Source organism: Pantoea allii (genome assembly GCF_002307475.1).
Classification (GTDB): Bacteria; Pseudomonadota; Gammaproteobacteria; order Enterobacterales; family Enterobacteriaceae; genus Pantoea; species Pantoea allii.
This window is the reverse complement of record NZ_NTMH01000036.1, coordinates 57,672-115,342: the sequence shown is the minus strand read 5'-3', so window position 1 is coordinate 115,342 and position 57,671 is coordinate 57,672. Positions and strand designations below refer to the sequence as shown.

Below are 57,671 nucleotides of genomic sequence, written 5' to 3'. Positions count from 1 at the left end.
AACAACTTAGTGCTCTTGCTCAATGTTGATTTTTTTTCTCCTTTAATAAAACCAGTGGCTAAAATTGTTACTAGCAGTGATAAATCTGTAGATAATTCTATGGTGTTAAAAGTTACTGAGTTATTGAAGGGAGCTTTAGTTGTCGGAAAACTTCCGCCTATCTATGAAAGTTTTAAGGCTTATGAAGAAGCACTTTTGGTCAACCTTAGAAAACATTTAATGAAAGGTGATGAATGGGCACTTGATTTCGGCGTTAAAGTTTTTTATGAACTTACAACTACTGACAATTATTCATTCACTTTGAGGAATTTTGATTTATCCATAGTTAAATTAAAAAATAAAAAAATATTTAATATATCTGTTTTTTCAAGTTTTTATGAGAAAATGATATCTTATCCTCTGAGGAGTGGAGAGTTAGTCAAGGCCGCCGGTATCATGTCATCGTTAATCAACCTGTCGAGATATATTTACAGTAAAGAGGATTTTGCAGCTTTCTATAAGAGTACATTTCGTAATTTAGAGAGTAGGGTTAGATATGGCATTGACGACAGTGAATATGTTTTCTTGGATTTACTTATAGATAATACCATTAGTAATTTAGTAAACATGAATTACATAGCATTTGAGTGTGATACCGATTTAGTTACTTACAAGATGAGATTTTTAGAAAAAAGTAACAAAATTGATCATGAGTCTTTAAATGGAATCCAAAAAAAAATCCTTCGGTGTGTTTTAGAAGTTGTTACACTACTTATTTTGCGCGTGCAGCACATAATTAAGAAAAACGAACCAGAGAATGATGAGTTTATCCTTTTAAGAAAATTATTAAAATCATGGATGAATGCTCGATTTTTAGAAGAGCTATATTATAAAGAAGAAACTTATTTTCTGTTGTTCTCTATTCCTAAGGACTACAGATCTTTCGGTGCAGAATCGAAATTGCGTGAAATTCCAGACGGTGAAGTGACAACCCTATCAATTGCTAATGATAGTTACAAAATGATTGCTATGTTTTTGATACATTCAGATTTCAGCAATAATCATTTTGATTTTATATTCATTAGAGATTTTGCAAGCTTTAAATCTTATACTGATTTAAATACTCATCAAATTAAGTCAATTATCTCAATTTTAGAAGATGAATCCTTTCATAAAACATATGAAGCTATAACAGGTGAAAATTTGGATAATAAAAAAATAAAACCTGTTGCAGATAAACTGAACACGCTATTGTTTAAATTTAATGAAATCATTCTTAAAGAAGTTATAGAGAGTGATCTTAATACTGATCTCGTTAATCAGTATATTGTAGAAACAAAATCTGAAATAGAAAAATACCTAAAATCGATTTTGAATTTAGATGATATGCCTAAATCCCAGAGAATTATCGGATCAACATTTATGTCATTAATAAACAAAAGGGAGTTGCTTACACCTATCGACGGAGTGCATTATTCAACAAATGTTCATAATTTAAGTTTAAACTTAGTATATGATTGGCTTAGGTCATTATTGCCTTACTTCCAAAACGGACATTTTGAAATACAGGAGTTAGGAAATTATAATGAAATTGAAAATAAGGGTGCTTTTTGCATTGAGTATAAGGTGAGTGATAGAGTAAATACATTCAGATATACGAAAGGATTAAAAATGACTGATGACAGTGGTGTGTTAGGCTTCGAAAGACCAGGGATATACTACTTCATGTTGTCAGATTGTTTTACTATGGAGAGGTCTTTGGATCTATTGAATCTTAGTGTTAATTCGATAAATGAACAAAATTTAGGTTTATTAAATTCCAAATTTAACATCGATAATGAGAGTCCTTTCCTATATGCTTTAATGAATGTCACTTTCAATATTGATATCATGCCTCAAGAAAAATTCTATATATACTTCCTTTCTGAAGAAAGATGTAAGTTTTTAAATGACAGGCAAGATCAGGAGATCGAGCAGTTGTTCAAGTCGGATAAGGAAATAAATATAAATAAGAGTTTTTAGTCTTTCATAAATTAGAAGCCAGAATACTTGAACAAGTGTTCTGGCTAAAAATATAGTCACTTTAAAAGCTTAATTTTTATTGATTAAATTATCAAAGATATGCATCCAGCGCTTAAGTTGCAGTTCTGTATCACGGATACCATCATGCGAGTTGAAGTCACCTTTTTGCGGAAAGAACATGACTCGCCACTCCGGGTTTTGCACATCATCTACTGTAAGCATCCCGGTAAACCGAACCATTCGCTTTTAGAGATCTTCCGACATACTGATTATGTCCTGTGAGGAGATCACCATGCGTAAAGCCCGATTCACCGAACACCAGATCATTGCCGTTCTGAAGTCCGTCGAAGCCGGACGTACCGTTAAGGATGTCTGCCGTGAAGCCGGTATCTCTGAAGCCAGCTATTACAACTGGAAAGCGAAGTTTGGCGGTATGGAAGCCTCTGATATAAAAAAGATGAAAGACCTGGAGGATGAAAACCGTCGCCTCAAACAGATGTTTGCTGATCTCAGCCTTGAATGCCGGGCACTTAAAGAAGTCATCGAAAAAAAGCTTTAAAACCAGCGATAAAGCGTGAGCTCGTCGGTTACCTGACTGCGCAATTTACCATGAGCATTCGCCAGGCCTGCAGGACGTTATCGCTGAGCAGGACGGTCTATTTTTACCAGCCCGATACCCGGCGTGATGAACCGGTGATCCAGGTGCTGACTGAGCTGGCAGAGCGCTACCCGCGATACGGCTTCAAAAAACTGTTCCAGCTGCTGCGCAGGCAGGGTAACACCTGGAACCATAAACGCGTTCACCGGATTTACTGCCTGCTGAAACTGAATTTTCGTCGCAAGGGAAAACAGCGTTTACCCGCGCGTAACCCGGCGCCACTGGCTACGCCGGAAGCGCTTAACCAGAGCTGGTCCATCGATTTTATGCATGATGCGCTGGTCTGCGGCAGACGCTTCCGGACCTTTAATGTGGTTGATGACTTTAACCGCGAGGCCCTCGCCATAGAAATCGATCTGAATATCCCGGCACAGCGGGTGGTCAGGGTGCTGGACAGAATCGTGGCAAACCGGGGTTATCCACTGAAACTGCGGATGGACAACGGACCAGAACTGGTCTCACTGACGCTGGCACAGTGGGCTGAAGAGCATAGAGTGATGCTGGAATTTATCAAGCCGGGAAAACCAACGCAGAACGCCTTTATCGAACGGTTTAACCGGACGTACCGAACAGAAATCCTAGATTTTTACCTGTTCAGAACGCTGAATGAAGCTCGGGAAATCACAAGTCGCTGGCTGATGGAATACAACAGCGAGCGGCCTCATGAATCCCTGAATAACCTGTCACCGGAGGAGGACCGTCTGATGGCCGTAAAACCGGAAACCTCAAAAAGTGCGTGGAACTAAAACGGGTGTGCTTACAATAACACTCACTTGATTCCAGTCGTTTTCATAGTCTTGAGCCTTGACGAACATGTCTGCATCAGGAACATCTACATCATTGCTATTCCCGCTGTATAGCTTCTTCAAAGCACTGATCGTGTCACTGGTTACATACTTTGAAAGGGCAGAGTAATCAGTCAGAGGAGATTTATCCTGCAAGAGTTGACCGACATACCATTTGTTGAAATTTAGCGCGGCTGATTCCACACCTTTAACATTAGAATCGGCAAATGATAAAGGAGTAAAAAGCATCAATGCTAAAAGTATTTTTTTCATTTTTTAATTGTGCCTTAGATGACATGGTTTAATCTTTATAAATTATAGCTTTATCACTATCGGTTTGAAGGTAAGTTTTACCGTCTATTGTTATAAACACTTTACCATTTATGCGGCCCCTAACGACTAACGCTATGCTGTTATAAACACATTTCTTATGCTCGCCATTATTATCATCAAAGCAAGTATAGTCATCAATTGATCCATCTCTGGTTCCGGTAGGTAATTTTTCATAACCACCGAAATTCATGACTATAACTGTGAAGTTATCAGGGGTATTGATGATGTGATATTTATTATCAAGTAATTCTCTGTTTTTCAACCACCAGTTTAATTTCCCTTTTGTAGTCATTGGCAAATGTTCTACAAAAACCGCACCATTATCAACTCTGACTATTTTTGCAGGTCTTATAGCAATCCATATGCAGTATGCTATTATTAAAAAAACTAAAAGTGCTCCAATCCTTTTATAGTTAAACATTGTTTTCTCCTGTCAATGTTATAGTGGCTTCGAAATTTGTGAAAAATGGCTTTTGAGCAAAATGCTTAGCCCTCTGTAGAACAAACCATATTCTGAAGAAACTAATTGAGTTGAATTTAATCTTTAAGATATCTTCTTTATCTAAGCCAAAATGGTCTTGTGCTCTATATTTGACAACCGCAGTATATTTATTGCCTTGAAAGGTCAGGCTTTCAATAGAAATTTCTGTGCTGTTTATGTCATGCACGGTAATCCCCATACCATTGACGAAATCTTTCCATCTTGTGTATTTAGGTAAATGGCTTTTAGATAACACAGTTGAGAAATGTTCTTTCGTTAATTGGGACTTGTTGAAATCAAATTGCTCGATAGTATTTTTAATTATGGATAGTGTGCTATCGACAGATTTGTCACTCAAAATAAGATTTCTGTAGGCATTGTTCATAGTCGGATGCTGATAATCTTTTCCATTATTGCGCTGCATATGATTGAAAAGATCTATGATCAAGCCCTGGTATGGTCCTCGGAAAGAAAAGACATAGGACTGAGATCTTAGTTCATCGTATAACATCGCTATGGCTCTTTCCCTGCTAACTGGCCGTATGGAGTTAGTAGCGGGATGCTGATAGGAAGGACCAAAAGTAGTCCAGTCTATGAAAGTTGATACTTGTCCGAGATGGTAATGCTTTTTCAGCGTATCAACATCCATATCGCCACTTTGCATGTCATCGGCGTTTCTGTCATTGAATCTTTTTTTTGTGGTGAAAATGGTTAGTTTTTTGTCGATTCCCTTCATTCAAAATCAATCCCTTTCAGTCAAATGATTAAGTATTATACATCTTCTGTTTATTAGGTAGGTTAAGAATTTTCTTAACATTCTCTATGCTAAGAGTCATCGAAGCTCAGACAAGCACTCATTGATAAACCACAGTCATGGTGGTGAGCACTTTGTTAAGGGGGCATATCTGGGGGCAGGTCACAAACTAAAATGAAAAAAAACACATATAGAACAGATGACTAGCTAGAAGGTTTGAATCCTGTAGGGCGCGCCACTTTCTCTTCTGTTTGCATCCCTTAAAGTCTACTTTTCCCTTAAAAATCAGAATATAAATCTTTTAACTGGTCCATTTCGGTACAGGGTCACCTATTGCGTTCTTATCCAATATGGGGGAAGTCAGTGGTACGGTATGCATCAACTCAACATTGCTGTATGACAAAAATATTGAGGATGTGTGTAATATTTCTTAGGTGGAAAAAATACCAGAACCTGCTTTTTAAATGCAAAGAAATAAAACCAGCGTTTTCCTCATGCGCGTTGTCTACAATAAAAAATAGTAAAAGCTGGTCTATGGAAAGACCAGCTTTTATTCAATAATTTTTCCTGAGAACCGGGAAAAGATAAACTTTAATCTTTGATAAAACTGTTTGCAGAAAATACTGGAGCGCTTTCTTTTACCATCTTCTCTGCTTCAGTATTAATACGATGTTCAAATACTTCTTTCTCGATAATGAAATCTTTTTCCTCAATAACCAGTTTGTAATTAGGTATGTGTTCAGAGATGTACTGAATATAAGTTGTTACGTGCAGCTTAAAAGGTAAGTTAGAGGATAGTTTATCCACTTTTATTGCTTTATCACCGGATAAACCTTGTTGCTCGTTAGCCCGATTTGCTATTTTTGTTAACGCATTATGAATATCACCTGAGAAATTGTTTGGATCTAAATTAGTCAGGTTTATTTCTTTTGGTGCGTTATCCGATGCAGCCGCTAAGGTAATATCCATCCCACGTTTTTCACTATAAATTTCACCGAGGTTCACACTCCCTGACGTAGTCTTAATGACGTGTTTTTCTTGAAGGATGAGTCCTTTGTTAACCATCGCTGCACAGAAAATGGCACCGCCCAGAATAAGAGATGATACGAGCAATGGGACGCCATACTGTTTTGCATTCATAAAGTTAAGTCCTTTTGGTTGATGATTTTTTATCGGGTTATTATACATCAAATTGATAAGTGTTAACCCTGGAAAAGGATGGTTTATTTAGCTTTATTAATGCTTTAGCACGCGCGTAAAAAGTGAATGTTATTTCTGATAACGGCCTTATTGAGTCTGAGCCAGTGCGAAAGGTTCCTCTGGCTTATGATGTTTTTATGAACTAAACCGTTTGGCAGAAAAATTATTTATGCGTTATTTTCACTGAACATTAAATATTCTTTAAACAAACAGTCGTTAATGGCTTTTGTCTGAAATCTCAGCTTAAAGCACAGTATGTTTATTCCTCGTTTATTCCGCTTTCTTTACCTTATTCATTACCAGTAAGCGCATACGCCTCCCTTTTCGTAATGAGTTCACCCAATTTTAAGTGAAATTGAGAGAAACATTGCATGAACAATGAGGCATATGTCTGAGACGAACCGGGTGAAGGTCTCATCTGTACAGCTTACGCACGAACATTATGACTGAGTCAGCATGGACAGGGTGAGGTTTAAATCAGCCCATTAACGTAAAAACAGGTAGGGCAGGGCAGTAAATCGTGAATACAAGACATTGCCAGATGGGCTTTCCTGTTACGCGGGCTGCAGGCCCGGAAAGCTTTTTACCTCAAACATTTACCAGTAAAAGTGCGACTTACATATACCCGACCCGACCTTTTTTACCTGCATCTCAGCAAATCTCACTCCTGTTGTGCATGGTTGTCTTCACCTGCTGGCTACTACCGGGGCTTGTGGGTCATGAGCCGTGGAAGCCGGATGAGGCTTATACCTTTGGACTAATCCGTCATATTGCCCAAACCGGTGACTGGATAGTACCTACGCTGGCGGGCGAACCCTTTATGGAAAAGCCGCCACTCTATTTCATTGTGGCCTCGTTCTTCCTCCGGCTGTTTAGTCCACTACTGGGCGAACCGGATGCAGCACGTCTGACAACGGGCCTGTTTATCTTGATCACCTGTTATGCCATCGCGCTGACGTCCCGGGAGCTGTTTGGCAGGGGAGCGGGCCGCTGGGCGGTGCTTATTCTGTTTGCCTGTGTTGGTTTTCCTATCCGGGCTCATCAGATGATTACGGACACTGCTTTGCTGGCAGGCGGTGCAATTGGCATTTACGGTTTCGTTTTGGGAATTCGCCGCCACATGTTGGGGGGAACGATTCTGGGCGTTGGCGCAGCCATCATGTTCCTGTCTAAAGGGCTTCTCGGCCCCGGCATTCTTGGGCTGACAGCACTGGCGCTACCTTTGCTGAATGCAGAATGTCGTAGCAGACGCTATGCCATATTTTGTGCCATCGCGGTGCTGGTCTTCTGCCCGCTGGTTGCACCGTGGTTATATGCGCTCTGGATGCGTTCAGAAAAACTGTTTTCAACCTGGCTGCTGGTGAATAACGTTGGCCGTTTCGATGGCACCGCTAAACTTGGCCCCAAAGCGAAACACTTTTTTTACTTCAAACTGCTTCCCTGGTACGCCTTTCCTGCATTGCCGATGGCTTCATGGTGGCTCTGGCGCACATGGAAAACCGGCATTAGTGCCCCTGCGAAGGTGCTGGTAACGTTTTTTTCTGCCGGTTTCGTTACGTTGTCAGTCGCTTCCGATGCGCGTGAGCTTTACGCCATGCCGCTGCTTCTGCCGCTGGCCATACTGGCCGTTGGAGCCTGCCAACAGAAAAGCACCTGGACAGAAAAGTTACGTCCCTGGGCACTTGGACTATTCTGCCTGCTCCCTGCGGTCATGTGGGGGGCAGGGATCATCCTGATGACTGGCTGGCCTGCACCGTTGTGGAACAAATGGGTCTTGCACGGCGCACCTGGCTTCACGCCGCAGCTCTCTCCGGTGATGCTTATTGTGGCATTAGTGGCAACGCTGATGCTCAGCGGGCTGGTGTTGCTTAACCGCACCTGTCGGCAATGTCCTTTAGCTGTTTTTACCAGCTGCATCACGCTGTGCTGGGTTTTAGCCATGACATTGGGCATGCCGTACCTGGATTATACTAAGCGCTATTCTGATGTGTTTATCCCGTTGCGGGCCTGGTTGCCGAAGGACGAGTGTGTGGCAAGCAAGCACCTTGGCGAGCCGCAGCGAGCTTTACTGGAATATTATGACGGGCTGATAACATTACGAGAAGGGAAGCACAGAGGTGCTTATCGTTGTCACTGGCTGCTGGTGCAGCATGATAAAAAGCACCCTGAAGAGTATGTCGACGGAACATTGGTCTGGCAGGGGGAAAGGCCTGCGGATAATGAAGAGAACTACCAGCTTTACCGACTGAACAGGTAAACCGAAATATTACGGACTTAACGCGCCTGCGTTCATCCTGCAGGCGCAGTTAATATTCCACACTGGCGCTATCGTCATTCAGGGGAGTGAAAGATGAACTTCATTTTCCTTTGGCGCCCAGTCTCTGTCCGAGAATTCATCAACAGAATGGGAAACATTGCGCAGTCCCTGGGTGCCAAGGAAGTTTTTGACGCCTTCCTGAAGGTTACCGTCTCGGAAAAGTTCGGCAATAACAAATAGCGCATCGGAAAGTGACAGCGTTCTGATTTGAGCAGGTAGCCAGTTTGTGCGCGTAAAGATCAGGTGATAAAGCGCCTCCTCTCCAGATAAAGGAAAATAGCGCGTGCCAAATTGTTTGCGGTGCTTGTCCAGAATGATTTCAAGAATGAATATTTGAGCCGTACGTTGCCTGATCTGATTAACAAAAACATTTTCGGAATTGCCCATATCCAGCGTCGTGGCATCGTTGTTCTGCTTGACGCGCGTCTCAATAGCATTCCAGAGATTGTCATACTGATTCATAGCTTACCTTGTCCGAAAGTGTCGTTATCATAACAACGTTAGCAGAAGGAACTCGTGCGGCAAAGGTTGCAAGCATAATCAGCCGCTTTCGGACGTAAAAAAACAGTATTGGGTTTTACCGCTTCAGTGCCGCTGCGTAGTGCCCTGCAAAGTCGGGCTGTGCAGTATGACGTTTTTATGAAACGGAGAAAGCAAATAGCAGAGCTTACGTTTGATGCAGTGAAAACAAAAATGGCCACAAAGGGCCATGTCGAGGAATTCAGACGCGATTAATGCAACACACCGGCAGTGGTTAAACAAAGTGTGCAAAACGCAACGCTGAATGCAGAGAAACCCACCAGACCAAGAACGACGAAACCGAAATTTCTCATATCGACCTCCACCGTGTCCAGGTGACACAGCCAAATCATAGGGCTGGCGGGTAAAAAAGTACATACTGTTAATAAAGACATAGAAAATACTGCTGTGACATTCATTAAATGGCTATTCTCGTCGTTTTACCGGATTTAAACGTGGATTATTGTTTGTTATCTAAAGCATCCCACTCATCTATTTGGCCAGATACTCATCGCCTAAATCAGATAAAAACTGCGTTTAATCTATTATAAAAAACTTATTATCTTTGACATCAGTCCTGGCGCTTCTTAGAGACGTTGGTTACCTGAACAGAATTGTCCAAAGCTGACTGGCCGTTGATGGGTGTTTTACTTTTTACGGCGTTATCTGAGGCGCCATGATATGGAGCATCTTTGTATATATTGATTTTATCAACACTCAACCCCAGCGGATCCACCCAGCTCGGCGGGTTCGGTGCATGCTGATACAGGTTCCAACCACCTTCCAGCCCTATCGGGTCCTGAACCGTGAATCGCTCCACCAGCGGGTTATAATAGCGGAACTGATTGTAATGCAGACGATTTATTCTGCCCGCACTGATCCGCATTACGCAGCAACTGATAGGGCAATACTGACTGTTCCGTCAGCAGTACAGAACTGTTTGTTTACCTTTATATTTATGATTATTTTCAAGTGAACATATTTATGTCATCCAGCGCATCTTCGGCTCTTGATGCTATTATAGGATTATCGCTTTTCATCTTTTCTTTAAGGAAAGGAATGACTATTTTTTTATCAATTTTCCCCTGTATTCTTGCTAAGTGACCTAAGCAAGTAATCGCTAGACCACTAATGTCTTCATCGTAATGGTCTGCTTTTTTCATAAATTCTTTTTCAGCCCACTCTATATCACTGATGTTATGGGCAATAAATAAAAGTGTGTCTGACATCTTAACTAGATCATCAGAGCCTGAAATTTTCTCGAGTCGTAATTTATCATTATTCACAGTAAATTTTTCCTCTTCTCGTGGTTTTTCCAGATTTAATTAATGCTGATTGTTGTTTGTTATCTAAAGCATCCCACTCACGTACATGTCCGTGATATTCATCTACTTGATCAGACAAAGACCGTGTTTTATCTAATACAACAATCTCATTATTTTGCACATCAACGCCAACTCTTCTTGGGGACGTTGGTTTTAACTGAATAGAATTGTCCAAAGCTGACTGGCCGTTGATGGGTGTTTTACTTTTTACGGCGTTATCTGAGGCGCCATGATATGGAGCATCTTTGTATATATTGATTTTATCAACACTCAACCCCAGCGGATCCACCCAGCTCAGCGGGTTCGGCGCATACTGATACAGGTTCCAGCCGCCTTCCAGCCCTATCGGGTCCTGAACCGTGAACCGTCCCACCTGCGGGTCGTAATAGCGGAACAGATTATAATGTACACCGGTTTCGCTGTCCGCATACTGGTCCGCATAGCGCAGCGGCTGATGGGGCAGGGCAGACTGTTTCGCAGCCGTGTAAAATCCTCTGTCTGCCGGCGCACTTCACCAAAGCTGCCGTACTGCCGCTCCAGCGGATGTCGCCGCGTTCATCGGTTACCTCCAGCGGTGCCCCATTGAGATCGGTATTGAATCACAACACATCGCCCCGGCCGCCGTCTGCCATATGATCGATGCGCGCCAGCGGGCTCCAGGCCTCGTACACATAGGTTTGAAGTTGACAGTTATTTGATAAACTTTTTTATGTATGATTTCAAAGGGTTTATTATTTATTGAAAGGAATGAAATTGATTCGGTCAGCGCAGAAAAATGTTTTTAAGACATCGCTTTTGACAAAAAAGCTGGAGGAATAGCATTCCTTCTTCCAGCCTTAAAAAGAATTAATCCATGAAATCATCATTTTCAAGGTAATGGATGACCGCATTAAAAAAATCATCTCTATCAGAATCCGGATGATGTTCAAGCTTATTCTCAATTATAGCTTTGAAAATAGGTGCCTCTAAGAATGTTCCGTAATTTTCTTCGAAGTCCATTTCCTCATCTTCATCTTGGGCGATAAAGTATCTTCCCTCATTAATATCTTTTTTAGATTCAAGATCAAACGATTCCCCAACATAAAGCCAGCCTACGTCAGGGAGCTCATGACATTTTTTCAATAACTCATCAAAACCATTAATCACAATCATTTAACACCTCATTATCGGCAACTAGTTCCACCGCCCCATTTATTTCTCCCACCCGTTCCGTCCGGATGGTAAATTTTATGGTAGCTTTTATGATCATTGAAATCAGCAAGTTGTAACGAGCCTGGTGAATCACCGTGATGCCAGGTCATGTTTTTTGGCGAAGATCCTCTAAATTTATTATTTTTCATCGGTTGAACATGTTCAACAACACCTGGATATTTTGTTTGTAACTCACGCTTAAATTCTGGATCAGTTTGAAGACGCTTGTAAACAGATTCGTTTGCTCGGCTAAAATGTTCTTTGTCCGTCATTTTGTATTCGCTTGAGTCAAGCGTGTGTTCATGGAAAACATGATATTTTCCTAAGCCACGTTGACCTTCACCCTTGTATAACCCCAACGGATCCACCCAGCTCAGCGGGTTCGGCGCATACTGATACAGGTTCCAGCCGCCTTCCAGTCCTGTCGGGTCCTGAACCGTGAACCGTCCCACCTGCGGGTCGTAATAGCGAAACAGATTGTAGTGTAGACCGGTTTCGCTGTCCGCATACTGGCCCGCATAGCGCAGCGGTTGATGGGGCCGTGCAGACTGTTTCGCCAGCCGGGTAAAGCCCTCTGTCTGCCGGCGCACTTCACCAAAACTGCCGTACTGGCCGCTCCAGCGGATGTCGCCGCGTTCATCGGTTATCTCCAGCGGCGCCCCATTGAGATCGGTATTGAACCACAATACATCGCCCCGACCGCCGTCTGCCATATGGTCGATGCGCGCCAGCGGGCTCCAGGCCTCGTTAGGAGCGTACACATAGGTCTGGCAATGGCCGTTATCCTGCTGCTCCTGGAACAGACGATAGCCTTGCCAGAGGAAACGGATTTCTTTAATATTTTTGTTATTAGTTTAGCTCAGCAATGGTGTGTCAATTTTGACCGATGATTGTCTTTTAATAACGAAATGTTCGCTTGAAAAAGGAAGCCAGCAGCCTTGCTGGCTTCCTTTTTAGTCCCATCGTTCATCTATATATGGTGTGATACTTTCAATTGTTAAGAACTTTGATTTGCAATAAAAATCGAGCTCGTTATTTTTTATTTTTATTTCTGAATAATTTTCAAAGGACTTTATTTCCGGGGAGCAAAAGAAGCCGATTCCAGAACCAGTGGCATTTAAATGGATAACATCTCCAAAGTTAATCACCAGGCTAAGTGCATTGAATCCATCCTTCTTCCATTTTTCAGGATGCTTTTTCGGTATTTCCCTACAAAAGAAATGAATTTTTAAGTCTGAAAAGCGCTCCAATGAAAAACTTGAAATTTCGATGTTTTTAATGTTCAATTCATTGCCGAAAATGAATTGAATTTTTTCTTTACCTATCGCATTTTTAAACCACATAGAAATACCTTACGGGAAATTATAGTGGCCATGAGTACCAGGAACTGAACTAGCATTCAGGTTTTTAAGAGGTCTGACCTTAAAATGAGGTTGAGTCCCATGACCAGAAGTAGCCTTGGCATGTCCTAAACTATGGTCTTGTAGAAGAACGGACTGACCTTTTTTACCAACAAATTCGGAATGCCTTTTTTAATTGGCTGGCCAATACTGCCTAATGATTTTTTACCACTCCCATCTAATAGATCGGATTTTGTGATAGGGCCATAGTGTTGATTCATTGTTATTCCAGTCTTCCTTTTAGCTTGCCTAAGGCATCCTTGCGGCTGCCCCCTTTATAAGATGTCTTCTTGTTCTAAGTATGTAGTGCAATTTTGAAAAGTTAAAACATCGACGGAAAAGAATAGTTCATGATGAAGGCCAGTTTGCTGTAAGTCATATACGCTACCGTTTTTATTTATTGATAAATGAGCGTATTCTATTTTACTCCATTTCTTTATGTTAACAATATCACCCTTTCCACCTAAAGCATGTATGACAATTACATTGTAATCAACACCCCACTTTCCCCATTTGGCTATTTCAAATGCAGGTTTCTGTTTGGTATGAATGTTTACTGCAAGGCGGCCTCCTAACTCGAGTGATAGTTTTCCAATAAGAACATTACTTTCAATTCCATCAGGGAATATTTTTTTTAAAAAATTATTGTAACTAATTAAATCTATTAGGTTCATGTTAATTACTCCACGGGAAATTATAGTGGCCATGCGTTCCAGGAAAGTTTCCGGCATCTGGCCTTTCAATGGTTCGGGTATTAAAGTGAGGTTCTGCACCATGTCCAGGAGTGGCTTTTTGGTGGCCTAAACTGTGCTCCTGTATCAACACAGTTTTATTGTCTTTGTTTTCAAAATGATATTCTCGCGTTCTTATCGGCAGATTATCTTTGCCGATTACTACATTGCCGTTACCATCCCTTAATTCAGGCCGCAGAATTTTAGTTGGTTGCTGATTATTTGGTATTCCAGCATCCCTTTTAGCTTGCCTAAACGCATCTCTGCGACTGATACCTTCATAAGATGTCTTTTTGTTTGGAGCACCGCAATTGCTCAACCCCAGCGGATCCACCCAGCTCAGCGGGTTCGGTGCATACTGATACAGGTTCCAGCCGCCTTCCAGCCCTATCGGGTCCTGAACCGTGAACCGTCCCACCTGCGGGTCGTAATAGCGAAACAGATTGTAGTGTAGACCGGTTTCGCTGTCCGCATACTGGCCCGCATAGCGCAGCGGCTGATGGGGCAGGGCAGACTGTTTCGCCAGCCGGGTAAAGCCCTCTGTCTGCCGGCGCACTTCACCAAAACTGCTGTACTGGCCGCTCCAGCGGATGTCGCCGCGTTCATCGGTTACCTCCAGCGGTGCCCCGTTGAGATCGGTATTGAACCACAACACATCGCCCCGGTCGCCGTCTGCCATATGATCGATGCGCGCCAGCGGGCTCCAGGCCTCGTTGGGATCGTACACATAGGTCTGGCACTGGCCGTTATCCTGCTGCTCCTGCAACAGACGATAGCCCTGCCAGAGGAAACGGGTTTCTTTGCGATCGTGCCGGCTTCTGACCACTTTGCGGGTGCGTCTGCCCAGCGCATCGTAATGATAGTGTGCGGTAAATTCGCCGTCCGGACCATTGCCTTTGGCGGTGATGAGCCGGTTTTCGGCATCATAGGTAAAATGCTGCTCGTGCAGGCCGCTACGGCGACGGACCAGGTTGCCCCAGCCGTCATATTTCATAAACAGATTCTGCCAGTGATGCAGCCGGTTGTCGGTAACCGGCAACGCGTGCAGTGCATCGTCGTTTGCCGCCAGGTTGTCCGCGTTATCGTAAGCAAAATGCGATGTGCTGTGGCCCTGTCTGGCTTCATAGTGCTTCAGCAGGCGGCCTTCATCATCGTAACCATAGATAATGTCGCCGCGCAGCGTATCACTGACAGACTCCAGTTCACTGCGTGCCGAATAGCGGAAAGCGCGTTCCAGAATGGCTTTTTCCGGCAGCACCACCTGGCTATGCAATTCACTGCGCTGCATCGTGCGCCTGCCAAGACTGTCGTACTGGCGCGCCTGCTCCCTTGCGCCCTGACTGCGGCGAATTTCCCGGTGCAGACGGTCGCGGGTAAATTCACTGACCAGTTGCTGATTAAAGCGGATGGCGCTGACATGGCCAGAGCCATAGTGCAGCCAGGCAAGCTGCTGTTCCCCCGGCAGGGTCAGATGGGTGAGGTTGCCGAGGGCATCCCATTCGTAATCCAGTTTTCCGTTTATACCGGACTCGGATAATAACTGGCCTGCTGCGTCATAGGTGAAGGCGATTTCATCCTCTTCGATACCGAGCGCGATCCCCTCTGCAGTCGGGGTACGAACCAGGCCGGCGAGCTGTCCGCTCCGGTGGCGGCGATAGTGGTATTCGGCATGCTGCGTCGTGCGTCCGGTCATCAGGCCGCTGTCGTCGTAGCGAAAGTGCTGCCAGCGACGGGCTGCGCCACCATCGAGAGCGGGCTTGCCGTTTTCCTGTAAACCGCTGAGAAAACCCTGCGCGTTCCATTCCAGATTACGCGAGGTTTTATCGGGTCGGATTTCACTCAATGGACGACCGAGCGGATCGCAGGTAAATCGGTATTCACCGCCGTTGCCGTTTTCCAGACGGAGCACATTGCCACGTGCATCATAATGCCAGCGACGTGTGCGACCAATCCGGTCTGTCAGGCTCACCGGTAAACCCAGCGCGTTATAGGTCCAGCGCACCTCGGCTTCCAGCGGATCGCGCCACGCGCTGAGCTGCCCCTGGTGATTCCAGTGCAGGGTTTCACGGCTGCCGTCCGGATGAATGATGGCGCGCAGTTGCCCACTGTCATTCCATTCGCGCGCTGTAACATGGCCTTCAGCATCTACGCTGCGGATAAGCTGACCAAATCGGTCATAGCTGAACGTCGTTACGCTGCCGGAGCAGTCGGTACGCTGCGTCAGCAGCCCTTGCCGGTTCCATTCCAGCTTTACCACGCCGCCCGTTGCATCGATGATGCTGTCTGGCAGCACTTCTGTGTCATCAGGATAGTGATAGGTGGTGATGTTATTGAGCGCATCAGTTTCACTGAGCAGGCGAACGTTAAGATCGTAAGCCGCCTGGGTAGCAGTAAGATCGGGATAATCGGTACGGAGGATACGGTCGGTCATGCGGAACCAGTGCCGGGTGGTTCGTCGTCCAACCGGGTCGATCTCCTGCGTCATGCGTCCATAGCGGTCCCAGTTGCTGCAGCGCATAGCCCCGCCGGGCAGAATGACATCGCACAGCTCGCCCGCGCGATAAACCAGCATTGTCTGGCGACCATCGAAATCGGTAAAGCGGGCGACGTTATCGTCATCGTCGATCAACCAGTGCGCCTCAACGCCGTCATCACGTCGCGCGCGTCGGGTGCCATTATCAAAATCGTACTCAAAATCCAGCTGCTCGCCGCCGCTGTGACGGAAGGCCACCACACTGGGCAAACCATCAATTGTCTGCCAGCGATACTCACTCAGCAGGCCGTTTGTATCCTCATGAGCGACCATAAGACCGTCGCGCCACTGGAAGCGTCGACGCACGCTACCGCCCCGGCCCGTTACCGTAACGAGCTGGCCCATATCGTCATAAGCGTAACTGACCAGACAAATTTCGTCATCCAGCCAGGCTCCGCTAAGCCTGTTATCGGCATAGCGGCATACCACGCGCTGACTGGCGCTGTCTGTCAGCGCGTTCAACGTATGATCGGGGTTCCAGTCAAAGGTTATCTGGTTGCCGCAGGGGTCGGTGAGGCAAAGGGGAAGAGAGGGGCCGTCGTCGGGCAATGGCATAAAATGCCAGCGCTCGCCGCTGATGTCATACAGCGACCAGCTGTCGTCACGGTGATGTTCCAGCCAGCGTTTTTCCGCTTCGCAGTAAGTCCGCTGTCCCTTTGGTACCCGTGGGAAAGAGACGTAATCGCCGGAGGGCGCGCGCCAGACCAGCCCGTCCTGATAGTGCTCCAGCCGGGTTTCCCAGAACAGGTTCCAGCCACGGCCCAATATGCTGTCGCCGGGATTACCACTGCGCCAGTAACGCTGCCAGCTAACGGGCAGCCGGGAAGGGAGCACAAAATCCAGCTCATCGTCGCCGCTGAGAAATTTCTGGCCGCTGACAATATCCACCGGACGGGCAACAATACCTGCGGCCGCCACACCGGTCATCAAGGCACCAGCACGGCAGGCCACTCGGGCGATTTTGTTGATGCCGGGAATCTTGCTCAGTAATTTACCCAGCGCCCCGACCTTGCCAGCCGCACCGCCCACGCCACCGGCCAGGCCGGCAAACAGCAGAGTGAGATCCGATGCTTTATAGGCCCATTCAGGCACTTCAGGCTTGATGGGGAGCGTTTGCTCAGGTTCGCCGCCGATGTAGACGTTGTCAGAGCCCGTCATCACTTTTGCATCGCAGGTGGTGCGATCGTCGATACGTGCTGCAGGCAGGCCGTTGATATAAACCCGGGAGGAACCTTCCGCCATCTGCTGCGGACCATCGTCCGAGCAGGCCACTATGCTGTTGGTGGCCATAGCGGCAGGTTTACTGTTAACAAACACGTTGGGTGAGCCGGTAGTAATCGTGCCTTTTTTGGTCATGCTGGCCGCGCCGGCATCCGCTATCCCATCCCGGGCGGCGGTAGCCAGTTCTCCGGTGAGATAACCCACGCCGATGCTGAGCCCAACCAACAATACGCCAACGCCGAGACAGGATGCGCCTATGCCGGCGACCATCAATGCACCCGCCGCAATACCGCCTGCCGCAGCGATCAATCCACCGACGAGGGTACCCGCGATCATGCCTGCCAGCGCATGAGAGTGACCGATATCATCGCCGAGGCGTGCAGCTTCAAACATGATAATTGCCCTTGTCGTTAAGCGTTAAAGCGAAAACTTTTAAGCAGCGTTTGAAACTGTGCCTGATCAGCGTCACTGATGGCGGACATGGAGGTCATGGTAAAGACCAGCACTTTGTGATTATCCGGCGTGAAGACCGACTGCTGTTGCCAGGTGCGTTTGCCGTCACGCAAAAAATTAGCGTGCACGCATTCGCCTTTAAGCAGATCGTCACCCAGTACGGCAGGGCCGCGTTCAGTCTGTTTCCATCCCTTAATGTGTTTTTGCATTAGCGTTAACTGACGATCGATATACGCAGGCAGCGCTTCACCGTCGGCGAGCGTATCGCGTGAGAGAGTAAAAGCGGGGGCATTGGCAGCAGAAGCGGTGAAAGCATTAACCGTGCGGTCCTGATAATCCTCAGGCAGTGTGATTTGACCTTCCGTAAACAGACAAGCGATGTTTGATCCTGACATCGTACACATTCCTTATCCTTAAGATGTGCTCAAGTTTGTCATGAAAAGCGGGGAATCTCCAGCAAAGGCAAGGGCGGGAAGAGGGCCTGGCTGGAATGTCAGAATAATCCTTATCGGCAAAGGGATAATGGCCTCATGGCGAGGCCATTATGGGTTACCTGTGCGGACCGCCGCCAGGACCGCCACCGCCACCTGGTCCCATCTGTCCCGGGCCGCCGCCGGGTCCCCAGTATGGCCAGATGCAGCCCGACAGGGCAGAAACACTTGCTAACGCGATAACGAACAGAATCACTTTTTTCATACGGGCTCCTGATTGATGTGAATGACTCTATCAGGCCCTGCCTGTACAAGTATGTGGCGGATGAAAAAGGCTCGGCAGGATAACGTAAAAGTTTCGTTAACCTACGTGTGCGGGGCGCAGACCGACAGCCAACTTGTTTTATCTGCCTGTGTTGCGGGCTTTACCTTATGAAGGTCAGGGCAAGCTGTTAGCGGTGTTGCCCATCATCTTAAAAGCAGACCACGGCGTGTATTACCGCAGGCCGCCCTTATTTGTCCCGGTGCACATATTTGTCTCGGTGCACAAAACAGATGCGCCCGTGGGGCGGAGTAACGCAATCCAGGGTTCACCCCGGCGTCACATTTGAGCGGTGACGTGCTTCTTTGCATCAGAAGTGTGCACCGCTACGCGGTTTTAGTCGCGAACCGACCGCAGACTGGCATGGCACAAACCCTCGCCCCTGGCCCACAAATTGCAATGGTCGTGGTACGAAGTCACATTATCACTTAGCAAAAAGGAATCAGACGAATGTCCGTGAGCCGTTTATATGTTGCCCGCCTGTGTTTACCTGCAATTTTTACGAGTTTGTCGTTCTCTTCGGTGGCCTTTGGGGCAAATGTACCCAATGGCGTGGCGCTGGCCCCTGTGCAGGAGATCGTGCGGGGCAACGGTGATGAGCCTTCAACTCTGGATGTCGATAAAGCCGAAACCAATGATGCTTTTGCTGTGATTAACGATCTGTTTGAAGGGTTGGTGCGGACAGACCCTGAGGGCAAAATCATGCCAGGACTGGCGAGTTCGTGGGAAACGACCGACAACAAAGTCTGGACCTTTCATCTTCGCCCTGATCTGACATGGTCAGACGGATCGCCTCTCACCGCCGAAGATGTCGTCTTCAGCTGGCGTCGTCTGACCGATCCAAAAACCGCTTCGCCTTATGCGTCTTTTGCTAACTATGCGCACATCCTTAATGCCGATGCGGTAACGGGCGGTAAAAGTCCGTCTGACAGCCTGGGCGTAAAAGCGTTAGGCGCTCACACCGTGCAGGTCACCCTGGATCAACCAGTATCCTATTTTCTGCAGTTTGTTGCGCATCCTTCCCTGTTCCCGGTCAGCGAAAACAATATTAAAAAGTTTGGCGATGCCTGGATCAGACCGGGCAACATGGTCAGCAGCGGGGCGTATAAACTGGATCAGTGGGTAGTAAATGAAAAAATTACGCTGACCCGTAACGATCGTTACTGGGATAATGCCCATACCGTAATTAACCGGGTGACGTTTTTACCGATTCACGACGTTTCAGCCGAGCTTAACCGCTACCTGGCCGGTGGTATTACGATTACGGAGAATATTCCCGCTATTGATTTTGCGCGGATGAAAAAAGAGCGGCCCAAAGAGGTTCACAGCACGGCTGTTTATAGCGTGTTCTACTTTCAAATTAATACGCATAAACCGCCCTTTACCGATGCTCGCGTGCGTCAGGCGCTGGATTTGGCACTGGATAAAGGCATCATCGCCGATAAAGTCATTGGCATGGGACATAAAGCGGCTTATACCGTTCTCCCTCTGTCCATGGGGGAGGTCACGCTGTCGCCGCCTGAGTGGGCCGGCTGGACGCAGGCGCAACGGGTAAAAAAAGCGCAGGTGCTGCTCAATGAAGCCGGTTTTTCTGCCAGTCATCCTCTGAGTTTTACTCTGCTCTACAACACCAATCAGGATAACCAACGTATCGCCATCGCCGCGGCCTCGATGTGGGGGAAAACATTAGGTGCAAAGGTCACTCTGCAAAACCAGGAATGGAAAACCATGTTAGATACCATGCATCAGAGACAATATGATCTGGTGCGTTACACCTGGATTGGTGACTACAGTGAGCCCTCTACCTTTTTAAATACCTTCCGCAGTGGCGACAGCCAAAATAGCTCAGGCTATGCCAGCACAGGGTTTGATGCGGCCGTAAAAGCCGCGGGGATGGATACCGATCCCCATGCTGTGACCCAGGACTACCAGAAAGCCAGCGACATTATCGCGAAAGATACGCCGGTCATACCGGTTTTCTATGGTGCGCTCAACAAGTTGGTCAATCCAAAGGTCGGCGGTTATGCACCCTCGCATCTGGGGTTCTACTACACCAAGGACCTTTATCTTGTTAAGTAAGGCTGGCCGCTGCTTGCTCTTATCCGGACGGCGCTTTTAACTCATCTGGGGCCAGATTCTGGCCCCAGACCGCCTGGTGCAATCTCCGGCCTTTCCTGTCAGCGCCGGAAAACGCCCTTCCACCACGCAGTCAACGCACATTTTCGCCCAGCTAAATCCCACCGATTGAAACTCGCTTGCAAAAGGTAACGACTGGAAATGTTCTTCTGTTTTAAAACTGCATGCGGAAATGGGATGTTATGCGCTGAGGTAAATCAATGACCCGATCCGCCTTGAATAAACTGCACGCATAAAACATCTGTGACCGGGTGCCTTGCCCAATAATATCCCCACGCACTTATTGAAGGTAAAAAATGGAAAAACCATTTTTTAAGAAGCAGATAGTTGACTCTTCCAGCACTGAGTGCGGTGAAACGCTGTCCCCGTGGGTGCTTTTACTCCGGCGAAACTGGGTGTCTTTTGTACTGGGAAGTATGACCGTGATCTGCTTCGTGCAAAGCCACCCGCTGCACGCGCGGCTGGCGGCGGCAACGCATGCCACGCTGCCACGACCGCCTACTTCCAGCGCAGCTTCAGATGCCACGATGAGCCAGCGCCAGGCTGCGCTCACCACAGCTTCACTTGAGCTTGCCTCTGCCCAGGCTAAACTGGCGGCGGAAAAGATTCGGCTGGTCAGTGCGCAGTTAAAGCTTGAACAGAGCAGCCTGCTTCAGGACATCGATCATACCCAACAACTCGCGTTTCAGCAGGTCAGCGACAGCCGTTTCCAGCAAGCCATGCTGAATGGTCAACTTGCACAGCTGGCAGAGCAAATTAAAATTGAATCGGCGCAAATCGGTATGGCTCAAAAGCTGGTCAACACCTGGCGGCCGTTGTTAGCAAAGGGGTACATCTCCACGCTTCAGTTTGAGCAGGAGCAATCGACCGTTTGGGGTTATGAGAGCCAGTACCGTGCGCTGTTACAGCAGCAGTATGGTGCCCGCCAGCAGTTAAGCGTATTGAACGATCAACAGCTTCAAATACCCCTGGCGACCGCCGTTAAGCTCAACGTTATGCGCCGCCAGCTGGCGCAGGTGGATGAGAACCTTTCACAAAATGAAAGCACCCTGCAGCAGGCGCTTTATATGCCTTCTGAGGATTCGGTAAAATCCATTCCCGCGAAAGCGGGCGCGGGTGAATCCGCCAATTCGCAAAACACTATCACTGGATTAACATCCGTTAAGCCCGTCGCTGTAACGCCCAGGGAAAACCATGCCGAACCGCATTTTCAAAGAGTAAATGCCCAGGCCGGTAATACCTTCAGCAGTGGGCATCATTCGGTCTCAGCGCATAATGTGTAATCCGGTCCAGGCTGGTGGCTGACGCACAGGGGAAGAATATGTATTTACACTATCAGCCCGGCAGGATAGCCTCATTTCTCACCTCCCTTTCAGGCGAATCGTAGAATGCCCGATTACTGTTTCTATCAAAAGGTCAGCACACCGTTGTTCTGGAAAGAAATGATGCGGACGGCGCTTATCTGCTGGAAGAAAAGGGCTATGAAAAACAATTTGAAGAGGTGAGTGCGATTAACAGCAATCAGGCGCTTAACCGCTTTGCTGATATTCGCCGGAGTAACCGCCATGACCATTACGACTTTTTCTCAGGCGCTATCGCTATGCCACTGATGGGCGTGCTAACCGCAATTGCTGTTTTTCTGTTACGGAAAAAATAGTCAGGACGTGGATAGCGCTGGGCGGTGATGGCATGACATCCCGTTTTGTTTTTTTGCCTGCTCTGGGTTAACCCCCGCTCGCTGTCCTGAACCCGTGCGTTTAAAAGCACGCCTTGCTTACCCCCTCCTGTTCCACCGGCACTGCTGTCTGATAACGGTCATGATCGCGCGGTATCCTGAAGATGGGGAGCCATAAAGAGCGTTGTGGCCTCACGTCATAACATCGCCTGTGGTCATGCCAGTCCAGACATTAAAACGCCACAGATAAGCGTTCACGATCATGGGCGGGAGCCTAAATCATGTCAGAAGTGCTGGAGCAGGAAGGGTGGAAAGAGAATGCCATCGGTGAAAAGTTTAACGCTAACGGTGAGGTACTGCCTTTCAGAGGAAACACGCTGATTTGTCATCTGGCCCAGGACAGTGAGATGGTTGGTGTAACTGGCGAAATGGTGGACGCGATGAAAGCCGCAGGATTGGGGCGTTGTTATGCGTTTCTGCCGCCGTCGAGCTATCACATGACGGTGTTTAATGGTGCCAACGATCGGGCACGGTATCATCCGGCCTGGCCACATGATCTGAATCTTGATGTTTCGATGGATGAGTGCGATCGGCTGTTTGCCGCAAAACTGGCAGATTTCAGGCTAACATCTTCTTTACCTTTGCAGATGCGCATTGGCGGAATGGCGCTAAAGCAAGGTGTTTCCCTGTCGCTGGCACCCCTGGACTGGGCGGAAAATAGCAAAATACGTTCACTCCGGAACGCGCTCAGCAGCACACTACACTGCAGACGAAGCAATCACGATGTCTACGAGTTTCATATCAGCGTGTCCTACCTCATCCACAAACCGGTCGATGAGGAACTCTGCCTGCTGCAGATGTTAAGAGCAATGTATCTGGAAAAACTGATGCGGGTTTCCCCGGTTATTAAGCTGGGCGCGCCTGAGTTTTGTACGTTCCGGGATATGTTGGGTTACAGGCCGTTGTTGAGGCTGGAATAATCAAAATTTCTTTTAGCTGCTAAGAGGCTAACATTGCGGCACAGCACTGATTAAATCGGCGTGAAAATTATATAAAATGATTTTTTTATAGATTATTTAAAAGGCTTAAGTTTAAAAAAATCCGCGAGTCGCCTCAATAAGACAGCTCGCGGAATATATTAATTTGAAACTTTATCTGCTTGTATTGTTGCACTACCTGTATTGTCAACGCAGTTATCGTCTGTCACAAACGCCATAAAGGTTGCGGTAGTAGGCACGTTGACGGTGATGGGCGCGCTACCAACGGTGGTGCCCCAGCGAGCATTACCTAAACCGCCTTGTAAATAGACGGAGCTTATTTGGCAGCCATCGCTTAATGAACCATTTGCACAACTCATGTTATTTGAGAGCAAGGACATAGTATAGGTACCCGGTTGCAACTGAAACTGTAATGCGGTACCTGATTGCACCCTGACGTTACTTAATGGCGGGTAGATACAGTGATCTTTTGCATTAATTGTAAATGAGGCAGCCTGGCTGCCAAAAGAAAATAGGGATAATAGTAATAAGGCATTAATTTTGGTTTTCATACAAAATATCCTTGTTTCAATGTCAGGTGAAGTTTTATGAAGCCAACACGGTTTTCAATTTTCTGATAATAATCTTCGTAAATAATGTGGATGATTTTTTCTGTTAAGCCTCTCTGGTTTAGTGAGGAGTAAGAGTGACTCTAACTGTTTCCGTTCGAGAGCGTGAATGAGCAATGCTTACGTACTTACCACCAGGCTTAACGGTCAATTGATCTGAGAGAATCGAGAGAAATGCGTGAGCATAAGGTAAAGAGAAGGGTAAAAGCTGAGGCTGCTAATAAGCCTTAAGCTCAACACAGGTAAGGTGGCCCGTCTCACTACATTTTATTCGCCATTAGGCGAATGCCGGGGCTGGCTATTCAGTATATAAGCTATGAATTCCGTCACGGTGATGACAGCCTCCAGGAGCATTGTTTTACTATTTGTTGTATCAGACCGATTCACACATCAGACCGGATAGCGTGCGGCTAAACATACGCGTTAAAGGGCAAGGCGCAGCTAAGTTGAATTCTCGTTAGCGGGCATATCTTTTCATAGCGATATGCCCGTATCCGAAAGCTTATGTAAAAGCAGTACAAGGCATGAAGCGGTCAACCAGAAATTGCACGGCAAAATGACTGTCTGTATCGCAAACACTGTGCTCAAAGTTCAACATACGCCAGCCTTTTCCGCGAGCGCGAGGGCGTTTCATCGATTGCACTGGCAATCGCAGCACCGATATCGGCACAGACCGTCAGCCCCTGCACAAAGGGCTGGTCATGCATCAAATAGGGCAATGCGGCAAAGGCGATGCGTCCCCGGGCGGAAGCGGGAGACAGCAAGGTATAATCATCACCCACGTCAGGAATCTCATCGCCGCAGCGCTGGATCTGCTGTTTCAGTGTGGCAAATGGCAGATCTTTAGTTTTGAGCGCCTTCTGTCCTCGCGCATCAATAAACACGTCAAACGTGAGCTGTTGCTCCCCGGTAACAATGCGCGTTTTCGTCTGCTGCCTTTGCAGTTCATACTCTTCGCCGAGTGCAAGGATGCTGATAATGCCGGCCTCGCGTAGTGCCAGCAACCGACGGATCGACTGTGAAGGAATCGCCGCGTAGTTATCGATAAACACTTTGGCGAGGCCGCCTGAAAAGCGTTTACTGTCGCTTTCGTTAAGAAAGGGAACGATTTCCTCAACCACTTCGTGCAACCGCAGAATGGTATAGCGCCACGGCACGGTTCGCCTGTCGCGTTTATTGCGTTCAACTTCATTCAGATTGGTGCTGGCCCAGTGGAAAGGGTCCTGCTTCTGTCGGTTGGCAAACCAGGCTTCCGGAAAACGGTCGACATCAAGCGTGTTCAACGCAATCGCTTCGCTCCACGCAGGTGCCGCCTCTTCAAGCTCTTTCACCATCAGCGCAAACACCCGATCGAGCAATCCCTCTGCGCCCGCAGCAATCGCGTCGTCGATGGCGCTCTCTGTTACCACGTTCAGCGGCTCATAGGGAATCGGGCAATAGAAGTCGGCCTCCGGCAGAATGCCCGAACGGGACATCAGGACGATCTTCAGCGCCTCATGGCCTTTATCCAGCGTAAAGGTGATCTCTTCATCATCGGCTTCCACAAACTCGCCATGCTGGATCGCCACGGCCATGGCGGCATCGATGCCGCTCAGCGAGGTGCCCATAATGCCGACATCACAGGCCGGTATTCTGGCCTCCATCAGACCAGACCAGGGGCTGGGGAAATAGGTGCGGGTAGACGCACTGTCGTCCGGCCAGACGTGACCTGTTGCGATCACCACCTGATCAAAGGTTACAGGTGAGTCTTCGCCCTGCGTCCAGAGTTTTACCCCTGCATCGGTCGCCTCAAGATCGGTGACCTGACAACGCTCATGGATTTTTACCTCAAAGCCTTGCTCTGTGGCGCGGGAAACCAGTGTCAGAAACTGGTCGCGGAAATACTCGCCAAGCAGGATACGCGGCAGAAACTGGCGAATATGCAGAGCGCCGGGATCGACATTATATCGCCTGAGATGGCTGTCACTCTGGGCGCGCAGCCAGTCGATATAGGTCATAAACACCGGGGGAATTTCGATACTGGCGATGTTTGCCAGCATCATCCGGGAGTTCTCTTCATCGCTGTAAGGCATGCCGACGCCGGCCTCGTCGCCTTGTTCATAAACGGAAATGGCAAGCGGCACGTTATGGCCCAGAAGTGAATAAAACGTGTAAATGCCGGTTGGCCCGGCACCGATTATCGCGATCTTTTTCATCGATGTTCGCACCTTGTTATTGTTATGGGGTTCGGCCGCAGGCTGTGTTTTGCGCATGCTGCAGGAAAGGCGACGCATTCATGCACGTTTTTCTCCTCGCCGGTATCATCAAGTTTACTCGACTATTCCAGAACTGCGCGGGCTAAGGATAGGCGTGAAAACTAAGCGCAGCGGCTGTCAGGCACCGAGCGTGGCAAGTTGGACGAAGAGAAAAGGTAAGCTGAAATTAAGGTGGGAAAGAAAAAACCGGCTCAGGGCCGGATTTTCTTAAGACTGCGGTTGGCCTACCGGCCCTTTGCCTAATGGCCCGCCGGGAACGGATTGTCCGCTTGGCGCGTGAGGACGACCATCATTACCTATGGCGCCGCTTTCCTGCTGGCAACCTGACATGACGAGCAGGCTGGAGATGATGAATAAACCGGCAAATACGCTTTTCATGGCTTTCCTCTTGAGCATTAAAGGGACATTAAAATGACCTCTTAAGCCTGGTTTGTATTTCCGCGAAGTCAATGCGGCGATGGCTGTCTGTGTTGAAGACGGCAAACGCAGGCCGCATCGCGAATCCCACATTACAGTGTTCGAGGATGTCGGCAGCAGAATCAGGGCTCAGGCAAAGGAAGGACGGGAAAATCAGCCTGATTTCGCGCGCCGCTTAGTTCAAGCGTTGAATCTGCTCAGCCTCACCCGAATAGGGGGTCAGATTGCCTTAGCACGACGATGATCCGGTATGAAAAATGGCACTGCGAGGAGGATACAGAAAATATGCGCCATCGCGTGCGGCAGAAGGGTTATGTAAGGATCAGTTAAGACGCGACCAGGCTGTCCGCCAGCACGTTAAGGTTAACCAGACGGCACCGCGTTGTCCGTTTTAAGCCAGGAGAAAAAATGCCTGATGACTCATCGGCTATTTGATGTGGCTGAACTGACTATGCTCAGTTAATAGGGTTCAGACCATTATTTTCAAGCCATTCAGGGCGAAGAATACCCATCGCCACGCGATCGGAGCGCTTATTATCACGATAAACGGCCTGCCTGATCACGCCTTCTTTAACAAACCCATTCCTTTCGTAAAGACTCAGCGCATGAGCATTACAGGAAATGACTTCCAGACTCAGACGATGCAAATTGAGTTCCATAAAGGCATAGCGCATGATTAATTTCAGGCCTTCATCACCAAAACCCTGTCCGCGATCTTTTGCCTGTCCAATCCCCATTGCCAGGCTTGCCTGCTGATTATTCCATTCAATACTGTGCAATGTGACAAATCCAATCAGGCGGTCATCGGCCTTTGTTCTGATATGAAAATAAAAATCGTTGTCAGCGGGAAGCATAATTTTGGCCAGTTTCTCTGCAGAAAGCGGAAAAGCAGGCTCTGTATCTACGTTGCGAAGATAGACATCGTCCTGATACCACAATGCCATGGTGTCGATATCTTCCGCTCTGGGTGCGCAAATTAGAATACGCGCTGCCGAAAAAAGCCTGTTTTCCATCGGGTAGTCGCCGCTTATTTCAGGATGTCAGCACTATATCACTGGGCGATCGTTTAAAAATAAACGTTTCGGCTTTAAGAAGGACATCAATCCTGCCTGTCGGCAGCCGGGAAATGCCGGGTATTACATAACCGGCGGGAGCCATAATGTCATGGACTAAGCAAACGCACGTTACTGCAAAAAGCGTGTAAAATTCAGCGGGAGTATTAAGGCTGTCATCAATGAGGGGATAACATGATGCCGCCTCACTTCACGCTTATCAGGAGAATGTATTGGAACTGTGTCATCATCTTGAAAGCATTTACGCGGCACGATCCCGCCAAACGCTGACCCAATGGCAGGGCGCGAATGCGTCTTCAGCGTGTACGGCAACGAAATCTTTTTACCCGGAACATTTATACGCACTGACCAGCGGCATCCGGCCTGCACTGAATCCGGCAATAATCGCATTACTCCATGAGCTGGGCGCACTGAATGCAGGAGATCCCAGGGCGGATATCATGCATCCAGATAATTTCCATGTGACCTTTCTTCCCGTCACGCCTGCACAGTTTCAGCGACGTGAAACGATGCCTTCTACGCTAAGCCTGGAAAAAGCTTTCAATCAAAGCGTTAAGCATCGCCACCTGCAGGTCGATATGCTGCGGCTGGTGGCGCTTCCTGACCAGTTATTGCTGGCGGGCGTACCCGATGAGCTCGCCGTGACAGAAAGGGCGCTGTTTTGGGAGACATTGATGTCGGGAGAATGGCGTGAACCGCTACAAGAAAGGCATGCGGGAAAAAGCAGCCCGCCGGCGTTCTGGCACACCACCTTGCTGCGTTATCAGGCCGCGACCTTACCAGCCAGCCTGCGCGCGTTTTTATTGCCAACCAGCATCAGTGTTACGGTTCGGTGCAGGGCACAATCTGACTGGCCGCAACGACCTATAACTGGTCAGATGTAAATTTTTTAACTAATTGAAATAAAATGCAAAAAACACAGGCCACGTCTTAGCGCGATCTCCGTCACACTTATATTCGCCTCAGTAGGATAGTCCATATCCTGGACGAATTTCCCCTCATCCTTCTTTGCCACCGCTTTATATCCTGTATGGACATTGCATGCTGTATAAGCGGAGCTTAATGATGTCTCATGTAAATACTTTGAATATTAATAGCCAACACCAGCAAAAAGTTCGGCGTATGAACCTGTTTATCTCCATATCGGCGGCGCTGGCCGGATTACTTTTTGGCCTGGATATCGGCGTTATCTCGGGCGCACTGCCCTTTATCACTCAGCACTTCCGTTTAAGCAGTCATGAGCAGGAATGGGTGGTGAGCAGCATGATGCTGGGGGCGGCTATTGGTGCCATCTGCAACGGTTGGGTGTCACACAGCCTGGGCAGAAAATACAGTCTGATGGCCGGGGCCGTGCTGTTTATTCTGGGATCGCTGGGCTCTGCCTTTGCCACCAGTGTGGAAGCGCTGCTGGGCTTTCGGGTATTACTGGGGGTTGCGGTGGGTGTGGCGTCTTATACCGCACCGTTATATCTGTCCGAGATGGCCACGGAGAACGTGCGGGGAAAAATGATCAGCCTTTATCAGCTAATGATTACCTTTGGCATTGTGCTGGCTTTCCTGTCCGATACCGCGTTCAGCTACAGTGGCAACTGGCGCGCCATGCTGGGCGTGCTGGCCTTACCGGCAGTTATCCTGTTCATTATGGTTATCTTCCTGCCTAACAGTCCGCGCTGGCTGGCGGCAAAAGGCCTGCATGTGGAGGCAGAGGAAGTGCTACGGATGCTGCGGGATACCTCAGAAAAGGCCCGCCAGGAGCTGAATGACATACGTGAAAGCCTGCGCATGAAGCAGGGCGGCTTTGCATTATTCAAACGTAATCCCAACGTCAGACGGGCGGTATTCCTGGGGATGTTGTTACAGGGCATGCAGCAGTTTACCGGCATGAACATCATCATGTATTACGCGCCGCAGATTTTTAAAATGGCGGGCTTTAAAAGTACCCAGGAGCAAATGATTGCCACGGTCGTGGTCGGCCTGACGTTTATGTTTGCCACTTTTATTGCCGTGTTTACGGTGGACAGAGCAGGCAGAAAACCCATCCTGAAAATCGGCTTTTCCGTCATGGCGTTTGCCACCCTGGTACTGGGTTATTGCCTGATGAAAGCGGGGCAGGGTGAGATCAGCAGCGGGTTATCCTGGGTTTCCGTTGGTATGACCATGCTGTGTATTGGCGGATATGCCATGAGCGCAGCGCCTGTCGTCTGGATTCTGTGTTCTGAAATTCAGCCGCTCAAATGCCGTGACTTTGGTATCACCTGCTCGACCACCACGAACTGGGTAGCGAATATGATTATCGGCGCGACCTTTCTGTCGCTGTTGGGCAGTATCGGCGCGGCGGGCACCTTCTGGCTGTATACCGGGTTTAACCTGCTGTTTATTGTTATCACGGTTTACCTGGTGCCGGAAACCAAGAATGTGACCCTGGAGCGGATTGAGAAGAATTTGATGGCGGGTGAGAAGCTGCGGGATTTGGGAAAATAACGCAACAGTCCAGATTAGATCCAGAAATGGCATCGTGTTTATACGATGCCTTTTTAGCAGTAATATATAAATAGTGTGCGTTCAGATATGCAATGCTATTAAGGACTGAAACTTCATAATGCTTAGCTGACTTATCTACAGTTTTTCAGAAGCAATAATGTCCCTCTAAGCTTTATAACACCCGGATAAATAATAAACTTGTATAGCAGTTATAAAAAATCCGTGTTCATGAACGAAAATGTATTTGATGTCATCATCGTCCGGTGTGTGTTGGAGTTGTTAATTATATGTGTGCGATATGCTATAAGTACGGCTGCTAAAGCAGTATGTCGTTTTATTCTATTTGACGATGCATCATTCCTCATTATGTTGTTTCCTCGCCCTGCCTTTGGATTCTTGTTCTTTTTTCATGCTGATTCTTGGCTTAAAGATATCGTTTTTGCCATTCTTTCTGTTTTATCTTCTAAGCCTTCAATATTTTGCAGATAATTCTTCTCGCCAATTATGGAGTTGGATTGAATCGAACCTTACAAATCAGTAAGCACTTTTCGCCTCCAGGATGAATTTCTTTAAGAAAGTTCCACCGTTTTTGGCTTTGAATTTTGGCAAATTGTTAAATATATGGGATTGAATGTAATGAAAATGAATAAGCTCGCGTCTGTTATGGCTCTGACTTTAAGCATGGTTGCTGTTTCAAATGTTTATGCAGCAGATGACGTCGCTAACCAGGGCCAGGGTCGTATTACCTTTACCGGCTCAATCATTGACGCAGCATGCTCTATCAGCCCTGAAACCTCCGATCAGGAAGTCTCTCTAGGCCAGATCGCCGCTTCTCAGCTGGCAGATAGTGGCGTTTCAAAACCTGTAAATTTCGAGATTGATCTGCAGCACTGCACCATGAGCAGCACCACTTCAAAAGATAAAGACGGCAACGACGTTAATACCACTACTGCACCGTCAGTGAAAGTCACCTTTGGTGGTTCCCCTGCAGTTGCAGGTGACAACACGTGGTTCGGCATCACCGGCACCGCTTCTGGTGCGGGCGTTGTCATCACTGATGGTTCAAGCAACATCATCCCAGTTGGCGGCACTTCATCTTCACGTGAACTGATTGAGGGTGAAAACACCTTAGGTTTCTCAGCATACCTCCAGGGGCTGGGCGATAAAGTTACCACAGGTGAATTCACCTCTATTGCAGACTTCACGTTGGCCTACGAATAAGTAATAGCCAGAGCTGATAAAACACCCCTGGGCATTGATCAGGGGTGTTCCGATGGAGGCTGTTATGTACCTGCGCATATTTTTTCTTTTGACTTTTTCAATGATGTGGGCTTCTGCTCAGGCCGCAAAATGGGACGATCACGGTCATGGGCACGTACATGTAAACGGCCAAATCCAGGAATCAGCCTGCAGTATTCATACTGATGATGTCTGGCAGGAGGTTACTTTTCCGGCATTTTCTTCAACTTCATTAGAAAACAGTGGACTGACATCGCAATTACCTTTTTCGCTACGGTTAGTAAACTGTGACTTGAAACGCGACAGAGGTGGAGAATGGAAAAGCGTCTCCGTGACATTCGATGGTGACAGAGTTGAAAGTCATCCCGAACTATTCGCGGTAACAGGTAACGTACAGGGATTCGCACTTACGGTGTCTGATGAGAGCGGCCATATTGCCCATCCTGGCGAAATGATGGATGAGATGCCACTCAATAAAGAGGGCACGGAACTGCGTTATCGTTTGGCCGTGGTTCCAACAGGCGATGATTTTGAAGAGGGGATATGGTCGGGAACCGTACGCTTTATGGTTACCTATCAGTAAAAATTTATTTTTAATTTCATTTCAGGCTTTAACTAATCGATGTAAGTTAAGAAGATTATATAAATGGGTAAATCACTGTTATTACCACGTAATAAGCTGGGGGTGTGTATTCTTCTGGCTTTATCAGGTTGCATTTTTCCAGCCTATTCCGTTGAGTTTAATATGGATATTCTGGATGCCGAAGATCGTAATAATATTGACTTATCCCATTTTTCCGAAGCCGGTTATATTATGCCGGGAAAATATTTGCTTACGCTGAAAATAAATGGCAGCACTGTTGGCGATCAGGACATTTCTTTTAGAGAGGCCGCTTTTCATGGGGATGAAAAAACACGTATCCGAGCCTGTCTGAATCGTGAACAAGTGGCGATGCTGGGATTACGTCCCGACGCTTTTGCCAAAATCATTTTTAATGACGAAGGAACCTGCGCAAATTTTGATGGCCTTGACGGGGTAGTATTAAAAGGCGACCTGTCGCAATCGACGCTGGACGTTTCGGTTCCTCAGGCATGGCTTGAATACCAGGATGCGACCTGGCTACCGCCTTCGCGCTGGGAGAATGGTATCCCGGGCGTGATGCTGGATTACAGCCTGAACGGTTCGGTCACAAAAACAGCGCAAGGAGCCCGCTCGCAGACTGCCAGCGGCAGCGGTACGGCGGGTCTGAACCTGGGGGCATGGCGTTTACGTGGTGACTGGCAGGGTAACTACAGTGAAAGTGGCGCGCGCAGCGGCTCAGCTACTAAAAGTTTCAGTTGGGGACGGTTTTACGTCTACCGGGCACTGCCTTCTATCATGGCAAAACTGACGCTGGGTGAAGATTACCTGTCCTCCGACCTGTTCGATTCCTGGCGCTATACCGGGGCTTCACTGGTCAGTGACGAAAGCCAGCTTCCGCCTAAATTACGCGGTTATGCGCCGGAAGTCAGTGGTATTGCGCGTACCAATGCCAAAGTCACTATTAGTCAACAGGGTCGGATTATTTATGAAACTACAGTGGCGGCGGGGCCGTTCCGCATTCAGGAGTTAAACAGTGCAGTCAGTGGCGAGCTGGATGTGCAAGTCACTGAGCAGGATGGTAGCGTTCAGCATTTTCAGGTAACCACAGCAACCATTCCTTATCTGACCCGGCCTGGGCAGATTCGTTACAAGTTTGCCACCGGTCGATCGTCAAATTACAGCCACAATGTGGAAGGCCCCCTGTTTGGCACGGCAGAGGCATCGTGGGGGATCAGCAACAGCTGGTCGTTGTACGGTGGTGGCATATTCTCACCAGATTATAAAAGTGTGGCAGTGGGTGTGGGCCGTGATTTATTTCAGTTCGGCGCGCTCTCGGCAGATATTACTCAGTCGATGGCGAATTTACCTAACGAAGGTGATTTGCAGGGGCGTTCGTACCGGATCAGTTACTCTAAGCGTTTTGACTCAATTAACAGTGATATTACGTTCGCGGGTTATCGTTTCGCCGAACGTAATTATATGACCATGCCGGAATACCTTGATGCTCGTTATCACGGCAGCACCCGAGGAAACAGTAAAGAGCTCTATACCGTTACCGCCAGTAAAAGTTTTACCGATCTTCGTTTATCGGCCTATTTAAGCTGGTCGCATCAGACTTACTGGAATAAACCTGAAACGGATCGCTACAGCCTGTCATTGAGCCGTTATTTCGACGTAGGTGACTGGCACAATATTTCTGCATCACTCTCTGCGTCGCGCAGCGACTACAACGGTAAAAAAGATGATGCGCTGTGGCTTAGCCTGAGCATGCCTTTAGGCTCTGGAACAGCAAGTTATAATGGTAACTATGGCGGTAAAGCGTTCAGCCAGACGGCGGGATGGTATCAGTCGCTGGAAAACGGAGACAGCTACCGTTTGACGGCGGGGACGCGCAGCAACAGAGATGGCAGCAACACCACCACTCAGGCCAGCGGCATGTATAACCACAACGGCGATCATGCTGATGTGACGGCGAATATGAGCTGGCAGGAAAAAAGCTATACCTCCGCCAGCCTTTCAATCAGTGGCGGCATGACGGCAACGCTCGAAGGCGCGGCGCTTCATGGCGCCAGCAACCGCGGCGGTACGCGTATGTTGATCAGCACTGATGGCGTAGCTGATGTGCCAATAGGGCACGATGGCAATACCAATATGTTTGGTATTGCGGTGATGCCTTCCGTGCCGAGCTATTATCGCTCTTCGGTCAGCGTGGATGTGAATCGACTGCCGGATGATGTTGAAATGGGAGACTCACCGGTTGTAGAAGCTGCATTGACCGAAGGAGCAATTGGATTTCGCCATATTGACGTGCTGAAAGGCGCCAAAGTGGTGGCCATTTTGAGTATGGCGAACGGCGATCATCCGCCCTTTGGCGTCTCAATATTAAATGCGAAAAAACGTGAAGTAGGCATGGTGAGCGATGGTGGACTAGCCTGGATTACGGGTGTTAATCCGGACGAAAAACTCACTCTGCAATGGAACGGGAGTATGCAGTGTACAGCGACATTACCACACGTAATTCCCACTAGTCAGTTATTACTGCCGTGTGAGTAATTTATATTTTCGACAATGAACTTTGCTAACGAGTATTATTTGGATATGAAATTCATGAACATTAATAAGCGATTTATATCAACGCTGCTGGTCACAGGGGCGATATGTTTTAGTTTTTGTCACCAGGCTATTTCTGCCGTTTCACTGGACCGGACACGGGCGGTATTCAACGGTACTGAAAAAAATCTGATAGTCAATATTACTAATGACAGTACGAAGAAACCTTATCTCGCGCAGGCATGGCTTGAAGATGCGCATGGAAAAAAACTCACAGATTATTTGATGGTTACGCCGCCGATGCAAAGGCTGGAGCCTTCACAAAAAAGTGTTATTCGTATCACGTCGTTGCCTACGGTAAACAGTCTGCCAAAAGACCGTGAAAGCTTATTTTATTTTAGCGTAAGAGAAGTGCCGCCAAAAAGCGACCATCCGAATGTGTTACAGCTGGCGCTGCAAACTAAAATTAAACTTTTTTACCGCCCGGCAGCCATCGTGGCTGAACGTTTTAGTCAGCACGATGACCAGCTTGTACTGCACAAAATGAGCAGCGGATATAAAATCGTTAATCCATCACCTTATTACATGACGGTGCTTGGTATTACCGGTAAACCGGGTCAGGCGGTGGCAAAAGATTTTAAACCCGTCATGATTGCACCCAAATCCAGTGAAACGGTGCGCTCGGCCATTTTCTCTGAGCCGCATGTGATTACGATTAATGATTTTGGCGGCAAGCCTGTGGTGCCTTATAGCTGTCACGGGGATATCTGTCAGGCCAAAGCAAAACAGGCTTAAACTCAGGATGGATGTATGAACGTCTTTAGTCATATCGTGCTGTTATTTTCCACGATTATGTCTGTCAACGCCATTGCTTCAGGTACTACCGGTAAAGAGAGCGATAACTGGGATGTAGATGGTTTAAATGGCGCTATCGTGGCAAATGGCATGCTGGTAAGTTCACCGTGCGTTTTGTCTGATGACTCACTTGAGCAGGAGCTGGATTTAGGCGCGATATCGCAAAAAGAATTAGAAAAAACGGATGATGTTACCGTTCCGATAGCGATACATATCGTCATGGATGACTGCCCGGGAGGTGTACATCAGTTGAATGATAAACAGGATATGCGCCGTAATCTATGGCTCGCGGATCAAAGCGTCGCCAGTATGACAATCATGGGGGACGAAGAACCCTCTGATCCACGCTTTTTTCGTCTCAAAGGCACCACATCAGGTTATTCGTTGCGCATTGAAGACGCCAATGGTGAACAACTTATGCCCTCGGTATCGGAGCATCCGATTGCTTTGGGGCAGGGACGTAACGATTTGATCTTAAAGGCACAACTGCGTCGCAATGACCAACCCGTTTCCGCCGGTGAATGGACTGCTGTTATCCGGGTTGGTATGGAGTATGACTGATGAAACATGCAATTCCATATTCAACGCGCGCGCAGGTAATCATTTCAGTTGTAATAGGCTTATTGATGTTGCCTTTTTTGTGCTTATCCGTGAGAGCCGATACCGATGTTGAATTCAGCGGTACATTAATTGCTGAACCTTGTCAGATTGACTCAGATTCAGAAGATATGACGATAGAGTTTGGTGCGATCGCGGCAAAAACCTTTATTGGCCATGTGGAATCAGCACCAAAGCGATTTTCTGTTTGGCTTCGCGAATGCGATCTGGAGTTAGGTTCGCAGGTTATGGTGACGTTCAACGGCAATAAAAATAGTGAAAATGCTGATTATTTCGCCGTTAATGGTCTGTCTAATGACATTGCACTTAAAATTGTGGATGGTGAAGGAGACATTGTTAAACCGGGCAAGCAGCAAGAAAAACAAGAATTGAATAAGGGTGATACAGAGCTTCAGTGGCAGGCCAGTATTATACACACATCAGATGATGACGTTATCCCTGGTGATTTTTATTCAACGGTTAATTTTTTACTTGAATACCCCTAGCATTCACTAAACTTAAAGTATGCTCTAATGTTAAGAAAGATAAACGGCATTCGATTGCAACCCATCGTACAGCTGAAAGATAATACGGTGACAGGATACGAGGTGCTGTCAAAAATAACATCCGATGACAATGTTGAACGTTTCTTTAACGTATTGCCAGAGAAGGACTATGTCAACTTGTTAATGAGGCAGCTGGAAATTATTCATGGAGTCGGGATAAATGAAACGCTCTTTGTTAATTTGCCATTAAGGATTTTCTTAAACAAGTGTGAGTTGGATTTTTTCGTGCAGAGAGAGGTGACGTTCGAGAAAAAGATAAATATTGAAGTTCAGGATGCCTTTTTACTGGGAAAAGTGGATTCCCTTCAAAAGTGTAGTGTAATAAAAGCCATGGACAGGTGTAAAAGCCACGGCTATGACATTTGGTTGGATGATTACACAGCCGGAATGGGCAGGTGGCTCAATAACCCAGTAATGACGTTCGACGGTATTAAAACAGACTACCGGGAAATACGCAGGTTGAAAAGAAAGGCTTTATCAATGAAGCCATTGGTTGATGAAGCGAAACAGTTTACGAAGCGCATCCTGGTAGAGGGAATTGAGACAGAGAGCGATTTGCGCTATGCACGTGCCAGTGGCGCGACCCTGGGGCAGGGATATCTGTGGCCCGAGCGGGTAATTCTGACGACAGTTGTTTAGCTAATGGCTCAGCACGCCTAAAAAATCAGGTGATCCATGATGCCATAACATAAAAACATTGATAGTCAGGTGGTTAACATCTGGTTTTTTCGACAAGATATTTTTGTACGGAAGCCACCGAAACGACATGATCATCTGATAACGCTTTTTAATCTGTTTTAAATGAGCGGATTTCACTACGCAGATGCTAATTAAAAGATTTGTTGTCGTAGAGCTGCTCTTTAGCCTGTGTATAAAAATATTGCCTGCTTTGTCTGTAAAATAACGCTTGTCTTAACTTTGTGACAAATTCTCTAAATTGACAGGCGGAGCTTCAAGCGTAGGAGAGAATACGTTTTAGCAGGGAGTTTAAAGTTAAAAATCTGGATTATCAGTTAGGGGCAAGTATGAAAAATGCATTGTTAATCACTATAGTACTCTCTGCTATGTCAGGCTGTTTACATACTGCTCAGGCAGCCTTGACGGTAGATCGTTCACGCTTGATTTTTAATGAAGATGAAAAATCAATTAGCGTCAACGTGACCAACAGAAATACAAAAGATCCCTACTTGGCGCAGGGATGGATTGAAGACAGTAATGAGAAAAAAATTACAGGTTTGATGATGGTGCTTCCGCCGGTTCAGAGGGTCGAAGCCGGCGCGAAAACGCTGGTCAGAATTCAAGGGTTACCGGATATCAAGACGCTGCCAAAAGATCGGGAAAGCGTATTCTATTTTAATTTGCGTGAAATTCCGCCAAAATCAGATAAGGCGAATACCCTAGTGCTGGCTATGCAGACTCGCCTGAAGATTTTTTATCGTCCAGCATCTCTCAAAGTGGCCCCAGCTCTTGATGCTGTACCTGGTGTGAAAGATCTGACGCTCACGAAGAAAATGGATAATTATATTATTAATAATCCATCACCCTACTATTTCTCTTTTGTTGAAGGTAGGATCTCTACAAAGTCAGAGGGGATTGAAAGTTTTGAACCTGTAATGGTTGAACCTAAAAGTAGTATGAAGCTGCCTGTTTCTGCTTCAAAGTTAGGTACTTCGCCAGTATTAATGTTTGTAAACGATTATGGTAGCCAGCGCCTTATCCCTTTTTCATGTGTGGGTAATGAGTGTAAGGCCGGAGATGTTGTTGTTCCAAATACTGTCAGAATAAATAAAAATAATAAATCTCAAAAAAATCAGGAGGTTCAATTAAATGAAAATCCTGTATATTAGAGTTGTTTTATTAAGTTTGGTTTTGATTTTTTCCAATGCCCAGGCAACTCAAGAGGGAGATACAACTATCGTAAACGTATCAGGTACTATTATTGAAAATAGTGGTAGTGATTGTACCATTAATAATGGTGCTCAGCAGTTGGTTTATTTCGGTGATGATGTATATATTGCTAAGATTGATGGTGTTAACTATAAAAAAACGATATTACCGGTAAGTTTTAAATGTGATGAGGGAAGTAATGGTTTAGTTGAAATTTCATTTGTAGGAGCGGGTACTGGAGAAGGTTGTGATACGGTCCTTTGTACTTCTATACCTGGACTTGGATTACAAATCTATGAAAATGAATCAAAAATCACACTTGGTAAAAAAATATATGCAGAAGTAAAAAATGGTAGCGTAATTATTCCGAGCTCTTTTTATGCAGCGCCAGTGAAAATAAATAGCACCCAGCTTAAAGCAGGTGAGTTTACCTCAGTAATGTCTATAATTATAGATGTCGTTTAGGTGTTTCTTAAATAAAATAATGAGTGTAAGTTTATGTTAAGAAGAAATATTATTTTAATTAGGAAGTTTTCATTAGCCTATCAAAGTTTTTTTTTGATTCTTTGCATGATGCATCCAGCAGGCGCAACGGAGCAACTCCTTGCTTTTTCTGGAACCCTGCTTGAAAGTGCAGCGGAATGCACAATAAGTGGAGAGGGTAGCGTTTTGGTAGAGTTTGGTGAGGATGTTTATATTAATAAAATAAATGGTGTTGACTATAAAAAAACAAAAATACCATTTAAGGTTGATTGCTCTGATGTATCTTCCGTTAAAATGTTAGTACATATTGATGCCGCCGGAAATGGTATGGGATGCGGTAAGCTTCTTTGTACCGATCACAAAGGACTGGGTTTGAAGCTTTATCAAGATAATAAAGCATTAGATGTTGGAGAAAAAGTGACTTTTGTTGTTTCTGAAAACCATGTTGCACTTTTATTACCTAATTTTTATGTCGTGCCGACAAGATTAAATGATGATGATGTATTAGAGGCAGGGGAGTTTACTAGCATAGCGACCGTGGTTTTAGAAGCGCCTTAAAAGTAAAACCATTTAAATGGAGTTGTTATGAAATTAAATATTTTTTTGAAAAGTATTCTGGGAAGAGTGATAAGGGTTTTATTTTTTACTCTTTTTGTAACAGCCCATTCAACACATGCTGAATTCGTAGTTGCGCTTCATGGTGTACTCCTTGAAGCCCCACCCTGTATTGTTAATGAAGGGAAAACCATTATCGTTGACTTTGGCGATGAAGTCATTACCAGTCGCGTTAATGGGCAATTATATCGGCAAAAAATTGATTTTACGCTTAATTGTGATTCAAATATAAAAACGAAACAAAAGCTTAGAATTAGCGGTAATACCGCGTCTGATGGATTTGATGAAACGGTTATTTTAACTGAAAAAAAAGGACTGGGCATTGCCCTTTACGCCGGAAACCGGCGCTACACGCCTGGTGAATGGCTGGATTTTGATACTTCATCTATTCCACAACTTTACGCTGTACCAGAAAAACAGAACGGTATTACCCTGACCGGCGGGGCATTTAGCGCACTGGCTTCTCTGATCGTGGAATATCAGTAGATTTGAATATTGCTTTATTGTCAGGGTAATATAAATCATGATTGCACATGTTCGGTATAAGAACTATTTAGCGGAAAAAAATCGCTGTTATTTAAGTGTTAGACGTATCATGGCAGGAGCGTTGTTAATGGTTTTGCTAATTACGTCAGGATATTCGGGGGCAGAAGACGTTGCTAATCTCGAATTCCGTGGCAGCCTTATTGAGCCACCACCATGTAATCTGAATGAAGAAGACACTGTAAAAGTTAATTTTGGAAATAAAGTTGGTGTGAAAAGAGTCGCTTCCGGAAACTATCGTGAACCTATTCCGTTAACGCTGTTATCTGAAAGTTCCGATAATATTTCTGCATGGCAGTTAACGCTATCTGTTAGTGGTAATCCAGCTAGTTTTGACCCTGATAATGCCACGGTCGTCACGTCAGAGCGTGAGGCACTAGGCGTGAAACTCTATGCCGATGGAAAACCGTTCGAGCTGGATTCGCCCGTCAAGGTGAATGGTAATACCTTGCCCTCACTCGAAGCGGTATTAGTTCAGAAAGAAGGTGAGACGCTCAATGAAGGGGAATTTACGGCTCATGCAACCTTGCGGGTAGCCTATGAATGAGAATCAACCACTGACAGCAGAGGCTGGTGCCGGTTAGATAATCAGCATAAGCATGCGCTCACTTTGTTCACCTCATATCAGCGATATGCCATTGAGAAAACATCGTGAACGGTACCTGCGAGTTGATGAGTAGCTTAGGGCAAGCGGTCTATTTGATTAGGACATTGCCGCCCTGGTGCAGGCATGTTGGACCCTGTGAGCAATTTTGGCTAACAACTTGCTAATGCTGTTAAATAATGAGGATCTAACGTGAAACTACTAGCAGCAGCAGGGATCTACTTACTGGCAATAATGAAGTGTGCATATGCGATTGAGTACGAATGGCCAATTGTGAGTGGGGTCGATGTGACCTTAACGTCCTCAAACTCCGCCACCTATGTAGTGCACTTTGAAAAAACCACTATCAACGACCCGACGATCACAAAAACGACCACTATGCTACAAGCGGCCCGCGCACACGGAATGCCTGAAATTCAAACGTACTCGTACGTCATTTATCACCGCCATAATAACGACAGCCACCCCGATGACCCAATTGCCAGTTATGTACAAGTCAGCTCCGCTTCAACCGGGGTCAACTTTGCTAATTTCGCTGCCGACATTACAAGCCGCACAGCAGGGACGACGCGGACTCATTATCATAGTGGATCCTCGAACGGATCTGAATGTGTAGGTGCCACATTGACGGCGGGCGGACAGGGGAATAGTTATTACACTTGGCTTTCCAGAACGTGGAACGGAGGGGTACAGGGGGGATGCATCGGTACCCCACCAGTTAATCAATGGTGCGCCTTGACGACACCGGTACTCAATGTCTCCTACGGGACTTTAACAGTTGGAGAAGCCGAAGGCTTCTCCCGTGTCGCCAGTGTGCAGGTAGAATGCACTACGGGGATGAAGTACACCTTGCGCTTGCCTACGGGCGACCAGCGGATAGCGCTGAACAACGGCGGCACCGCAAGTATTGCAGCTGATGGCCATGCTTTGGGTGAAACGCTAGAGGGACAGGCTGGGGAAAATGAGGTTAACCTGGCTGTGACTCTGCACGGGCCTTTTGAACGCACCGGGGCATTCGAAGGGTCAGGCGTTCTTTTTGTGTCTTATCCTTAGGTGTGGGTGCCAGTCCATGCATCAAATGGCTTTAATCATTGGTGGTGACTTAGCGAAGGGCGCGCCGCAGTCAAATAAAATTGAGGTTTAACGTAATACGGAATAAAAACTTTTAGAAATTGCAAATAAAATAACTGAAAAGTGGGCAAAAAAAAATTTAGCAGTCAACTACTCACCGATAAATACAAAGTCAAGAAATTCCGAGGTGAGGGAATAGTAAGATTTTATTGCTTTTTTCATGTATTACTACTGGAAACGGATTTGCATCGGATGCTGAAAATTTTTAATTCAAAGGACCGTTAATTGTACCACTTCCTTGTGATTTGAGCGCTAAAGGTGCAACTAAGATTAATTTTTTTGACGGCGTTGACGTAAAGAAATTCGCTTCATAAAGCTATCGAAAATCTATTACTGTAACATTAAATTTCAATGAGGATAGCAGTCATTCGACCTGACAGTTAATGATCTCTGTCATTGGAAAGCTAGCTAATTTTGACAGTAGCAAAGCCATGATCGTAGCACCGGAACCTGACAAGCCAGGTGTTAAACTTTACGCCAATGGCAAGCATTTTATGCTGGATTCCGTTCTTGAAGTGAATGGTGTTCCTTACCTGCTTTTGAGGCCGTGCTGGTTTGGCAAGAGAGGGCAGAATTAAAAGAAGGCGCGTTCATGGCACGCACGACATTGCGGATCGCCTATAAATAAGTTATGTCTGTTGACGGTAAGTTATTATTCATTAATGTGCTGGGCTTGAAAGTATTAAAAGTAGAGGAAACTGTAAACAGTAAGGAGTTATAGCAAGAATGTGTTTTAAGATATAAACCATTACACAGGAAACAGGAATTTAGTTAATAGGCAGCTCACATTTATAATTAATAGGGGAAGGTTCTAAAAGTGATACGATGAATTTTATGTCCTCTTATCTCAGAAGTTTGACATTTAGTAGATTACTAGCTTGTCCATTTTACTCGATAAATTAATTCTTGGGTTTGTTTTATGCTGCGATTTTTATTGTTAATCCTAAATCTTTTGGTGAGTTTTACTATAGTCTCGCCTGCACACTCTTCCAAAGGTGAACATCTAAAAACCATTGAACTAAGGAACGTTGTTATCACAAATGAGGGAGCGGAAAGTAAAGTGACGGGAGAATATTATACAAGGGTTTGGCCCTATGATTCGGATCGGGAAAAATATAAGGCAAAATATTATATATTATTTGTGTATGCAGGCGAACACCGCATAGATGCGACTGAAATGGGAGGGCCGTCACATGTCAACACCTCTGACTGCTCATGGTATAATTGCGTTGCAAAGAAATGGGGAGAAGCACATGGATCAAGTGGAAGTTTTAATTTTAAAGTACAAGCTGGAGGATACGGTGGTGTCACATCATTGTGTTTTTATGGTCGCGATGGAATAAGCAATAGCTGGGGAACTGGCGGCGGCTGGGGACCCATGTTGACCCCCGGAGGCGATTCTGCCTGTTCTTATTCTTCTGGCGGCAATGGTGGCACGGTGGTTAATAAAGACTGGTGCGCTTTATATTCAGATGTTACGCTGTCATTCGATTTTGGTACTCTGTTAAAGAGCGAAATTAAAAGCGCTAAGAAATCTAATAATCTTAAAGTTTATTGTACTCATGATAAATCTTATAAAATCAAATTAAAATCCACTATCGTTTTATCAAATGGTATGGACGTAACTCTGAAGGCTGATGGTAAAGATTTAGGATCTACGCTTAATGGAGTAAAAGGAGACAGTACTGTTGAAGTAAGTGCGACATTAAGTGGCACCCCTCAAAAAACAGGGGCTTTCACCGGTCAGGGAATTTTATATGTTGATATGCCATAATTCTTAGTCTGTTTGTAAATGGATTTCAATTTTGATTGGTAAGGAATCTGAATCGACATTTTTAATTCAAGGTTTGATTTTTTAGAATGTTGGTGTTTACTGTCAGGTTTTAATTGTTCTTGAATAAAATAGATTTTCGGGTATGTCTAGAGTCTGCGTGAAAATATTAACGAAACAGAAGCTATAACTAAAATTTTCTGATTTTTTATCCCTGCATGAACACCACCTCCTATGGAGGTGTTCAGCAATAAGTTGGCTCTGCCAATAATGCTACTCATGGGAAAATCCGAATCTGTTATCCCCATAACTGATAAGGATTTAACCATGAGTAGATTCCAGAAAGCATCTCATGTGCTCTGGTGTTGTCAATATCGTATCGTATGGACGCACAATTACCGATTTCGCATTCTTAGGAACAATGTTGGTAAAGAAGTCTACAAGCAGATAAGGATCTCAAGTGAGCAGCTCGGGATAGAAGTGTTAGAGCTGAATGTTCAGATAGATCATGTCGATCTACTGATAATAGTCCCGCCACGCCTTTCTATTTCACATTTGAAAGATAAAACAGCCCTCAGGCTGTTCAGCAAATTTCCCTACCTGCGGAAGAACAAGCTGTGAGGAAATCACTTTTGGGCACGGGGTTACTGCACAGATACCGTAGATATAAATGAGGAAATGATAAGAAAGTACGTGAAGTATCAGGAAAAGCATGAAGTTGAAGAGAGCCAGTTTCGACTAAAAGAGGTGTGAAGGGAAGGCTCTCAGAGTCTGGAATTAGTACGCCCCTATGGGGAGTTATCAATGCCACCTGCTATGCAGGTGGTTTTTTACATTTTCACTTTAACAGCGGAGACAGAGAAGTTATAGACGAAAGGAAACTCAAAGCTCTTGCATCTGAACTGGCTAAATATTTTGAAATCGCATCAAGCTTCAATCAGTTGTAACGCGTGTACACGAAATTAACGGTTTAAATGGTACTGAATACTGCATTAACTGACCATATCGGGCATAAAAATAGCCCCAAAAGCTTGATTGTTATTCATAAGTAAAGACAGGTGTAGAAATTTCTGATCTATTTAGTATTTCATTAAAAAAGTAGGGTCACGTCGTTATAGATATTTAACAAGTTATCAATGTTATTAGCCAGCTCCTGAGCTAACCCTGGGCACAAAATCAGTGCTGTGCTAAATTAGGAGTCTTCATGTCTCTGGGAAAACCGGATAAACTTATCCGGAGTCATCATTATTAAATGATGAATATTTTTTTTCATGATTATATTCTCTGTGCTAGTTGTCGAGTTTGTTCTGCGCATCATCAATCGACAAAAAAGTGAATGTTTAGTTGGTCGTCCCACAGGCTACCGTTAAAAAATTAATAAATGGGTTATCTATGGTTTGCCGGGGCGAGAGAAGTCCATTGTCACGCCGTGTTCATGGGCCCATTTATCCAGTAACCAGGAAATAAACCCGGTGACGTTATGTGTCTGAATGCGCATCAGTAGGCGCTTATTCAGCACCCAGAGCGATTCAATTACGCTGACCACATCCTCGCTCTTCAGCGCCTTTCCAGCATTCAACGTCAGACATGCACGATTAAAATTATTTACTCAAGTTAGCGCTGCAGATTAAACCTATATTCAACACGAAATACATACGAAAGCACGGATCGTGGTGAATCAGGTCTGGACGATGCTGGTGATGCGGTGCGCTGACATGACTGTAGGGGGCGGCGTAGATTCACGCCTTACAGACAGTAAATACGGAGGGTTTCACATGATTACTTGCCAGCCTTCCTGCCGTAACTGAAGATGAATTTACTAAAAGTTCTTTCAAAAAACATCACTAAAACTTATCATTAATAAGAATTTTCTTAGGATAAAGACGATATGAAAAAGGCAATCGCAGTCATTTTATTAGCATTCGCCCTCACTGGATGTGGAGAGCCTAAGATCGATGGTTCTTCAGAAGAGGCTTTTAAGACATCGCTTCAAAAAGTTCGAGACTCACTCGCGGAAGATAAACGCGCCGCGTTTAACGATGCGATTCAGGTTGTCGCCTTCAGCCAGGTCAGCATGAAAGAGCTGATGCAGGCGGGCAGCGGTGACGAAGGCGGACGTGCCCTGATTGATAAAAAGATTAAAGGCGCGCTGGCTGGCAAGACCGGTGAAGAAGTCATTGAGTATGCAGATAAGATCAAAAAAGACCGCACGGCCAACTAAGTTGAGCGCGTTTTTATCTCAGACCAGCCCGTTGCGGGAGGTCTGATTTAACCGTTGCTGCACAAAAGAGGCCTGTTTTACAGGCCTCTTTTTTTATGCCATTAATTCATGCCAGCCATAACGAAACAGTGGGACTTGTTCTTTACTGGCGTAGTGCCAAAGGTACGCGAGTCATGCTGCAGGGGGAATTTTAATGGTGACGTTGCACTGGTTGAATGCATCGGGAAGCCTTGCTTCCTGTCGCGAAGGGATAGAAGCGAATATCGATCTTGCGATATCACGCATAGCTACCCAGCTTACGCTGCCCGATATCGACGTTCTGGTGCAAAGAACGACGTTCGAGGTAATTGAGGAAATGGGCTTTTCAGGCAGAGCCTGGGGACCGCATCTGATGTCATTCTATCTTGATACTGACAGCCCAAATTTGCAGAGCAGCCTGGCGCGTTATGACCTGGCTCGGCAGTTCGCGCATGAGACGCACCATTGCCTGCGTATGGCGGGCACGGGATATGGTTTTAGTCTGGGTGAAGCGCTGGTTAGCGAGGGGCTTGCCGGGCACTTTGCCAGCATGACTTTTGGATCGCCGCCAGAAATATGGGAGTGCGCCGTTGGCAAGGAAAGATTAAAAAATCTGCCGCTCTCTGATGAGCTTCTCAGGTCACAGTCATACAACCATGCTGAATGGTTTTTCGGGCAGGGCGATCACCCCCAATGGCTGGGATACAGTCTGGGCTGGCACCTGGTTGATGCGTGGTTACAAGCCGGTAGCCGAAGTCTGGATGAAAGGATTAATGTTGAGGCCGACGATGTATTGGCGTTTTTACCAACAGTAATCGATTAGCCGCTTTGCATAAAAACGATAAATATTCCCGTATGGATAAATAACGCAAACCTTCTTCTACTGGTTACCGTCATTACGATGTCTTGCGGCAAACAAGCGTTGCGTGATCCCACCACGTATTCTGATTAACTGAGAAACAGCTAACGTTAAAACCAGCGGCTGCTATTTCCGCGGTCAACGCTTCCAGCGGTTTCAAGGTGCGCCAGGGCGTGCCGTCTTTCAGTAACAGATGCTGGACGCGGTCATAACAGATATGATCACCCAGGTGTTTGGGCAAACCACACATGCTGCTGATAATTAAAGCCCCATCACGGGTTAATACACGGCGCACGGCCTTAAGGCAATCACTACGCTGTGTTCCCGTCAGGCAATGAAAGCAGCTGCCATCAAATATCACATCAAACTGAGCATCTTGATACCGGGAAAGATCACATACATCACCCCGGTCAAAATGACCGACCAGACCCGCTTGACTGAAACGTTCTCGGGCCCAGCGGATGGCGACGTCTGAGATATCGACCCCGTAAATGACAAACGATCTGCTGGCAAAATAGTGGGAGGCCATGGCGCCATTACCACAGCCAAGCTCAAGAACGGTTCCACTGTCGGGAAGGCATGGCGTTTCTTCAAGCTGATGAAGCACCTCGTTTAGCTGCTGCCAAGCCCGCGTGAAGCCGCTTCCTGTCCAGGCTTCATAGCCTCCATTTTTGAGGTGCTGATAGATATCGTCATAGCTTTCCACACTAACGCAACGCCTCCTGTCATTATCTTATGGCTGTTTTGACTCAGCCTGCCTGGGCGAATGAATTTAACATTTTGACCACTTCTCAAGCGCCTGACGCTAAAGTGCTTTACCCAGGTGAATCGCCCTGAGTACTGTTACTGCCTGTCTGTTCACTCACTCGCTATTATGATCCTGCTCACTGCTGCTTACTGGATAAGACGTATTCGGCCGCTCGTCGGCATTTTATTACTGATAAGTGCGGCCAGCCAGGCACAGTCCGGAGACCGGCGTGTGGTGACTCAGCCGCGCCTGCCGCCCGTCTGCCAGCGGCTAAGTGCTGGCTCTGATGTCAATGTGGCACAGGTGATTCAGCAGGCGCTGGATACCTGCCCAAAAGGTAACATGGTGATGTTACAGCCTTCCAGCCAGGCCAGTGTGTTCTTTAGTGGACCGTTGCAGGTGCCCTCGGGCGTGAGTCTGGCGATAGGCAAAGGCGCGGTGCTAAAAGCGATTGCCGATCCACATTTATACGATAACGGGCACCAAACCTGTGGCGCACTGGATCGTCAGGGGAATGGATGCATGCCCTTTATTACCCTGAAGCATGCCAGAGACAGCGGTATTTACGGCCAGGGTATCATTGACGGTCAGGGCGGCACCCTGATGACGGGGCAATCTCAGACCTGGTGGCAGCTGGCAGCCAGCGCCAAAAACAGTGAAGATAAACAAAATGCGCCTCGCCTGATTCAAATCGATGACAGCAGCGATATCACGCTTTATCAAATCACCTTGAAGAATGCGCCTAACTTTCACGTGGTGATCAGTAACAGTCAGGGCGTTACTTTGTGGGGCATTACGATCGCTACGCCCGCCACGGCGCGCAATACCGATGGCGTGGATCCCATGGGGTCGACGGATGTTTCCCTGATTAACAGCGATATCAGCACGGGCGACGACAACGTGGCGATTAAGGCAGGCAACGCGCCGGCTGCGCATATTTCGGTACTGAACAACCATTTCGGTGCCGGGCACGGCATGTCAATTGGCAGCGAGATCAACCGTGGCGTCAGTGAAGTGCGGGTGGATGGACTGACGCTAACCGGCACAACCAATGGTCTGCGGATTAAAAGCGATCGCTCACGCGGCGGACGAGTAAGTGCCGTTCATTATCAAAACATCTGCATGGACAACGTTGAAAACCCGATAGTCATGGATACGCATTACGATCCCCATGTTAGTGGTTCACTCATACCAAGCTATCAGGACATCACGTTTGAGCATATTCGTGCGGGCAACGGAAAAATCACCTTGCTGGGCTACAGTGACGCCTTGCCGCTGGTCATCGCGTTAAAAGATGTCTTGATTGGCGCACGCGCCCAGGTAGAGCAGCAACATGCCGTTATCCACGGCGGATTTACGCGCACCAGCCAGAGCGGGTGCCCGTAAAACGTAGCGGTGATGGGACGACGGGGGTTAGCCCTTCGGCTTGACGATTTTTGCGGGTTTAGCGTTTTTTTCAGCCGTCGTTACGTTCTCCGAGGCAGACTGATCGCTGTCTGCCGGTTCGCCGTACAGATGGTTTGCTTTGTCGTTTGGCCAGGCTTCGATAGCTGAACAGCTGTAGGTGTAATTGCCCAGCGCCAGTTTATAGCGCAGCACGTTTTTATCGTCATAGGCCGCGCCCCAGATAACATCCAGTTCACTGTCGTGGGTTTCAATCATGTTTTTCGATAGTTGATCAAACTTCACGGGGACAAATCTGGCATAACTATTCGGAACGTTAAACGCCACGTTGGATATAAATAAATCCAAATTATTGTTTTGTTTGTTTTTTAATCCCAGCAACATCCTGCCATCGGTGTCTTTTGCCAGTTGCAGTTGGATGCTCTTGCCGCAAAGCTGATGCCCACTGGCAGGCAGATTACCCAACAAAGGTGCGCCTTTGGCGAGAGCACTGCCTGAAATCAAGCCTGTCACCATTAGTGTTAGTAACGCAGTCATAATGTGTTTCATAAGGTCCTGTATCTCAATAAAAATAATTATCAGATGGCACAGCCTGAATGCGTTAACGGTTAGTGTTTTTGATCTGTTACAGGAAAAGAAGCAAGGTGCGGTTATCGGCGGAATTTACCTGCAGGACGATGTATTTTGTCGCGGCTAATCGTATAGGCACGATAAATACCGCTGGGGGTAAAATCAGGAAGACGCCATCGGTCAACAGCGTGACTTCCTGATATATCATGTTAGAGCATGAGCTTAATCTGCTGTTCGAGTGTGATTTGATCCCTGGCGAACAGCCGGATACCTTCGGCCAGTTTTTCTACTGCCATGGCATCCTGGTGATGCTGCCAGAGAAACTCAGCCTGCGTCATTGGGCTAGGGCGGGTTTCAGTGACGCAGCCAGGATGCAGTTGACGGATGAGTGGCTGCTGACTGGCAGTCAGTTCGTCCAATAGTGTGGGAGAAATGGTGAGTCGGTCGCATCCGGCCAGTGCCTGGACCTGTTCGAGGCGACGGAAGCTGGCCCCCATGACCACAGTCTGGTAGCCGTGCGTTTTATAATATTGATAAATCTGCTGCACAGATTTAACGCCAGGATCGTTCTCAGGCAGGTAATTCGTCTGGGGCTGATGTTTCTGAAACCAGTCGTAAATGCGCCCCACAAAAGGGGAAATTAAGTACACGCCAGCTTCTGCGCAAGCTCGTGCCTGGGCAAAAGAAAACAGTAGCGTTAGGTTGCAGTTAATCCCGCTCTGCTCAAGTTCCTCGGCTGCACGAATCCCTTCCCAGGTCGCGGCCAGCTTAATCAGTATGCGTTCGGGCTTAATACCGTTCTTCTCATACATCTGAATCAGCTTGCGCGCTTTGGATACGCACATACCACGGTCCCACGCAAATCGCGCATCCACTTCAGTGGAAATACGTCCTGGTACGTAACGTAGCACTTCAGTGCCAATGTCCACCGTAACCTGATCGCAGGCATTAATCAATTGAGTTTCGGCGCTCCCACCCTGGCGGCGAGCCTTGCCAATCGCATCTGCTATTAATGGCTGATACTGTGGCAATTGGGCAGCTTTCAATATCAGTGAGGGATTCGTCGTGGCATCCTGTGGTGCGAATTTTTTTATAGACTCAATATCACCGGTGTCAGCGACGACGACGGTAAGGGCTTTCAGAGCATCTAGCTGATTCATAATTTGTTCCTTGTCGTGTATTCAGTCCTGAACATGCTGGTGTTCGTAGTAGTCGATTCGTTCTACTTTTGGCGCGGAGCTACCGCCTTCATATTCTGCGGCGAGCCAGGCTTGAATGATTTTTTTACCCAGCTCGGCACCAATGACCCGCGAACCCAACGTGATAATTTGGGCGTTATTGCTCTTCCTCGCTCGTTCGGCAGAAAAGGTATCGTGGCACTGAGCGGCGCGAACACCAGGCACTTTGTTTGCTACGATGCTCATGCCAATACCCGTACCGCAAATTAAAATGCCGCGTTCGAATTCCCCCTGACGCACCGCTATAGCGACAGCATGAGCGACATCAGGATAAAGCGTGCAGTCGCCATGTTGATCGCTACTGTAATCCACCACCTTTATTCCTCGTTCATTTAAGTAATCCACAATTGCATCCCGAAATTCAAAAGCAGCATCGTCTGCGCCAATAGCAATTTTTTTCATGATGTGAACCCTTTATCTGTTAAGTGTTTTAATTTGTGAATTAATAAAAAATGATGTTGTCGCCAGCGTTTATTACAGCCGGTGTCGTGCCACGTAAATGTACGGTACCGGAAAGTTCAGCTAAATCTGCACTGTCAAAACTCAATGTAATATGGCCCAGTAGCTTAAAATTGTGTGTGGCGATGTCTCCTACCGCGGTAATAATATAGGCTGTATCGCTAATTTTAATTATCTGGCCAGGTGCAAGTTCTTTCTGGCATTCTGTTGCTTCATGAATAGCGCAATAACGGGCAAGCTCAGCGGGTACGGTATTTGAAAACAGGATGAGTTTGTTTTCCTGCAAAGACTCCGCGACAAAATCACCCACTGCCGTAATATGTAACGAACAAAAAGGCTGCATGCTATTTTGTCCCCTCGGTTTCGCTCACCGGCAACGGGGCATTTTTACTGTCCGGGCCCTGAGCCAGAACCGTTTCCGGATAGCGTTTTTTTAAGCGCTTATCAAAAAAAGCGACCAGAACCGGCGCGGTAATCATGGTAATGATGCTCGCCGTTGCCAATTGAGCGGTTGCAGCGTCGACATAAACAAGCAGGGAGGGATCGGCCTGAGCAACCATTGCCGGCGTGAGTGCCGAGCTAGCGGCAGTTGTTCCCAGAGCTGCACCCAAGGCGGTTTTCTTTTTCAGGAACAAGTTATAAAGAAAATAGAAGATAAGTGCGGTCAGCGCCGAAATCATCCCCAGAAGAATACCCGACAAACCAGCAGTGAACACGGTATTCAGACTGGAGTTAGCCCCGATAGCAAAAGACATAATAATGATCACCAACGGCTGCGCCGAGGCGCAGAGTTGCTTAAAACGCTCGTCGATATTCCCCCACAGCATACCGATTAACAGCGGTATCAGCATGGAAAGCAGGGCGGAAAACGGGATATTTGCCAGCCCACTCACGCCCAGTACCATCATGGTAACAAACGGGCCGTCTTTGATACAAAACACCGAAATAGCACCGGCATCGCTGGGATCACCATAGTTGCTGCACAAAGCAATATACAGTGAGCTGTTGGAGCTGGTTAAGCAGGCGACAAGCGCTAAAGTAGAGATACCCAGGAATCCTTCTGGCCCAAACAGCGTACCGGCTGCCCAGACTGCCAGCGCACCAGCCAGACACTTCAAAAACAGCAGTACGCTGCCTTTGTATAGTGGCAGGCCTGCCTGCTTAATATTAATGGAGGTACCGCAAATTAACAGAAAAATACCCATCATGGCGCTGGAACCAACTTTAAATAGCGCAGTGGTCGGGCCGCCAATATTTAATGCGTCAGGTGAAAAGGTATTAATAAGAATGGCTGCAATTAAGGGGATAATAATTAATCCACCCGGCACTTTATTCATTTTATCCAGGATATTAATGTTCATAAGTGACTCGCACAGTTGAGTAGTGTTGGATTTATTAACGAGGTAATACCACTCTGACAACAATTACATCGTGTTATTTTATCTGCTGGCTTCTTTATAAATACGTTCTACAATAGTGCTGATGATATTTTCTGGGCCGGTGAGTCCACCTTTTCCAACACACGTCAGTCCAGCATAATCACCGCCGATAATCCGCACCATGTCGGTTTGTGGAATAACGTAGTCAATCATTTCGATACCGGTAGCCCCTAATTCTTTCAGGACGTTCACCATCGTATCGCCCCCGGTCATATATATACCTTTAATTGTCTCAGGTGCCTGATTAAGGACTTCCCGGACAATAGAACCTAAACCATGGTTAATATTTTGTGCTGCCTGACCATGTGACAGGCCAAAGCGCTGTTCTTCCTGTTTCAGGTCCAGTAACCGTCCGGTTAATGCTGATTCGAAGACAAACAGTGCATTGCGTTGTTCTGCCATGCACCTGCAGGCATATTGCACCACGCGATTCACCTCAATGTCTGCAGCATTTTCACGGTCCACTAACAGCTCCGCATCCACAGGAATATGGCAAACCCGCTTGTCGTTATCGATCAGGTGCTCAAGCTGCTTTTTCGTTACGGGGGTTGCACTTCCGGCGACGATCAGCACCGATCCGCGCTGTTGATCGACGGCTAAAGTATTCTGCTCATTAGCAGATGTTTCATGCATCAGACGGCGATGCCGGGCGAGTCGCTCAGTAAAGGGGCCCGGATCGACGGCCAGCACATTCCAGTTCAGCAAGACCACCGCTGCGGCAATTGCATCAACATCTTCCAGCGTTATTGCGTCTACTACGATAACTCGTAGTCCACGTTGCTGCTGGTCCCGTAAATCCTGTTGAATCTGATTAACACCTTTCATGACCGACGCCAGGGCGATATGCCCTACCTGGTGATGCGTTTGTGCGGCCAACAGACCTGGAATCCAGGATTCGGTCACCGGTGTACGAACGTCGCGGGCGACATCGGTGCAGGACAGAGCGACTGAATCAATAACGGAATATCCGCCAACCAGAATACGTCGTGATTGCGGCATAGCTGGCACGACAATTGCCACCGTTTCATCGGGAAGTTGCTCCAGCATGGCGTCAATTTCAAAGCCGATGCCGCCACGTAGCGTGGTATCGATGCGTTTAGTAAAGTAGTGCGCACCTCGAGCCTGCAGTTGCTTCACCGCCGCACTGACCTGCAACTGTGCTTCGGCTTTGGGTAGAGGACGACTGTCGCTGCTGACCACCATGGCAGGGTAGTCGACTTCATTGCGGGCAAAGGAGTCGGTGTCAAAAAACGCAGCGGTTTTTAATCCACTGCGTGCCAGCAGCACGCCCACCGTTGTCGCGCCGGTAAGATCGTCGGCGACGATCCCTAGCTTGCCACCTTCACCCTGTGGCCAGACCATTTCGATGCAGGCTGGGGTTACGCCAGAGACATAGATCTCCTCATGGATAAACTCAGCCAGCGGTCCGCTTTTACCGGTAGGATGTAAATTAATCGTGGGAATACCGCGTTTTGGATAAAGCCCGCAACGTAAGGTCCCGCCACAGTCTATAACCATGACACCGATCTCATCCTCGGGTGGTTCACCATGCTTAAACACGTCAACGGCAGGCCAACCGGTTAGTTCGCACAGTCGCTCGACTACCGGGGGACACATGCCTCCGGTGATATAAGCAATTTTTTTATTCTGGCCTGATGGAATCGTTAGCGGGCCACCCCAGCCTTTACTGCCTTTACCGATTAACAGATGTTTTTCCATTTCTCTGTCCTCATTCTCTGCCTGCCTCCGCGTTTATTGATTTTTCATTTTCCAATAACGCGCGGAAACTAAAGTGGACTCAATCATGCTGACGGTGCCTGCTTTACCGGTGCCGGCAATATCAAAAGCAGTTCCGTGGTCCACAGAACTGCGCATGAAAGGCAGGCCAAAGGTAATAGTGATTGAACGTTCAAAGTCGAGCGTCTTACAGGCGATATGACCCTGATCGTGATACAGCGAGAGAATGGCGTCGTAACGGCCTTGCTTACCCAGATGGAATACGGAATCTGCGGGTACGGGCCCGATGGCATTAATGCCGATTGCCTGCGCCGCCTGTACCGCCGGGATTAAGTTGTCCGCTTCTTCATGACCAAACAACCCATTATCAGAAGCATGGGGATTAAGTGCTGCGACCGCGATGCGCGGGTGTTGAATATTGAGTGCCGTGAATTCATGATGGATTTGTTGCACACAGGCCAGAACGCGTTCTTTATTGGCATAATCACAGGCTTCTTTCAGCGGCATATGACGGCTGACAAAAAAGACCCGCAGATTCTGGACGTGAAACATGGTCAGGCCATAATCCGACCGGGTTTCAACCTGATAAATCTCGGTGTGTCCGGGTAATTTGCATCCGGCCAGCTTGATGGCTTCTTTGTGAATCGGTGCTGTTGACACCACATCTATTTTGCCCGCCATGCCCAGATCTATCGATTTCATGACGTAGTCCAGTGACATCTGGCCAGCCAGTTGCTGTACCTTACCCCACTCAATGCTGTCGCAATCGTAGTCACCTGTTTCAAGTACATCCAACGTTCCCCAGCGGAACAGTGCATCATCCGGGCTGGAGATGGGATGAATGGCGAAGTCGCACCCCATTATTTTCATTGCGCGTGTGATAATCGGTACGGAACCAATCAAAAACGGTTTGCACTCCTCGTAGACGCCTTTGTCCATCATGGTGGCGACAGTTATTTCCGGGCCAATTCCGGCAGGATCACCAAGCGTAATAGCGACAACGGGTTTTTTCTCATGCGACATTAGTTACCTCTCATAGTGAATCATCGGTTTGTTCAAATGAACATGTTGTAAACATATGAACAGAAACTTACCCGATGGAAAGGTGGTTATTAGTGATTTTTGTCACATTAAAGTGATGGTGAAATTATTTAATCAAAATTTGTGATCTAACATATGATCAGTTGATGAGAAAAAGAACAGTCTTGTGGGGAGAAGACATTTAACCTTCAACCCTATGGAGAATATCGATGAAGCCTGTTTGGTTAGGAACCAGCTGGAAAATGAACAAGTCGCTATCGCAGGCCAGATTGTGGTGTGAAACCCTTGCGGCGCAGCTCCCTGAGATCATGCATCCCTCACTCCAACCCTTTGTTATTCCGCCATTTACCGTCCTGCATGCAGTAAGTGATTTTATGCAGCACCATAAACTGCCCTGCCTGACAGGTGCGCAGAACATGCACGAAGCGGAAGAGGGTGCATGGACTGGAGAAATATCGGCTGCGATGCTCACTGAGGCGGGGGCTGACATGGTGGAACTGGGACATTCTGAACGCCGGGCTGCCTTTAATGAAACGGATGGGACTATTAATCTGAAGGTACAGCGCGCCTTGCAACATGGATTAAGGCCGCTTATCTGTATTGGCGATTCTGCAGATGAAAAGCGTTGGCAGGTTTCACGTGAAACAGTAGTACGCCAGATGAAAATTGCGCTACACAATCTTACCCCACAGCAGGCGCTAAGGACGTTGATAGCCTATGAACCGGTATGGGCGATAGGCGAGCATGGCACACCTGCAACGCCACAGCAGGCAGGTGAAATACATGAGATATTACGACTCACATTGTGTGAGTCTTTTGGTTATGACGTCGGGCAACGTGTTCCCCTGTTATACGGTGGTAGTGTTAATCTGGAAAATTCGGTGGCGCTTTTGCAGCAGCCGGAAATAGATGGGCTTTTTATTGGTCGCGCGGCTTGGGATGCGGGTGGATATTGCAGCATTGTTCAGCGTGTAGTACAGGAATTTATTGTGAAGTCAAAGTAGTATTACAAACAAATAAGATATGGAAATAGCCCGTGATGACTGAACAAGACTCAGACTATGCAATGCTGACCGAAATAGCCGTTGCTTATTACGATCAGGAACTAACACAGGAAGAGATCGCCCGCCGGTTTGGCATCTCCAGGGTAAAAGTGGGTCGCTTGCTTAAAAAAGCCCGCCTGGAAGGAATTGTTGAGATTAATGTGAAGTATCATCCGGTATTCAGTTCCCAGATAGAACAGCAACTTATCTCACATTTTGCGATAAAACGGGCGCTGGTTGCGCTGGATCATCATGACGAAGATGAACAACGTCAGCAGGTCGCCGCGCTGGTGAGTAATTATCTGGCGGGCGTGCTAAAAAATGATATGACTGTAACGGTTGGGCAGGGCCGCAATGTCGCCGCTGTGGCTAATCATGTAGGCATCTTTCCTGAACGCCACTGCCGTTTTATTTGTGGGATTGGCGGCACCAAACGTGACAATCAGCTGATTGATGCTGACCACATCAGCCGAAATCTGGCGAGAAAATTCAATGGTTTCAGTGAAACGCTGTATGCACCTGCTTATGTAGAAACCCCTGCGCTGCGGACAGCATTTATGCAGAACCGACTGATTAAAGCCACGCTGGAGCAGGCAAGTAAAGCTGATGTCGCTTTGATTGGTTTGGGCGATATGAATGAAAACAGTTTTATGGTGCAGTTGGGCTGGTTTTCTCCGCAGGAAATTGCCAGTGCGCGCCAGCAGCAAGGTGTAGTGGGCGATCTTGCCGGTTACAGTTTCTTCAATATCCAGGGCAAACCGGTTGATACAGTAATGAATGATCGGGTTATTGGCCTGAGTCTTGAACAATTACGTGCTATTCCCTGCGTAATCGCTATCGCCTCAGAGAGTACCAAAGCAACCGCCATACTGGGTGCATTGCGTACTGGGGTTATTGATGTGCTGGCAACCAGCGCATCCAATGCGCGATCGGTTATAAACATGCTGAAAACGGTGTAGTTGACTGCCAGCCTGCTGTCTGAGGCAGCCTGGCAGCGATTCCAATTCTCCTCTGCCTTGGGATATACACAGTGCTGTCTTAACGGATAGCGGCATCGGTTTCAGACTGGATGTATTCAGGACAACATTTGGAAAGCGCAATGCCGACAATCAATGATGTTGCCCGGCTGGCCGGTGTTTCTACCGCTACGGTATCCCGGGTTATAAATCAGA

General features: G+C 47.0%; 56 protein-coding genes and 4 pseudogenes (2 of these 60 cut by a window edge). 29 read left to right on the top strand and 31 right to left on the bottom strand.

What is annotated here, in order from left to right; translation table 11 throughout:
* Window positions 1-2,001 carry the 3' portion of a hypothetical protein gene (locus CMR03_RS15565; RefSeq protein ID WP_096011968.1) on the top strand. The gene continues 780 nt to the left of window position 1, outside the view, so the window shows 2,001 of its 2,781 coding nt (coding positions 781-2,781); the start codon falls outside the window, past its left edge; it ends in the stop codon at window positions 1,999-2,001.
* A gap of 69 nt (window positions 2,002-2,070) precedes the next feature.
* On the opposite strand, the gene CMR03_RS15560 is transcribed toward CMR03_RS15565, so the two are convergent.
* Window positions 2,071-2,223 (bottom strand): DUF4755 domain-containing protein, encoded by a 153-nt coding sequence (locus tag CMR03_RS15560; RefSeq protein ID WP_244181393.1) that lies wholly within the window; start codon window positions 2,221-2,223, stop codon window positions 2,071-2,073.
* Window positions 2,224-2,293: 70 nt separating this feature from the next.
* On the opposite strand from CMR03_RS15560, the gene CMR03_RS15555 reads away from it, so the two are divergent.
* A protein-coding gene (locus CMR03_RS15555; protein WP_096011967.1) for an IS3 family transposase occupies window positions 2,294-3,405 on the top strand; the annotation gives its coding sequence in 2 pieces (ribosomal slippage) (window positions 2,294-2,546 and window positions 2,546-3,405; 1,113 coding nt in all).
* Here CMR03_RS15555 and CMR03_RS15550 read toward each other — a convergent pair.
* From CMR03_RS15550 to CMR03_RS15535, 4 genes are all read right to left on the bottom strand, one after another.
* Window positions 3,385-3,717, bottom strand: coding sequence for a hypothetical protein (locus CMR03_RS15550; protein ID WP_096011966.1), 333 nt, complete (start codon window positions 3,715-3,717; stop codon window positions 3,385-3,387). The two genes, CMR03_RS15555 and CMR03_RS15550, sit on opposite strands and share 21 nt — an antisense overlap.
* Window positions 3,718-3,745: 28 nt before the next feature.
* The gene (locus CMR03_RS15545) at window positions 3,746-4,198 is read right to left on the bottom strand and encodes a DUF943 family protein (RefSeq protein ID WP_096011965.1); all 453 of its coding nucleotides are present in this window, start codon (window positions 4,196-4,198) and stop codon (window positions 3,746-3,748) included.
* Window positions 4,191-4,994, bottom strand: a complete 804-nt coding sequence (locus CMR03_RS15540) for a DUF3289 family protein (RefSeq protein ID WP_096011964.1) — start codon at window positions 4,992-4,994, stop codon at window positions 4,191-4,193. Before CMR03_RS15540 ends, CMR03_RS15545 begins: the two co-directional genes overlap by 8 nt.
* A 609-nt stretch (window positions 4,995-5,603) precedes the next feature.
* Entirely contained in the window at window positions 5,604-6,152 is a 549-nt protein-coding gene (locus CMR03_RS15535; RefSeq protein WP_063878704.1) for a hypothetical protein, read from the bottom strand.
* A gap of 772 nt (window positions 6,153-6,924) precedes the next feature.
* Here CMR03_RS15535 and CMR03_RS15530 point away from each other — a divergent pair.
* Window positions 6,925-8,469 (top strand): ArnT family glycosyltransferase, encoded by a 1,545-nt coding sequence (locus tag CMR03_RS15530; protein WP_244181392.1) that lies wholly within the window; start codon window positions 6,925-6,927, stop codon window positions 8,467-8,469.
* 78 nt (window positions 8,470-8,547) lie between these two features.
* Here the strand turns inward: CMR03_RS15530 and CMR03_RS15525 are convergent, their stop codons facing one another.
* The 12 genes and pseudogenes from CMR03_RS15525 to CMR03_RS25265 form a co-directional block, all read right to left on the bottom strand.
* Window positions 8,548-8,991: an ECs1072 family phage-associated protein gene (locus CMR03_RS15525; protein ID WP_063878706.1), complete on the bottom strand. Its 444-nt coding sequence runs from the start codon at window positions 8,989-8,991 to the stop codon at window positions 8,548-8,550.
* Window positions 8,992-9,619: 628 nt separating this feature from the next.
* On the bottom strand, window positions 9,620-9,934 hold the full coding sequence (locus tag CMR03_RS15520) for an RHS repeat-associated core domain-containing protein (protein WP_096011962.1): 315 nt from the start codon (window positions 9,932-9,934) through the stop codon (window positions 9,620-9,622).
* An 82-nt stretch (window positions 9,935-10,016) separates the two neighbouring features.
* Window positions 10,017-10,334: a hypothetical protein gene (locus tag CMR03_RS15515; RefSeq protein WP_244181391.1), complete on the bottom strand. Its 318-nt coding sequence runs from the start codon at window positions 10,332-10,334 to the stop codon at window positions 10,017-10,019.
* 307 nt (window positions 10,335-10,641) lie between these two features.
* A pseudogene (locus CMR03_RS25765) lies at window positions 10,642-11,065 on the bottom strand (RHS repeat-associated core domain-containing protein); the annotation flags it as partial.
* 154 nt (window positions 11,066-11,219) lie between these two features.
* Window positions 11,220-11,525 carry a DUF7716 domain-containing protein gene (locus CMR03_RS15500; protein ID WP_096011960.1) on the bottom strand — a complete coding sequence of 102 codons (306 nt, stop codon included), beginning with the start codon at window positions 11,523-11,525 and terminating at the stop codon, window positions 11,220-11,222.
* Between the two features lie 11 nt (window positions 11,526-11,536).
* Window positions 11,537-12,400, bottom strand: a pseudogene (locus CMR03_RS15495) (RHS repeat-associated core domain-containing protein); the annotation flags it as partial.
* 117 nt (window positions 12,401-12,517) lie between these two features.
* Window positions 12,518-12,907 (bottom strand): Imm50 family immunity protein, encoded by a 390-nt coding sequence (locus tag CMR03_RS15490; RefSeq protein ID WP_096011958.1) that lies wholly within the window; start codon window positions 12,905-12,907, stop codon window positions 12,518-12,520.
* A 9-nt stretch (window positions 12,908-12,916) separates the two neighbouring features.
* A pseudogene (locus CMR03_RS25905) lies at window positions 12,917-13,033 on the bottom strand (HNH/endonuclease VII fold putative polymorphic toxin); the annotation flags it as partial.
* A gap of 206 nt (window positions 13,034-13,239) precedes the next feature.
* On the bottom strand, window positions 13,240-13,638 hold the full coding sequence (locus CMR03_RS15480) for a hypothetical protein (RefSeq protein ID WP_244181390.1): 399 nt from the start codon (window positions 13,636-13,638) through the stop codon (window positions 13,240-13,242).
* Window position 13,639: 1 nt separating this feature from the next.
* Window positions 13,640-17,842 (bottom strand): RHS repeat-associated core domain-containing protein, encoded by a 4,203-nt coding sequence (locus CMR03_RS15475; protein ID WP_096011957.1) that lies wholly within the window; start codon window positions 17,840-17,842, stop codon window positions 13,640-13,642.
* A 17-nt stretch (window positions 17,843-17,859) separates the two neighbouring features.
* A complete protein-coding gene (locus CMR03_RS15470) occupies window positions 17,860-18,297 on the bottom strand; it encodes a DcrB-related protein (RefSeq protein WP_063878709.1) in 438 nt (145 codons plus the stop codon).
* 154 nt (window positions 18,298-18,451) lie between these two features.
* On the bottom strand, window positions 18,452-18,598 hold the full coding sequence (locus CMR03_RS25265) for a hypothetical protein (protein ID WP_164484305.1): 147 nt from the start codon (window positions 18,596-18,598) through the stop codon (window positions 18,452-18,454).
* 507 nt (window positions 18,599-19,105) lie between these two features.
* On the opposite strand from CMR03_RS25265, the gene CMR03_RS15465 reads away from it, so the two are divergent.
* Both CMR03_RS15465 and CMR03_RS15460 read left to right on the top strand, forming a co-directional pair.
* The gene (locus tag CMR03_RS15465; RefSeq protein ID WP_096011956.1) at window positions 19,106-20,734 is read left to right on the top strand and encodes an ABC transporter substrate-binding protein; all 1,629 of its coding nucleotides are present in this window, start codon (window positions 19,106-19,108) and stop codon (window positions 20,732-20,734) included.
* A gap of 353 nt (window positions 20,735-21,087) precedes the next feature.
* Complete coding sequence (locus CMR03_RS15460; protein ID WP_096011955.1) at window positions 21,088-22,074, top strand: HlyD family secretion protein; 987 nt, start codon at window positions 21,088-21,090, stop codon at window positions 22,072-22,074.
* 125 nt (window positions 22,075-22,199) lie between these two features.
* Here the strand turns inward: CMR03_RS15460 and CMR03_RS25900 are convergent, their stop codons facing one another.
* A complete protein-coding gene (locus tag CMR03_RS25900; RefSeq protein ID WP_158087013.1) occupies window positions 22,200-22,364 on the bottom strand; it encodes a hypothetical protein in 165 nt (54 codons plus the stop codon).
* Between the two features lie 383 nt (window positions 22,365-22,747).
* On the opposite strand from CMR03_RS25900, the gene CMR03_RS15450 reads away from it, so the two are divergent.
* Entirely contained in the window at window positions 22,748-23,446 is a 699-nt protein-coding gene (locus tag CMR03_RS15450; RefSeq protein WP_096011954.1) for a DUF1868 domain-containing protein, read from the top strand.
* A 158-nt stretch (window positions 23,447-23,604) separates the two neighbouring features.
* On the opposite strand, the gene CMR03_RS15445 is transcribed toward CMR03_RS15450, so the two are convergent.
* The 4 genes from CMR03_RS15445 to CMR03_RS15435 form a co-directional block, all read right to left on the bottom strand.
* Window positions 23,605-24,015 carry a hypothetical protein gene (locus tag CMR03_RS15445; RefSeq protein WP_063878714.1) on the bottom strand — a complete coding sequence of 137 codons (411 nt, stop codon included), beginning with the start codon at window positions 24,013-24,015 and terminating at the stop codon, window positions 23,605-23,607.
* A 641-nt stretch (window positions 24,016-24,656) separates the two neighbouring features.
* Window positions 24,657-26,267: an FAD-NAD(P)-binding protein gene (locus CMR03_RS15440; protein WP_096012058.1), complete on the bottom strand. Its 1,611-nt coding sequence runs from the start codon at window positions 26,265-26,267 to the stop codon at window positions 24,657-24,659.
* 267 nt (window positions 26,268-26,534) lie between these two features.
* On the bottom strand, window positions 26,535-26,705 hold the full coding sequence (locus CMR03_RS25260) for a hypothetical protein (RefSeq protein WP_164484306.1): 171 nt from the start codon (window positions 26,703-26,705) through the stop codon (window positions 26,535-26,537).
* Window positions 26,706-27,199: 494 nt separating this feature from the next.
* Window positions 27,200-27,757: a GNAT family N-acetyltransferase gene (locus CMR03_RS15435; protein WP_096011953.1), complete on the bottom strand. Its 558-nt coding sequence runs from the start codon at window positions 27,755-27,757 to the stop codon at window positions 27,200-27,202.
* A 272-nt stretch (window positions 27,758-28,029) separates the two neighbouring features.
* Between CMR03_RS15435 and CMR03_RS15430 the strand changes: the two genes are divergently transcribed.
* The 17 genes and pseudogenes from CMR03_RS15430 to tnpA all read left to right on the top strand — a co-directional run bounded on the left by CMR03_RS15430 (window position 28,030) and on the right by tnpA (window position 44,475).
* Window positions 28,030-28,701 carry a hypothetical protein gene (locus tag CMR03_RS15430; protein ID WP_096011952.1) on the top strand — a complete coding sequence of 224 codons (672 nt, stop codon included), beginning with the start codon at window positions 28,030-28,032 and terminating at the stop codon, window positions 28,699-28,701.
* Window positions 28,702-28,879: 178 nt separating this feature from the next.
* Entirely contained in the window at window positions 28,880-30,298 is a 1,419-nt protein-coding gene (locus tag CMR03_RS15425; protein ID WP_162287602.1) for a sugar porter family MFS transporter, read from the top strand.
* Window positions 30,299-30,934: 636 nt separating this feature from the next.
* Entirely contained in the window at window positions 30,935-31,519 is a 585-nt protein-coding gene (locus CMR03_RS15420) for a fimbrial protein (RefSeq protein ID WP_096011950.1), read from the top strand.
* Between the two features lie 64 nt (window positions 31,520-31,583).
* On the top strand, window positions 31,584-32,120 hold the full coding sequence (locus CMR03_RS15415) for a fimbrial protein (protein WP_167385754.1): 537 nt from the start codon (window positions 31,584-31,586) through the stop codon (window positions 32,118-32,120).
* Window positions 32,121-32,183: 63 nt separating this feature from the next.
* Window positions 32,184-34,673 (top strand): fimbria/pilus outer membrane usher protein, encoded by a 2,490-nt coding sequence (locus CMR03_RS15410; RefSeq protein WP_096011948.1) that lies wholly within the window; start codon window positions 32,184-32,186, stop codon window positions 34,671-34,673.
* A gap of 54 nt (window positions 34,674-34,727) precedes the next feature.
* Window positions 34,728-35,465 (top strand): fimbrial biogenesis chaperone, encoded by a 738-nt coding sequence (locus CMR03_RS15405; RefSeq protein ID WP_096012057.1) that lies wholly within the window; start codon window positions 34,728-34,730, stop codon window positions 35,463-35,465.
* Window positions 35,466-35,480: 15 nt separating this feature from the next.
* A complete protein-coding gene (locus CMR03_RS15400) occupies window positions 35,481-36,086 on the top strand; it encodes a fimbrial protein (protein WP_096011947.1) in 606 nt (201 codons plus the stop codon).
* Window positions 36,086-36,628, top strand: coding sequence for a fimbrial protein (locus CMR03_RS15395; RefSeq protein WP_096011946.1), 543 nt, complete (start codon window positions 36,086-36,088; stop codon window positions 36,626-36,628). Before CMR03_RS15400 ends, CMR03_RS15395 begins: the two co-directional genes overlap by 1 nt.
* Before the next feature lie 27 nt (window positions 36,629-36,655).
* Window positions 36,656-37,327, top strand: a complete 672-nt coding sequence (locus tag CMR03_RS15390; RefSeq protein WP_096011945.1) for an EAL domain-containing protein — start codon at window positions 36,656-36,658, stop codon at window positions 37,325-37,327.
* 386 nt (window positions 37,328-37,713) lie between these two features.
* Window positions 37,714-38,535, top strand: coding sequence for a fimbria/pilus periplasmic chaperone (locus CMR03_RS15385; RefSeq protein WP_096011944.1), 822 nt, complete (start codon window positions 37,714-37,716; stop codon window positions 38,533-38,535).
* Window positions 38,516-39,040, top strand: a complete 525-nt coding sequence (locus CMR03_RS15380; protein ID WP_096011943.1) for a fimbrial protein — start codon at window positions 38,516-38,518, stop codon at window positions 39,038-39,040. Before CMR03_RS15385 ends, CMR03_RS15380 begins: the two co-directional genes overlap by 20 nt.
* 33 nt (window positions 39,041-39,073) lie before the next feature.
* Window positions 39,074-39,616 (top strand): fimbrial protein, encoded by a 543-nt coding sequence (locus CMR03_RS15375; protein ID WP_096011942.1) that lies wholly within the window; start codon window positions 39,074-39,076, stop codon window positions 39,614-39,616.
* A 27-nt stretch (window positions 39,617-39,643) separates the two neighbouring features.
* Window positions 39,644-40,159: a fimbrial protein gene (locus CMR03_RS15370; RefSeq protein WP_096011941.1), complete on the top strand. Its 516-nt coding sequence runs from the start codon at window positions 39,644-39,646 to the stop codon at window positions 40,157-40,159.
* Window positions 40,160-40,196: 37 nt separating this feature from the next.
* The gene (locus CMR03_RS15365; RefSeq protein WP_244181389.1) at window positions 40,197-40,763 is read left to right on the top strand and encodes a fimbrial protein; all 567 of its coding nucleotides are present in this window, start codon (window positions 40,197-40,199) and stop codon (window positions 40,761-40,763) included.
* A 249-nt stretch (window positions 40,764-41,012) separates the two neighbouring features.
* The gene (locus tag CMR03_RS15360) at window positions 41,013-41,873 is read left to right on the top strand and encodes a hypothetical protein (RefSeq protein WP_096011939.1); all 861 of its coding nucleotides are present in this window, start codon (window positions 41,013-41,015) and stop codon (window positions 41,871-41,873) included.
* A gap of 997 nt (window positions 41,874-42,870) precedes the next feature.
* On the top strand, window positions 42,871-43,725 hold the full coding sequence (locus CMR03_RS25045; RefSeq protein WP_128604216.1) for a hypothetical protein: 855 nt from the start codon (window positions 42,871-42,873) through the stop codon (window positions 43,723-43,725).
* Window positions 43,726-44,049: 324 nt separating this feature from the next.
* Window positions 44,050-44,475, top strand: a pseudogene (gene tnpA / locus CMR03_RS15340) (IS200/IS605 family transposase).
* A 637-nt stretch (window positions 44,476-45,112) separates the two neighbouring features.
* Here the strand turns inward: tnpA and CMR03_RS25255 are convergent.
* Entirely contained in the window at window positions 45,113-45,268 is a 156-nt protein-coding gene (locus CMR03_RS25255) for a hypothetical protein (RefSeq protein WP_158087015.1), read from the bottom strand.
* Between the two features lie 342 nt (window positions 45,269-45,610).
* Here CMR03_RS25255 and CMR03_RS15335 point away from each other — a divergent pair, with 342 nt between their 5' ends.
* Together CMR03_RS15335 and CMR03_RS15330 are read left to right on the top strand one after the other, a co-directional pair.
* Window positions 45,611-45,943: a DUF6694 family lipoprotein gene (locus CMR03_RS15335; protein WP_063878722.1), complete on the top strand. Its 333-nt coding sequence runs from the start codon at window positions 45,611-45,613 to the stop codon at window positions 45,941-45,943.
* A 193-nt stretch (window positions 45,944-46,136) separates the two neighbouring features.
* Complete coding sequence (locus CMR03_RS15330) at window positions 46,137-46,784, top strand: DUF2268 domain-containing putative Zn-dependent protease (RefSeq protein ID WP_096011935.1); 648 nt, start codon at window positions 46,137-46,139, stop codon at window positions 46,782-46,784.
* Between the two features lie 73 nt (window positions 46,785-46,857).
* Here CMR03_RS15330 and CMR03_RS15325 read toward each other — a convergent pair whose 3' ends face one another.
* Entirely contained in the window at window positions 46,858-47,526 is a 669-nt protein-coding gene (locus tag CMR03_RS15325) for a class I SAM-dependent methyltransferase (protein ID WP_096011934.1), read from the bottom strand.
* A gap of 273 nt (window positions 47,527-47,799) precedes the next feature.
* Between CMR03_RS15325 and CMR03_RS15320 the strand changes: the two genes are divergently transcribed.
* Complete coding sequence (locus tag CMR03_RS15320; RefSeq protein ID WP_244181388.1) at window positions 47,800-48,954, top strand: glycoside hydrolase family 28 protein; 1,155 nt, start codon at window positions 47,800-47,802, stop codon at window positions 48,952-48,954.
* Between the two features lie 27 nt (window positions 48,955-48,981).
* Here CMR03_RS15320 and CMR03_RS15315 read toward each other — a convergent pair whose 3' ends face one another.
* The 7 genes from CMR03_RS15315 to pdxA form a co-directional block, all read right to left on the bottom strand.
* A complete protein-coding gene (locus CMR03_RS15315) occupies window positions 48,982-49,509 on the bottom strand; it encodes a hypothetical protein (protein ID WP_241567196.1) in 528 nt (175 codons plus the stop codon).
* A 242-nt stretch (window positions 49,510-49,751) separates the two neighbouring features.
* Entirely contained in the window at window positions 49,752-50,702 is a 951-nt protein-coding gene (gene tal, locus CMR03_RS15310) for a transaldolase (RefSeq protein WP_096011932.1), read from the bottom strand.
* 21 nt (window positions 50,703-50,723) lie between these two features.
* Complete coding sequence (gene rpiB, locus CMR03_RS15305; protein ID WP_096011931.1) at window positions 50,724-51,182, bottom strand: ribose 5-phosphate isomerase B; 459 nt, start codon at window positions 51,180-51,182, stop codon at window positions 50,724-50,726.
* Window positions 51,183-51,222: 40 nt separating this feature from the next.
* A complete protein-coding gene (locus CMR03_RS15300; RefSeq protein WP_096011930.1) occupies window positions 51,223-51,582 on the bottom strand; it encodes a PTS glucitol/sorbitol transporter subunit IIA in 360 nt (119 codons plus the stop codon).
* A 1-nt stretch (window position 51,583) separates the two neighbouring features.
* The gene (locus tag CMR03_RS15295) at window positions 51,584-52,600 is read right to left on the bottom strand and encodes a 2-keto-3-deoxygluconate permease (protein ID WP_096011929.1); all 1,017 of its coding nucleotides are present in this window, start codon (window positions 52,598-52,600) and stop codon (window positions 51,584-51,586) included.
* Window positions 52,601-52,678: 78 nt separating this feature from the next.
* Window positions 52,679-54,397 carry a four-carbon acid sugar kinase family protein gene (locus CMR03_RS15290; protein ID WP_096011928.1) on the bottom strand — a complete coding sequence of 573 codons (1,719 nt, stop codon included), beginning with the start codon at window positions 54,395-54,397 and terminating at the stop codon, window positions 52,679-52,681.
* Window positions 54,398-54,430: 33 nt separating this feature from the next.
* Window positions 54,431-55,438: a 4-hydroxythreonine-4-phosphate dehydrogenase PdxA gene (pdxA, locus tag CMR03_RS15285; protein WP_096011927.1), complete on the bottom strand. Its 1,008-nt coding sequence runs from the start codon at window positions 55,436-55,438 to the stop codon at window positions 54,431-54,433.
* A 227-nt stretch (window positions 55,439-55,665) separates the two neighbouring features.
* On the opposite strand from pdxA, the gene CMR03_RS15280 reads away from it, so the two are divergent.
* The 3 genes from CMR03_RS15280 to CMR03_RS15270 form a co-directional block, all read left to right on the top strand.
* Window positions 55,666-56,460: a triose-phosphate isomerase gene (locus CMR03_RS15280; protein WP_096011926.1), complete on the top strand. Its 795-nt coding sequence runs from the start codon at window positions 55,666-55,668 to the stop codon at window positions 56,458-56,460.
* Between the two features lie 35 nt (window positions 56,461-56,495).
* Window positions 56,496-57,458, top strand: coding sequence for a sugar-binding transcriptional regulator (locus CMR03_RS15275; RefSeq protein WP_096011925.1), 963 nt, complete (start codon window positions 56,496-56,498; stop codon window positions 57,456-57,458).
* Window positions 57,459-57,598: 140 nt separating this feature from the next.
* Window positions 57,599-57,671, top strand: the 5' portion of a protein-coding gene (locus CMR03_RS15270) for a LacI family DNA-binding transcriptional regulator (protein ID WP_096011924.1). It continues 935 nt past the right edge of the window; only the first 73 of its 1,008 coding nucleotides appear in the window; the start codon lies at window positions 57,599-57,601; the stop codon falls past the right edge of the window.

Coding starts and splice junctions, on each gene's coding strand:
- CMR03_RS15560 (WP_244181393.1), bottom strand. CDS start 2,223: ATGCTTACAGTAGATGATGTGCAAAACCCGGAGTGGCGAGTCATGTTC.
- CMR03_RS15550 (WP_096011966.1), bottom strand. CDS start 3,717: ATGAAAAAAATACTTTTAGCATTGATGCTTTTTACTCCTTTATCATTT.
- CMR03_RS15545 (WP_096011965.1), bottom strand. CDS start 4,198: ATGTTTAACTATAAAAGGATTGGAGCACTTTTAGTTTTTTTAATAATA.
- CMR03_RS15540 (WP_096011964.1), bottom strand. CDS start 4,994: ATGAAGGGAATCGACAAAAAACTAACCATTTTCACCACAAAAAAAAGA.
- CMR03_RS15535 (WP_063878704.1), bottom strand. CDS start 6,152: ATGAATGCAAAACAGTATGGCGTCCCATTGCTCGTATCATCTCTTATT.
- CMR03_RS15525 (WP_063878706.1), bottom strand. CDS start 8,991: ATGAATCAGTATGACAATCTCTGGAATGCTATTGAGACGCGCGTCAAG.
- CMR03_RS15520 (WP_096011962.1), bottom strand. CDS start 9,934: ATGCGGATCAGTGCGGGCAGAATAAATCGTCTGCATTACAATCAGTTC.
- CMR03_RS15500 (WP_096011960.1), bottom strand. CDS start 11,525: ATGATTGTGATTAATGGTTTTGATGAGTTATTGAAAAAATGTCATGAG.
- CMR03_RS15490 (WP_096011958.1), bottom strand. CDS start 12,907: ATGTGGTTTAAAAATGCGATAGGTAAAGAAAAAATTCAATTCATTTTC.
- CMR03_RS15480 (WP_244181390.1), bottom strand. CDS start 13,638: ATGAACCTAATAGATTTAATTAGTTACAATAATTTTTTAAAAAAAATA.
- CMR03_RS15475 (WP_096011957.1), bottom strand. CDS start 17,842: ATGTTTGAAGCTGCACGCCTCGGCGATGATATCGGTCACTCTCATGCG.
- CMR03_RS15470 (WP_063878709.1), bottom strand. CDS start 18,297: ATGTCAGGATCAAACATCGCTTGTCTGTTTACGGAAGGTCAAATCACA.
- CMR03_RS25265 (WP_164484305.1), bottom strand. CDS start 18,598: ATGAAAAAAGTGATTCTGTTCGTTATCGCGTTAGCAAGTGTTTCTGCC.
- CMR03_RS15465 (WP_096011956.1), top strand. CDS start 19,106: ATGTCCGTGAGCCGTTTATATGTTGCCCGCCTGTGTTTACCTGCAATT.
- CMR03_RS15460 (WP_096011955.1), top strand. CDS start 21,088: ATGGAAAAACCATTTTTTAAGAAGCAGATAGTTGACTCTTCCAGCACT.
- CMR03_RS25900 (WP_158087013.1), bottom strand. CDS start 22,364: ATGGTCATGGCGGTTACTCCGGCGAATATCAGCAAAGCGGTTAAGCGC.
- CMR03_RS15450 (WP_096011954.1), top strand. CDS start 22,748: ATGTCAGAAGTGCTGGAGCAGGAAGGGTGGAAAGAGAATGCCATCGGT.
- CMR03_RS15445 (WP_063878714.1), bottom strand. CDS start 24,015: ATGAAAACCAAAATTAATGCCTTATTACTATTATCCCTATTTTCTTTT.
- CMR03_RS15440 (WP_096012058.1), bottom strand. CDS start 26,267: ATGAAAAAGATCGCGATAATCGGTGCCGGGCCAACCGGCATTTACACG.
- CMR03_RS25260 (WP_164484306.1), bottom strand. CDS start 26,705: ATGAAAAGCGTATTTGCCGGTTTATTCATCATCTCCAGCCTGCTCGTC.
- CMR03_RS15435 (WP_096011953.1), bottom strand. CDS start 27,757: ATGGAAAACAGGCTTTTTTCGGCAGCGCGTATTCTAATTTGCGCACCC.
- CMR03_RS15425 (WP_162287602.1), top strand. CDS start 28,880: ATGATGTCTCATGTAAATACTTTGAATATTAATAGCCAACACCAGCAA.
- CMR03_RS15420 (WP_096011950.1), top strand. CDS start 30,935: ATGAAAATGAATAAGCTCGCGTCTGTTATGGCTCTGACTTTAAGCATG.
- CMR03_RS15415 (WP_167385754.1), top strand. CDS start 31,584: ATGTACCTGCGCATATTTTTTCTTTTGACTTTTTCAATGATGTGGGCT.
- CMR03_RS15410 (WP_096011948.1), top strand. CDS start 32,184: ATGGGTAAATCACTGTTATTACCACGTAATAAGCTGGGGGTGTGTATT.
- CMR03_RS15405 (WP_096012057.1), top strand. CDS start 34,728: ATGAACATTAATAAGCGATTTATATCAACGCTGCTGGTCACAGGGGCG.
- CMR03_RS15400 (WP_096011947.1), top strand. CDS start 35,481: ATGAACGTCTTTAGTCATATCGTGCTGTTATTTTCCACGATTATGTCT.
- CMR03_RS15395 (WP_096011946.1), top strand. CDS start 36,086: ATGAAACATGCAATTCCATATTCAACGCGCGCGCAGGTAATCATTTCA.
- CMR03_RS15390 (WP_096011945.1), top strand. CDS start 36,656: ATGTTAAGAAAGATAAACGGCATTCGATTGCAACCCATCGTACAGCTG.
- CMR03_RS15385 (WP_096011944.1), top strand. CDS start 37,714: ATGAAAAATGCATTGTTAATCACTATAGTACTCTCTGCTATGTCAGGC.
- CMR03_RS15380 (WP_096011943.1), top strand. CDS start 38,516: ATGAAAATCCTGTATATTAGAGTTGTTTTATTAAGTTTGGTTTTGATT.
- CMR03_RS15375 (WP_096011942.1), top strand. CDS start 39,074: ATGTTAAGAAGAAATATTATTTTAATTAGGAAGTTTTCATTAGCCTAT.
- CMR03_RS15370 (WP_096011941.1), top strand. CDS start 39,644: ATGAAATTAAATATTTTTTTGAAAAGTATTCTGGGAAGAGTGATAAGG.
- CMR03_RS15365 (WP_244181389.1), top strand. CDS start 40,197: ATGATTGCACATGTTCGGTATAAGAACTATTTAGCGGAAAAAAATCGC.
- CMR03_RS25045 (WP_128604216.1), top strand. CDS start 42,871: ATGCTGCGATTTTTATTGTTAATCCTAAATCTTTTGGTGAGTTTTACT.
- CMR03_RS15335 (WP_063878722.1), top strand. CDS start 45,611: ATGAAAAAGGCAATCGCAGTCATTTTATTAGCATTCGCCCTCACTGGA.
- CMR03_RS15330 (WP_096011935.1), top strand. CDS start 46,137: ATGGTGACGTTGCACTGGTTGAATGCATCGGGAAGCCTTGCTTCCTGT.
- CMR03_RS15315 (WP_241567196.1), bottom strand. CDS start 49,509: ATGACTGCGTTACTAACACTAATGGTGACAGGCTTGATTTCAGGCAGT.
- tal (WP_096011932.1), bottom strand. CDS start 50,702: ATGAATCAGCTAGATGCTCTGAAAGCCCTTACCGTCGTCGTCGCTGAC.
- rpiB (WP_096011931.1), bottom strand. CDS start 51,182: ATGAAAAAAATTGCTATTGGCGCAGACGATGCTGCTTTTGAATTTCGG.
- CMR03_RS15300 (WP_096011930.1), bottom strand. CDS start 51,582: ATGCAGCCTTTTTGTTCGTTACATATTACGGCAGTGGGTGATTTTGTC.
- CMR03_RS15295 (WP_096011929.1), bottom strand. CDS start 52,600: ATGAACATTAATATCCTGGATAAAATGAATAAAGTGCCGGGTGGATTA.
- CMR03_RS15290 (WP_096011928.1), bottom strand. CDS start 54,397: ATGGAAAAACATCTGTTAATCGGTAAAGGCAGTAAAGGCTGGGGTGGC.
- pdxA (WP_096011927.1), bottom strand. CDS start 55,438: ATGTCGCATGAGAAAAAACCCGTTGTCGCTATTACGCTTGGTGATCCT.
- CMR03_RS15280 (WP_096011926.1), top strand. CDS start 55,666: ATGAAGCCTGTTTGGTTAGGAACCAGCTGGAAAATGAACAAGTCGCTA.
- CMR03_RS15275 (WP_096011925.1), top strand. CDS start 56,496: ATGACTGAACAAGACTCAGACTATGCAATGCTGACCGAAATAGCCGTT.